Genomic DNA, 49292 nt, shown 5'->3' on the forward strand with positions numbered 1-49292 from the left:
TTGGAGCCCGACCAAACATATTGAGTCGTCATTCGGAATCATCCTCCTTCATTAAACAAGCAGTTCTGGCCTCATCCTAAGCGGAAGTCTTCTTGTTGCTTCCTCGGGATGCATATCGCACACGACGAGCTGCTCTGCGCCAAGCTCAGAAGCACATATCTGTTCCCCTGAAGGTGCGATGATAACGGTGCCGCTGCCTTGATCAGGCAGCGCATAATTCACGCTCGCCATGAAGATCTGATTCTCGTTGCTGCGGCACATCATCGTATGCTGGAAGAAGGCAGGCTGCGACACCGCGCCTGTAAAATGCGGATGGAAGACGATGCTTGCCTCTCGAAGCGCCGCCCAACGTACAGTCTCTGGATATCTCCAGCCCTCGTGGCAGATGACAATGCCAACCTTCACGCCGCCAAGCTCGAAGATTTGTCTGCCTGCTCCAGCCGTATAACCGAACTGATCTTCATCGGGATCGATCTGGTTCTTCGTCTGATAGCCCCGCAGCTCCCCTTCAGCCGAGATGACGAAGGCGACCAGGTGCAAGCCTAGCTCGTCCTGCCATTCTGTCGGCAAAATGACTGCGATTCCATGCCGTTTCGCCAGCTCGCGCACCTGTTCTATGCTTGCTGTCATGCGCTCATGATCGTAAGGCTCAACCTCGTAACCGACACCTCGGAGCCCGGGCAGTATCGATTCGGGAAAACAAATAACGTCACATTGCTGCTGCGCCCCTTTGGCGAGCATTTCCGTTACAGCGGCTAATCCGTCTTGAAGGCTTGAAGGAAATCTCGTTTGCGCCAGTCCGATTCTCATTGTTATCCTCCTGCTGCGTTCATGCTGCTTGCTCTTGTACTTCCATTCTTCTACTAAGTTAGCATAAAATGAGGAGATGATCGACAGCTTTTTCCATGCAGCAAAAAGAACCGCTGCAGCAGCGGTTCTTCTTAACTAATTCGCAGCAAGTAGTCGCTCGCCAGCTTCATTGTAATACTTGCTCATGGCGACGAGCATATTGCCCATACGCTCTTCCTCCGGATACAAGACACGCGATACGCCTTCTTCCCGCATCGCTTCGGCGGTCACTTTGCCAATCGCCACTGCGAGCACCCGATCTGCAAAAGCATCACGAACCGCTTCTGCTACGCCCAGCCTCTCCGCACATCCCATCACAAAACGAACCTGAACCGTGCTCGTTAACGTGACCGCATCTATCTGTCCGTGAATGATCTCCTGCAGTAGCTGCTCAATAACCTCATCTGCAGGCGGAACATGCCGGTATGGCAGTAGCTCTTCGCATACAGCGCCCCGCTGCGCCAGCTCTGCAGTGAGCTTCGGCGCGGGATCTCCATACAGCTGAAGCGCAATTCGGCTGCCCCGTAGATCATAACCATCGTCGAGCGCCCGCAGCAGTCCGGCTGTTGTGCCGTCATCATCGCGAACTTCAGGCGTCAGACCAAGCTTGCGGAGCGCATTGACTGTCTTGTATCCGCGCGCTGCGAGCTTCATTCGGCCAAGCGCTGCCAGGAATGGCTCAGCTAAGCCGAGATTTTCCGCGGTAAGCATAAGCGCTTCTGTCCCGGCTCCCGTCGTGAGCACGAGCCAATCAGCTGGCTGATCAATGAGCGCCCGAAGCTGCAATTCAATCTGGGTATCGTCGAGAAAAACAGTGCCTTGAGCTGGACGAATAACAGCTGTACCGCCGAATTTGCCGATCATGCGGCTCAACTCCTCCGCTTTGCGAGGACCGGTCACCGCAATGATTTTGCCATCTAGTCTTGCCATACCCGCACTCCCTCTCTACGCTACGATACTTTGGACTCCTTGAGCTCGATCTGCAGAACTACGTTATCCCTCTCATCGATGAAGACCGGAAACGTCTGCACGCAACCGTCGTCCGGCGCTTGCACCAGTCCGTCATTCAAACTGATTTTCCAGTCGTGCAACGGACAATAGACGTGGCTCCCGCATACTATGCCCTCCGACAATTTGCCGCCTTTGTGCGGACAACGGTTCTCAATCGCGGCAACGGTGCCGTCGGATTGCTTGAACAGGGCAAGCTCGAGCTCGCCTAAACGGACGACACGCCCTCTGCGTTCAGGAAATTCGGACACATGTCCGATGATGATTTCATTCATCCTTGGCCGCCCCCCTTCTTATAAGCTGCACCCGATTCGCTGCTCGCGGCCGCTTCCGAAGATACCGGCGCTGTCAGTGCATCGAACGCATTACGGAGATCTTCGTTCTCCAAGATTTGCTTCCACGGATCCTGCGTCTGACCAAGCGTGACATCGATTCGCGCATTCAGTGCATCGCGGTCCTCTTGAGTCGCCAGCGCCTTCTTAATCGTCTCGAGTCCAACGCGGAGCGACCATTCACTCGTCCGTTCGCCGAAGTTCGCCGTCTCGCGGTAGTACTGCAAGTAAGCACCGGTCCACTTGAGTACCTCTTCTTCTGTCTTGACTTTCGTGAGCAGATCGGCTGCCCGAACGCGCATCCCGCCATTGCCCGCGACATAGAGCTCCCATCCGCCGTCGATTGCAACAACGCCGAGGTCCTTGATCGTCGCTTCCGCGCAGTTGCGGGGGCAGCCGGATACAGCAAGCTTCACCTTATGCGGCGTATTCAGTCGCTCGAATTTCTTCTCCAAATCGATCCCCATCTTGATCGCATCCTGCGTCCCGAACCGGCAAAAGGTATTGCCGACGCATGTTTTGACCGTCCGCAGCGCTTTGCCGTATGCATAGCCCGATGGCATGTTGAGGTCCTTCCACATGTTCGGAAGATCTTCCTTCTTCACGCCGAGAAGGTCGATCCGCTGACCGCCGGTGATTTTGACCAGCGGTACGTGATATTTCTCTGCGACAGTTGCGATCTTCTTCAAGTCCTCCGGCGTCGTCACACCGCCATAGATCCGGGGAACGACCGAGAATGTCCCGTCTTTCTGAATGTTGGCATGATTGCGCTCATTGACAAAACGGGATTCCAGCTCATCCTCGTGCTCCTTCGGATAAATCATGCCGATGTAATAATTGAGCGCCGGGCGGCACTTGGAGCAGCCCTCCGGATTGTTCCATTCGAGGACATGCATCACTTCCTTCGTCGTCGTGAGCCTCATCCGGCGAATGGCTTCGACAACATCATCGCGTGTAAGCGAGGTACAGCCGCAGATTCCTTCCTTCACGGGAGCGACCTGCTCCGAGCCGATGGTTGCCGTCAGAATCGCTTCCACGACCGGCTTGCATGTGCCGCAGCTGCCCGATGCTTTGGTGCATGCTTTAATCTCGCCGACACTGACGCAGCCTCGCTCCATAATCGCAGACACAATGGTGTCCTTCGCGACGCCGTTACAGCCGCAGACGATCTCGTCGCCGCTCATCGCTGCCGCAAGGTCAATCGGGCTAGCGCTTCGGCCGCCAGGGGAACCTGCGCCGCCGAATAAAATCTCTTTCTCGCGGCCCGTATAATCCTCGCCGCTTCGAATGGCTGCGTACACTTTGGAGCTTTCGCTCGTATCTCCGAACAGAACCGCGCCGACCACTTTGCCATGATCGAACACGATTTTCTTATATACGCCTTCAAGGTCATCCTGCACACGAAGCGCTTTCGTCCCCGGTCCATCCTCATAGCGCCCTGCTGAAAATACATGCACGCCCGAAACCTTCAACTTCGTAGAAACAACAGACCCTTTGTAACCGTCAACCGTAACGCCGGCAAGCTTCTTCGCGAGAACAGCGCCTTGCTCATATAGAGGAGCGACAAGCCCAATTGTCGTCGCTCTGTGCTCCACGCATTCGCCGACTGCATAGATATTCGCTTCACTCGTCTGCATATAATCGTCCACGACGATACCGCGGTTCACCTCGATGCCGCTCTTCTTGGCAAGCTGAACATTCGGCCGGATTCCAACAGCCATTACGATCAGATCCGCGAGCTCCTCCGTGCCGTCTTGGAAACGAAGCCCCCTCACTCTGGCATCACCGAGAATGGAGTCAGATTGCTTTTGCAATAAGAAGCGCATCCCTTGACGTTCCAACTCCTCTTGCAGCATGAATGATGCAGTTGCATCGAGCTGACGTTCCATAATGTGCGCATGCTTATGAACGACACTGACTTCCATATTCAGATGTATCAAGCCGCTTGCCGCTTCAAGACCAAGCAGCCCGCCTCCAATTACTATGGCTTTGCGGTAATGCTTTGCCGTTTCGATCATCGTCTCGCAATCTTTAATATCTCGGAAAGCAATAACCCCTTCCTTATCCGCTCCTGGCAGCGAAAGCATATACGGCAATGAACCTGTCGCAAGCACCAGCTCATCATAAGGAATGGCAGCGTCTTTGTCGGTGACGACTTCCTTTGCCGCCGAATCAATCTTGGTGACGGTCTCTCCCGTGTGAAGCGTGATATGATTGTCGCGGTACCAATCCCAGTCATTCAGGATAATATCCTGCATGCTCGCATCGCCAGCGAGTACGGACGAGAGCATAATCCGGTTATAATTCGGATACGGCTCAGCGCCGATAATCGTAATCTCATACCGATTCGGGTTCAGCTTCAGCAGCTGCTCCACGAACGAAACGCCGGCCATTCCATTGCCGATCATGACTAGTCGTTGTTTCATCGCTTTCCACTCCTCGTATAAAAACATAGAAGCCTACCCCGCTGTCATCATGACAAGCAGGATAGGCTTCATTGCCATAGGAAGCGGCACGCCGTTGTGCCATCCAATTCATATTCTTGGCTTAAGTATAGCTTCGGACCTTTTATGTGTCAATAAACATAACATGAATTTTCTGAAAATGGACATGTTCGTACAATTCACAAGAGATCATTCATTTGGCCATCGACTAAACCTGCGATTGATGTTATATTAGATTACATATTTTCTCTGTAACATCTGTTTGTCTGGCAATAATGCCATCTTTGCGAGGTGATTGTTATTCCGAAAACCATTCTTCTTATCGAACCAGGATCACGCGCCATCCCATCTCCTCCTCATCTTCAGCAAAGCTGCCATAAGCTGTACCGCGCAGCGACAACCAGCGAAATCCAGCATCATATTCACATCGCGGATGCAACCGTCCTTCACGTTCCGCATGCCAATCTCGTCGATTGGCAGTCAGCGATCATTAGTATGAGGAGGTTGCCTATCTACTGGCTATGCTCCGAGGAAGCCGCACTAAAGCAGACCGACTGGGGCTATTCACCAGATGGCGTCTTATTTCCTTCCATGACAGTGAGCGAAATGAAGCTCGCCTTGCAATGGGGCCTCCGCATCTTCCAGCAGCGCAAGCATTGGGCGGAAGAACGCGAACAGCTGATGATGAGGCTCGAAGAACGGAAGTGGATTGACCAAGCGAAAGCCGTGCTATGTGAGGTAAAGGGCATATCCGAAGCTGAAGCGTATGATTTTCTGCGCAAGCAGGCAATGAATGAACGGAAACGGATCGGCGATATTGCCGCTTCGATCGTCAAGGTGTATCAATTGATCCATGGGTAGCAAAATATTATGTTAGCTATATTGACATCAAGTTTTCATCACGCATATAATGCAACTAAGCTCACAATGATGTGAGTCTTGCGAATGAAATAGTTGGCACGCACACCGAAGTGCTGCCAGTGGCGATGAGGCCGTATTGCAGGTAAGACGACTGCAGTGCGGCCTTTTGTTTGTTTGGATAGCGGTAATTTAGAGAGGAGATTGATTGATTATGTCGATGAATCGAGAGAGTTTTTTGAAGAGCGGGCATACCCCCACGCTGACTAGTGCTTTCCTGTACTTTGACACGAGCTTCATGATTTGGGTGCTGCTCGGACCGCTTGCCGTCATTATTATGAACGATTACCAGATGGACGCTGCGCAAAAAGCAAATCTGGTCGCGCTCCCCGTACTCGGAGGCTCGATTCTGCGTCTTGTGCTCGGCTATATGACGGACGTCATCGGGCCCAAACGTACCGGACAAATCGGGATGATTTTAACGGTTATCCCCCTTATCTGGGGATGGAAGTTCGCCGACTCGCTAAGTGAACTGTACATCGTTGCATTGCTCCTTGGTATTGCCGGCGCTTCGTTCGCAGCTGCCCTTCCACTGGCGAGCCGCTGGTATCCGCCCCAATATCAAGGCCTTGCGATGGGCATTGCAGGTGCCGGGAACAGCGGCACCGTCTTCACCACGCTGTTCGCAAATCGGATTGCAGAACATTTCGGATCTTGGCATGTCGTCTTCGGTCTCGCCTTGATCCCGATCACCGTCGTGTTCGTCGTGTTCACCCTCTTCGCCAAGGACAGCCCGAATCAGCCGTCGCCGCGCAAGCTATCCGACTACGGCACTGTTCTGAAGCAGCGTGACACGTGGATGTTCTGTCTCTTATACGGCGTTACCTTCGGCGGATTCGTAGGCATGTCTAACTATCTCACGATATTCTTCAATACGCAGTACGGATTAAGCCCCGTGCACGCGGCTGATTTCACAACGATCTGCGTTATCGCCGGAAGCTTCTTCCGCCCGGTTGGCGGCTGGCTGGCCGATAAGTTCGGCGGCATCCGCATGCTGTTCGCCCTCTATGGCATGGCCGCACTGATGATGGCGTTCATCGCGTCCCTCCCTCCGCTCTACCTCATTCTGCCGCTGCTGTTTATCGGGATGATGGCGCTTGGCATGGGCAACGGCTCCGTATTCCAGCTTGTCCCTCAGCGCTTCAAGAGCGAGCTCGGCATCGTAACTGGCATCGTCGGCGCTGCCGGCGGCTTAGGCGGATACTTCCTGCCGAATATACTTGGCAGCTTGAAGCTTTCAACCGGCTCCTACACGCCGGGATTTCTTATCCTGAGCGGGGTCGCACTCGTCTGCATCGGACTCATCATGGCTGCGCAGGGTTCATGGAAACGGACTTGGTTCACCATTGGGCGCAAAGCCGCTGCCACAGATGCTGGGGGATCCACAATTGCGTCGTAGATAGTCGGTTCGGAATTGGGAGCTTGGGGCTCGGACCTTGAAGCTTGAAGCAAAAGGGGGAATCACGATGGCGCTGTTGCCGCTCGCTGCCGCTGCCTCCTCGAAGGCAGATCGGCTATATTCGCACTGCTGCTACTGCAGCATGCAGTGCGGGATGGATCTTATCCGCGCCGAGAACGAGATCGGCTGGGAAGTGAAGGCGAGCCAACTCTTCCCTGTTGCGACAGGCCGGCTTTGTCAGAAAGGGCTGAATGCGCTCGGCCATGTCGTCCACTCGGAGCGACTGCTGTCTCCGATGCGCCGCATTGCTCCGGCACCGGTTGGGAATGCTAGTGCTTCGTGGCAATCTGCAAGCTGGAACGATGCGCTGGAAGATATTGCGGTACGCATTAAGGCAATTCAGCAGAAGTATGGGAATGATGCCGTATCCGTGTTCGGCGGCGGCTCACTAACGAATGAAGTTTGTTATTTGCTCGGCAAATTCGCTCGGGTAGCGCTGAGGAGCAAATATATCGATTACAATGGGAGGTACTGCATGTCTTCGGCTGCCGCTGCGCAGACGCGTGCTTTTGGCGTGGATCGTGGCTTGAATGTGGCGCTCGACGAGATTCCGAAGGCGAAGTACATCATTCTGACCGGTACCAATATGGCGGAATGCCAGCCGACGATGGTCCCTTATTTGCTCGAAGCGAAGAAGCAAGGCGCCGTTATCGTCACCATCGACCCTAGGCGAACGATGACCTCCAAGATCGCGGATATCCATATCAACTTGCAGCCTGGTTTCGACTCTGTCTTCGCGAGCGGTCTGATGCATGTCATTCTGGAGGAAGGTTTATATGATAAACGTTTTGTGGAAGAACATACGAACGGATTGGCGGATGTCCGCAAAGCAGTACGCCCCTTCTCTCCAGATAACGTGTCGCATTATACCGGCATACCGATGGAAGTTATTCGCACAGTGGCTCGCGGGTTTGCTCAGGCGGAGACCGGCATGATTTTCACGGCGCGCGGCCTTGAGCAGCAAGTGAACGGGGTTGAACATACGCTCAGCTATATTAATCTGAGCCTCGTCACGGGCAAGATTGGCAAACCCGGCTGCGGCTTCGGTCCGGTGACCGGTCAAGCGAACGGTCAAGGAGGTCGCGAGCATGGGCAGAAAGCCGATCAGCTGCCCGGCTACCGGTTGATCGAAGATCCGGCAGCGCGGAGTCATGTCTCATCTGTCTGGGGCATCGAACCGGAAGAACTGCCCGGCAAGGGCGTCTCGGCATATGAGCTCTATGGCAAAATCCATGACGGAGAGATCAAAGCCATGATTGTGCTAGGCTCCAATCCGCTGGTCTCCAGCCCGAATAGCGCTCGTGTTGCAGAGGCTCTGAAGAAGCTCGAGCTGCTCGTCATCATTGATATGTTCGCGACGGAAACAGCCGAATACGCACACTGGATGCTTCCGTCCTCCTCTTTCCTCGAAGCGGAAGGGACGCTGACCAACCTGGAAGGTCGTGTATTCCATCGTCCAAAAGCGTTCGAGACACCTGGCGAGGCGCTTGAGGATTATAAAATCATCGGGATGCTAGCGGAGAAGCTTGGCCGAGGACAGTACTTTGCATTTGATTCTCCGGAGGCGATCTTCGAGGAGCTGCGCCTCGCTTCGGCTGGCGGCATCGCCGATTACAGCGGCATGTCTTACGCGCGGCTGAAGGATGAGAAGGGTCTATTCTGGCCATGTCCGTCGCCAGATCATCCCGGTACGCCGCGCATGTTCGAGCATGGCGCTTTCAAGCACGCAGATGGACGCGCCAAGCTGCATGCCATAACGCCGATGAAGCCCGCGGAAACGACGGATCGCGAGTATCCGTTCATATTGACAACGGGGCGGCTTGGCAATCACTACTTAAGCGGCGCGCAAACGAGACGAACGGCAGCGCTGCTGAAGAAAGCGCCTGTTCCGGTAGTCGAGATCCATCCGCATGCAGCTGAACAGATTTTGCTCCGTCCGGGAGACCGCCTTCGGCTGTCTACGCGAAGAGGTTCGCTCGTCTTCGACGTGAAGGTGACGGCTGACATTCACCCCACGAGTGTGTTCGTCCCCTTCCATTGGGGGGGCGAGCATTCCATCAATGTGCTGACGAACGACGCGCTAAGTCCCATTAGCCGGATGCCGGAGTTTAAAGTATGTGCGGTTAGACTGGAGCGAGTCGGCCAAGACGCCGCCGAGGCGTAGAAAAGAGGCGTAGAAAAGAGGCTGAGAGATCAAATATGATCTCTCAGCCTCCTTTTCGTGCATTTGCTTGGTTGAGAGAGCATATGCGTTCTCTCAGCAAAGAAACAAGCACGTGAGCTATCTGCGCGGAGCCGAGAGATCCAAATAGGCTCTCTCGACGGTCCATCCGAGTGAAAATGATGCTGAGAGACCAAAATCGGGGCTCTCAGTGAGGAATGCACACATTATGCGAGCAGGACCAAAGCCGAGAGACCCATATACTCTCTCTCGACAGTCCATCCGCGCCAAAATGAAGCTGAGACACCCGAATCGTCTCTCTCAGCACTCCACCGAGGGAATTCCATCAATCATCCCCGTGCTTGCCCTTCTTCTTACCCGGCCCATGTTCGCCATGTCCTTTGTGCTCATCTTTAGGCTTCCCCGGTTTCTGTTGACCAGGAGGTTGATCATGCCCTATCCCCGGTCCTTTGCCTGGTCCTTTGCCCGGTCCTTTGCCTGGTCCTTTGCCCGGTTTCAAGCCCGGCGCATCCTCGTTCTTATCAGGTTTTCCATTGGGCTTCTTCCCCATCAATCCAAGTGCCGGAGGAAACTCTAACACCGGCTCATCCTTCAACGCTTCACTCATCAGCGAATGAAAGACCGCTGCTGCTGCCTTCGAGGTTGTCGTTAAGTAATGTGACGCATCCGTATGATCATAGCCGAGCCAAACCGCGCCGACAACCTGCGGCGTGTACCCGACGAACCAGTTGTCTTTGATCCCTTCGCCGCCAGTTCCCGGCAGTTCAGTCGTTCCCGTTTTGCCTGCAATCGCGCGACCGTCAATTGCCGCGGCTTCGCCGGTACCTTCCTGCACAACGCCCTGCAGCATCGCCGTCATCGTCCGCGCCACCGCTGGCTCAATGACGGTCATCGCCGCAGGCGGAGCCGCTTCAGCCAGCAGCTCGCCATCCGCCGATTCGATGCGGACGATCGCGTGCGCAGCATAACGCTTGCCGTCATTCGCGAAGACGCTGAATGCATCCGCCATATCAAGCGGCGAGACGCCTTCCTGCAAGCCGCCTAACGCGAGTCCCAGCGTCCGGTCCGCGTCCGACAGCTTGATGCCGAACCTCTCGGCTGCTTCCATCCCGGCATCGATCCCCATCTCATTCAGCAATTCCACTGCTGGAATGTTGTAGGAATGGACGATCGCATCATAGATCGACACTTCGCCATGATACCCGCCTCCAGCATTTTTCGGTGCATAGCCGCCAAAATCAACCGGCTCATCCATTAGTGTATCGCCCGGTTGATAACCACGTTCGAACGCCGGCGTATACACCGATATCGGCTTCATCGTCGAGCCAGGCTGACGCTTCAGCTGAACCGCGCGATTGAAGCCGCGGAACGGCTGATTCCCTCTGCCCCCAATGAGCGCCTTGATACCGCCGTCTCGCGGATCAAGCAGCACCGCGCCGCTCTGAATCAGCTGGTCCTTGCTGCTAGTCGGGAACACGGACGCCTGCGCATACACATGCTCCGCTGCCTGCTGCATCTTCGTATTCAGCGTCGTGTAGATGCGCAGCCCGCCGTGGAGCACTTCATTTTCGCTTAGCCCATATTGTTCTGAAGCTTCGCGGATGATCTGATCCACAAAGTACGCATACTTGATCCCGCTTCCATTGCTCGCCGTTGTGCTGCTCAGACGTATCGGAAGCTTGCTCGCCGTCTCATACGTAGTTGCACTGATTTTGCCCTGATCTCGCATGAGTCCCAGAACGACATTGCGACGCTCTTTAGCCTCTTTCATATGCTTAACGGGCGACAGAGCCGATGGCGCTCGAATAATCCCCGCAAGCATCGCAGATTCCGACAACGTGAGCTTCTCTACGCTTTTCCCGAAATATACGCTTGCCGCTCGTTTAATCCCCCACGCACCTTCGCCAAAATAGATCTGGTTCAAATACATCTCTATAATTTGCTGCTTCGTATACGTCTGCTCGATCTTCTTGGCGAGCAATGCTTCGTTCCACTTGCGCGACCATGTCCGCTCCTGGGACAAGAACACGTTCTTCGCAAGCTGCTGTGTAATGGTGCTCGCACCTTCTACTGTTTTGCCGCTTGTCACGTTCGTGAACAACGCCCGGCCAATACCCCACAAATCCGTGCCATGATGCTCGAAAAACCGTTTATCCTCAACCGCAACAACGGCATCAATGAGGGGTTTGGGCAAGGTCTCATAGCTCACCGGCTCAATTGTCGTGTTCAATGCAATTCTGCTCGCTTCCTTCTCCTGATCGTCCATGATGACCGTTTCAACTGGGAGCGGCTTTGCCAGCAGCGATATATCTTGTCTATCTACCAATGTACGGAGCGTTACCCAACCTACGATGAAGATGAACGCCGCTGCAATTATGAGCGAGACCGTTATTTTCGTCCATCCGATCTGCCTTTTCTTCGTACTTTCTTTCTTATTTTCTTTCGAACGATTGCTGTTCATGTCTTAACCACCTGCTCTTCGAATCCTACTTTCACACTCAGATAGTAGTTCGCAGAGCATGCTTATTTTCGGTACGTTAGGCCATAAAACACAAAAAAAATCCGTTGGAAATTAACCCACGGATCTCCTTTATTGGTTCTTTTTTCAATTGACCGATTCTTATTTCTTCTCCATGACAGCGAAATAGTTCGATTCGTCATCACAGAAGTTGAAGACTCTGCCGAACGGCATCGTCACGAGCTCGCCGACCGTCACATTTTTATTTTTCAAGTCGCTGTAGAACTCATCCAAATGATCAGAGAAGAACATGAGAGAAGGCGTGCCCATATTCAATTCCGGCGACATCTTCGCGACGAATTCCTTGTTATGGAGGACGATGCTTGTTTCGGATTGCCCAGTTGGTGCCACCTCGATGAATCGGAAGCCCCCACCGTTATCCTCTTCGTTAATGACGGCAAAACCAAGCTTTTCCGTCCAGAACTCTTTGGCTGCATCTTGATTATTGACGTATACCATCACACTGCCGAGTCTATTCACAAATGACATAGAAGCTTCTCTCCTTATTTTTGTTTCGATTACCCTGCGCTATTATTTTCCACACGCCTGCCGCACTATCCTGCCCGCACAAATTAAATTTAGACGCCTGTGCCACTTTCTGTACGTTCGCCTACGCGTTCTGAACGCGATTCGCATAGGCTGTTATCATTGAACGATACAAGGGGCAATTCGGATGGCAAAGAGAATGAATGAAATTCCAGAAATTCCGGAGCTGAAGGAATTATCGGCCGATGACCTCGCTTTGCTCTCCGCGGTGATCGTTGTAATCGGCGATTTATTTGGATTGTTTGCTGTATTGAAAGCTCGTACGGAAAAAGATTAGTTCACCAAAGGGGCGATTACAGATGGATCCGAACAAAGAGGTCACTTCCGCCGATCTCGCGAAGATATCCTCGTCACTTGCCATACTTGGCTATAGCATTAGTCTGCTCGCATTAGAACGGGCCGATCAAGAGAAGCAGAAGAAAGAGTCCATGTCGGCGGCGATCAACTATCTTTTTAAACGCTTCAGGCGCTAGAGATGAACGTAGCTGAACAAAAATAATGGCTGCCCCCCACGGCAGCCTCTTAGCATTTTCAAATTATTCGGCTGCGTCAGCATCATATTGAAGCAGCTCATTCACCGTAACAAATCGATACCCTTGCTTACTAAGCGCATCCAGTATCCCTTCGACAACCTTCAGTTCATCGCCCGTCTTATCGTACATCGGATGAAGCAAAATAATCGAACCTGGCTTTACGCCCTCCACCGCGTTATTCACTTTATCCGCTACCGTCGTATAATTCGTGTCAGGCTCCACGGCTGGTATCCAAATTCTATTTCGTATTTTGCGCAAAATGATACTTCCTTTCAACACCGATTGGCGTTAAAATAAACGCTCCCGAAATGGCGTAACGAGCGATTGATAAGCAGTCCGCCGCCCCTCGTCCAGCTTGCTGATATACCCTTCCCGCCCTGCTGCTGCTGCCCCGACTTTCTCCACCAGCTTCTCAGCCATCAGCAGATCATCAGAGGCAATGATCCAATCAGCTAAGTCTAATCCATACATGTAGTCGAAGCTTTTGAACCGATAACCGATGCAGACAAAAGGCACATTCGCCACAGCAGATAACAGATTGGCGTGCAGCTTGAAGTTAATTGTCGCTTCGAAGCCAGCCAGCAGTTTCACATATTCCACGGCAGTATATACTTCGGGATCGACCGTTACGCGATCATCTTGGCCAAGCTTCCGATACAGCCGTGCCAGCGCCTCACCGTCCGGACCCCAGACCGCGTACAGGTGCAACTTATAGCCGAGTGCAAGCAAGGTGCGACCCGCTTCTGCCAGCGCATTCTCCAACCGTTCCTCGTTGCCGCCATAGATCCGATTATAAGATGTTCCCCAGTTGATGCCAATCGTTTTCTCTCTAGCCTGCATGTCATTCAAGGCGGATTGTGCTGCAGATGCCGGCTCCAGCGCGTTCATCAGCATCGCGGAATCTCCACTGATTACTAAATGCTTCGGCAATGCGCCAAGTGATTCGATATAATCCTTCGTCCATGGTCCACGTACACCGCAGTAGACGCTGTGTTCCATGATCGCTTTGAGCTTCTGACGATACCGCTCCGTCTCAACTGCTGCCTCCGGCTTCAGCCCATCTGGTGACGATGGATCCCATTTATGAAGCCGGTCGTGCCCGCTGCCCCAGATGATGATGGTCTTGCCGAGCTCCATTGCCTCATGCACTAGATCGACATAACCTGGAACGATGAGCGATCCGCCGCCGAGAACGATCGTATCGTACTCGCTTACTTTCTTCCACTCCACATTTGGGAGCGATGGAATGACACTGTACTCATCCTCCTTCAGATGCGCATTCGCCATCGTTTTGAACATCTCCCACATCCACTCGTCCCCAAGATTGTTGAAGCCAATCCACCCTAGATACAACACTTTTCGCATAACGCTTACGTTCACTCCATTCCTATCAAATATTTGGAAGCAGAGAGCTGTATAGCTGCTTCATCTGCAATGCTTTGTCGCGGATATGAAAATTCGCTCGCGCCCATGCTTGACCTTGCCGTCCCATATCCTCCAGCTTGTCAGCGGAAGCGAATGCTTCGCTGATCGCCTCACCGATTCGCTGCTCGGATGGCCGCTCCTTAGAGTCATGGTCGCCAAAATAATACTGCCAAGCTTCATCATAGAAAGGCTCATCGACAAAGCCAAAATATCCGTGATTGCCTATCGCCAGCACAGGCTTGCCGCACGCCATAGCCTCGAGCGCAACTCGTCCCGTTCCGACGACAAGGTCACCGAGATTGTAGTAATCGCGCATTTGCATCTGACTGCCGACCAGCTGAACGAGTGATGTGTCGCATTCGAGATTCACCGTCTCCGCAAGCTCAGCAATTGCCCCAGCCTGATTGCCTGATCCCGCAATGACAACGTGAAGCGGAATCGAACCGCTTAGGTGAATCGAGCGTGCCGCTCGCACGAGCATTGCACATACAGCCGCCTTATCCCATGCCAGCCTTGATGCGTAGACAACGATCTTCTCTCCGTCCGGAATCAGGAGGCGAGATCGCAGCTCGGCTGAAGATTCGGAGCGATATTGTTCAAAATCAACGCCGTTCGCAATAACATGCGACGAGATGCCTTGACGATCCAGATAAGCTTGTACCGGGAGACTCACGCTAACGAAAGAGCAGCCGGCAGCCTTCATCTGCTGAAGCTGATCCGGTGGATAATAAGCACCATGCACCGTGAAAACGACGGGGATGCCCAGCTTCCTTGCCGCTTCGGCTGCGTACAAGCCGGACGGTGTCTGGTGGATATGCACCAAGTCAATCTTGCGCGCTCGCATGATTTGCGTTAACGCACGTTCTGCTTTAATCTGCTGCTCCGGTTCCATTAGCTGTCCCGCCATCAGATCTACCCGATGAATCGGGCACCCGGCCCGGGCAAAAGCATCGTACATCACGCCAGTCCCTCCTGCGTAAACAGGCATGATGCCGAGCGAGGGAAAAGTTTTAATAAGGCTCAGTACATAGGTTTCCGTTCCGCCTACGGACAAGCTGTCCATGACCATGAGCAGCCGGATTCGGCGGTTATGTCTCATGTCCATGCTCCTTCTGCGACTTGCCAAAGTAGTTGCGCGAACGCTGTTTCTGGTGCTTGCGGTAGTAGTACAGCACCTCCCGTAAATTTTCAACGTTCCTCGCACCGGGTTTGATTACTTTTGCTATAAACTCGTAATCCTCCGCGCCTTCGATTCGCCGAGTATGACCGCCGATGCGATCAAACACTTGACCGCGGAACATCACCGTCCCGTGGCAGATACAGTGCCCGCCATCTGCATAGACCTTCCCGATCTGACTGCCGTATTTGAGCCAATATACAGGTGTCCGGCGCTCCGGCTTGCCATCCTCGAACACTTCGTAGTTCGTGCCGAGCAGATCGATATGCGGATTTTCGCTCATGTAACGAACCTGCTTCGCAAGACGCTCTGAATGGGACAGATCATCCGCATCCTGGATCGCGATATACTCGCCTTTTGCAAGATACATCCCCGCTGTTATCGCACCTGCATAGCCTGAATTGCGTGGAAGCCGCAGCGTATAAATGCCCTTAGCCTCACGCAGCAGCGGCTCGTTCTCGTTAAGCCAATTCAGTACAAATTCATATGACCCATCCGTGGATGCATCATCAATAACAATGAGCTCCCAGTTCGAATAACTCTGATTCAACAGGCTAGTCAAGCAATCCGTCAAATAAGGAACCTTGTTGTAGACGGTAATGACTATGCTCACAAGTCCTGGTACACGTTGAAAAGACACTTGCCTCTCCTCCCTAATGCTGCAAATATGCCGCTTGTTACAGCAGCCGAATATACGAAATGAAGCGCAGCTGAATGATGGCATAGCTGCCGCTCTCATAGCCGAAAAGCTCCGAAGTGCGGAGCGTCACCGCAGTGCCGTCTACCGACACAAGCGTACCTTGGATCGTCTCCAAGGCACTCGCGATTTGAATCTCCTTGTTCACAAGCGATTGCAGCTCTTCAATCATCGATCCACCTGCTTTCCTGTTAGTTGGAAGGAAACCAGCTGTTCCAGAGGCACCATCACGCTCGTCCCTCCAGCTTCACGTACGACCAGAAAGTCGCCGCCCACCTTCGAAATTGTCCCTTCCACTGTACCGGCTGGCGTTAACAGCTCTGCCGGCTTTCCTGTATATGGCTCAAACACGCGGCCGAGCTTATTGACACCGAGTGCGCCGGCGTCTAGCTGCGCCGCTAATCCAATTGTACTGAGCTCCTCTCGGATCGTCTGACGCAGCTCAGCTATGAGCGTTGACGAGTCAATCGGTTCCTCTGCCGGCGGCTGTACAGGATTTCGCCGCATCAGCAAATTAGCGAGCCCTTCAAAATATTCCTTCAACTCTTTGTCGTTTACGATTATTTTCATCGCTCCTCCATCCTCCACATCCATCTGAATCTATTAATCTATCTCCATCCTTACAAGGTATACATTTCATAGGGAACGCGAATGGGACAATGAACTAGCGAGGCATGAAATGTTTTCATGACACTGCAAGACAAATAGACACCGGTCCCGAATGGGTGGTGTCTGAGGATGGACAGACGAATGTCCTTATTTATTCTTTTACAACATCTTCTCCAGCTCAATCTCATCACGAATCGGAATATGGTAATACCCCAGCAATGGAATAGACGGCTTCGATTTCCTTGATTCCGTTACAGCGTCAATATAGATCGAACTAATCCGATACCCGAGGCGCTGATAAAATCGAAGCGCATCCATATTATCGTTCGTCGTGATGATGATGAACCGGTTCTCCCCCGCCTGCTTGACAAGTTGCTCAACAGCCGCAAGCAGCGCACTTCCAATCCCTTGGCCGCTAGTCATAACATTAAGACTCGTGAGCTCGCTCTCATCCCTGCGAACCTGATAGGTTGCCGCTCCTACTCGCACACCATCTGCCCAAGCGACGACCGCTTCTACATCCTGCAAGTAGAATTGTCTACCTCTACTGATCATCAGCTCGCCGCCCCACTCCGTGATCCACAAGTTACGGAGCCATTCCTTATCTTCCTCGTTCGATGGCGCAAGGAGTTGAATTGAACTGCGGTCCATGGATGGACTTCACCTCTATCCCTTAGGGTACTATTTCCGGACGCACTGGCACTCTCACATCGAACTGCGAAAGTGACCTCATCCCAATTTTATGTAAATATTCCAAATGCATACTCACATATTCTATCAGCTCGCCATATCGATCGGACTGCTCCTCATCCAGCATCTCGCGCAGCTTCAGGACAACCTGAAGCGACTCGGAGATTGGCAATTGCTTGATATCAGAAAGCGAATAGCCTTGCAGCAGCCTCACCTGTTCCGCCAAGTTCCCCTCACACGCAGGACACTGCTCATGAAGCGAGAACAGCTTAATCGCCCGCAATATTCCCTTACTAACCGTTCCTTTATCCCGCATATACTTCAGGTCGGTCACACATCCATTATAGAAGGCCGTCTTTACCACTTTCTTGTGAACGTAGGTGACAGGTTCATGAGCATACCCATGCAGCAAAATGTCTACAAATTGTTCTTCCTGCTGGGCAAGCGGCTTCTTGTAGTCGATCCCGATCCTAGCAGCCAGCACTTTAATCTTCGCCACTGGTCCGCAGTCCGTTCCCGCCCACAGCAGCACTGCTCCATTCCACAGCGAAAGTTCCGGCGCGATCATCCGGCGAGGATCAAGGTCACCAGTCACAATGCCTGTACCTCCGCATGCAGGGCATGCCGATGCCGATTTCGATGTCGATGTCAATGAATCCCCCGAATCTCTAGCACTCGCATACAAATTCGAGATCCCTTCCAACAGTTCAGAGATCGCAGCAACAAGAGAAACCTTCTTCAACGCAACCACCTCATAGCCCGGTATTTTACTCATCTATTTCGACATCACGAACGCCAAATCCTTGCTTTCGATTACCCTCCGAACCATTTCAACACCGGCACCATCAGTGCCCCGATAAGAATAGCAGGCAGTAAATTAGCCACCTTTATCCGCATTACATTCAAGATGTTGATTCCAATTCCCATAATCAAGATGCCGCCGATCGAGGTCACTTCGACGATCATCGCATCGAGCATCGTCTGACCGATCCACGTCGTAATCATCGACGCAAGCACCGAAAGCAGCCCTTCGTAAATCAAGATCGGCAGCGAGGAGAACAGCACGCCGATTCCGAGCGTCGACGCGAAGAGAAGTGCCAGAAATCCATCCAGAATCGATTTCGTGTACAAAATATTATGATTATCGTGCAGTCCGCTCTCAATCGATCCAAGTACCGCCATCGCACCGATGCAGAAGACGAGCGTCGTCGTCACGAAGCCTTCCGCGATATTGCTCTGTTTATCTTTGGCTACAAGCCGCTGCAATCGATCGCCCAGCTGCCGAAGCCTGTGCTCAATTGCAAGCAATTCTCCAACAATGCCCCCGATCGCCAAGCTGAACGCGACCAGGACAAAATTATCGGACTTGAGCGCCATCCCGATCCCAAGCACCAGCACCAGCATACCGAGCGCAGCCATGACGGTCTTCTTCATCTCTTCTTTGACCCGTGGGATGACGATGCCTAGCGCACCACCCCCGATTATTGCAGCTGCGTTAACAACCGCCCCTGTTAAAACCACCTTGCTTTCCCCCTATAAACGCATTAATGGCGATTTTAACATGCATACTCCACGTTGTACATAAAAAAAGGCCGCCCTCGTCGGCAGCCTTCAATCTATCCTATTTCTTCTCTTCTTGCGCCTTCTTGTCTACTTGCACTTTCTTCTCTTTCATCTCGAACATCGACGATGTATGATCCACGAAATCCTCGACTTCCTTCAGCGCTGCCTGCTTCTTCTGATCCACCTGCTCTGCAGTCGCGTCGCCGTTTGCTTGCACCTCAGCGAGCTTCGCATTCACGTCGGACATTAGCGCATCGATCAGCTGCTGGCGGGTTACGCCATGATCCTTCGCGATATCGGCGAAGGATTTGCCCCCTTGAACCTGCTCGGCGAACGTCGCTTTGTCGATGCCGATCAATTCTAGTGCAGCCTGCATGTTATAACCGCCGCCGCCCCGCTCCTTCTCATCCTCTTTGTTCAGCGGCGCCGTGAAGATCCGTTCTGCTTCCATCGAAGCCTTCTTCTTCACGTTCTCCTGCTCTTCCGCAGTAAGCGTCTTATCGCCCAGTTTCGACTGAATCGCTTTCACGATTTCCGCCGTTTGCGCATCGATAAGCGGCTGAAGCTCTATGCCCTTCTCTTTCGCGATATCCGCGAGAGACTTGCCATCCTCAACCGCTTGCTGGAAACCTGCTTTATCGAGACCGAGCTTCGTAGTGGCAATCACATAGGAATCGACGTTGATCCCCTTGTCCTTACCTTCTGCTGCAGCCATGCTCTCCTTCTTCGCAAACATCGTCTGCGTGTGATCGACGAAGTCACCTACTTCTTTCAGCACGGCTTGCTTCTTCTGCGTAGCCTGCTGCGCAGTGATTGTGCCTTTCGCTTTCAACGCATCGATCTTCGCGTTGATGTCGGATACGAGGGCATCAATCAGCTGCTGGCGAGTAACACCGTGATCCTTCGCAATGTCAGCGAATGACTTGCCCGCTTGAACCTGCTTGGCGAACTCCGCTTTGTCGATCCCGAGCAGCGTGAAAGCAGCCAGCAGATTGTAATCGCCAGCATCCTGCCTCGCCTTCTGCCCTTGCTCGCCTGCTTGAATTGTTTTCTGCGCAGCAATCTTCTTCTCTTGCGCCGACTTGCCGTTCAGATTGTCCGCCGCTGCATAAGCAGTTACCGGCACTGCAATCGCGATCAGCAGCGCTGCACCTGCGAGCTTCCAATTTCTCTTCATCGTGTATCCCATCCTTGTTCAAGTTTGCCCCCAACCATTATGGGAGGCTGCATCATTAAGATAAGTCAACATTCTGAAAAGAATCTGAAACCTTCGGCAGCGTCACACGAAAAGTTGTCCCAACCCCAGGCTCGCTCCAAACGTCGATTTTCGCGCGATGTGCATCCACGATCTGCTTCGCAATCGCAAGCCCAAGTCCAGTGCCTTCCGATCGGCGCGTGCGAGCTTTATCCATCCGATAAAATCGTTCGAATATCCGAGGCAGATGCTCCTCCTCGATGCCGATACCGGTATCCGTCACAAGGAATGAGGTTTTCTGCGGCGTAGCTGCGAGCGACACTGTGACCTTCCCGCCTTCACGATTGTACTGGATCGCATTCTCGATCAATATCAGGACGAGCTGACGGATGCGAACCTCATCAGCCTGGACCATCGCTTCATCCTCGTTCTCCTGAGTGCTCCCCCACTCCAGCTGAACTAGCTTCGACGCCGCGATTGGCTCCAGCTGCTCCATCACTTGGCGTATCGTGTACCGCAGGGAGAATCGGGAGACAACAAGTTCAATCCGCCCGCTGTCGCTTCGCGCAAGCAAGAGCAAATTGTCGACCAACCGGCTCATATGATGAATTTCCCTGCCCGATTTCGTCAACACGCCACGGTGGAAATCCGGCAGCTTGTCGCTCTGTTCCTCCAACACTTCAAACGCAGATTTCAGGATGCTGAGCGGTGTCCGCAGCTCGTGCGACGCGTCAGACGTGAATTGCTCCTGCCTGTTGAACGCTCGAGCAATCGGCCCCATCGCTCGCCCCGCGAGCACGAATCCGGCTGCTCCGCCAGCAGCAAGCAGGAGCAGAGCGAAGCCTGCGAATGCCCAGCGCAGTTGCTTCATAAGTACGATATCGCTCGTCACTTCCTGTGCGACGATAACTCGGTAATTCTCTATATCACCGGATGGAATAACAATTCCGCCAATGCGAAACGTCCTGCCGTCTGAATGAACATTATGGTACACATTATCCTCCGGTACTTTGAGCAGGCTCGGCAGTAAAGCAGTGATCGGGAAATTTGCCCCACCTGGGACAAGCTTGCTTGTAGGTTCTGACTGAAATATGACTTCCCCGTTCGGATCAAACAGCCAAGCCATCTGGTTCAGCTGCAACCCAGCTGGTGCAAAATTCGTATTGAACTTTTCCTTGCCTACCGCAGCATCGAATACGATCTGTCCCTTCGGAGACTCTACCAAGCTTTGCAGCTCCGAGACATATTGCTTGCCTAACGTTCGCAGCTGATTGTCCTGCGAAGTCGTCAGCATATGCTGCACCATCCATAAGCAGAAGATCGCAGAGATCATCAGAATAATACCAACCGTCAGCGAGAACTCTCGCGTTAACCGGGTTCGGGTTCGTTTGAACATGGCGCTATTCCCCACCTATCATGAACCGGTAGCCCGCACCATAGACGCTTTGGATACATTTTGACTCATAAGGCCCGTCCACCTTCTTGCGGAGCAGCTTGATCGTCGCATCCACTGCGTTGAGCGTTACATCCGAACCGAGCCCCCATACCTGATCGAGCAGCTGCTCCCGGGAGAGCACTTGTCCCGCATGGCGCATCAAGCAGACAAGCAGTTGAAACTCGCGCCGCGCCAGCGCAATTGCCGTGCCTGCTCTTGTGACCGTAAACTTGCTTAGATGCGCCGTTATATCGCCAAGACAGAGCGTGTCCGATGACTGGTAATCTCGATCCTGCCGCCGTGACAATGCGAAGAGCCTTGCTTCCAACTCCTCGAAGGCAAAAGGTTTAATCATATAATCATCAGCCCCAGCGCGAAGCCCTTCAACCCGATCTTGGACCGCATCTCTAGCGGTCAGCAGCAGAATCGGAGTGTGATCCTCCCTGCTGCGAATCTCTCGGACAAGCTCGAGGCCAGTCATCTCGGGCAGCATCCAATCAAGCACGTATACATCATAGCTGCCTGCTTTAATCGCTTCCTTCGCCTGCAGACCATCCTTCATCCAATCGACAACGTGATATTGCCGCTTCAGCTGATGCTCGGTTAGCTCCCCAAGCGTCTCATCGTCCTCGGCCAGCAAAATGCGCATAACCCTTTACCCCCTGTAAGTGCAGCCATAGATCTTAAATATACCAAGTAATTCTGAAATAAACATGAAAAGAAAAGAGCCGCACATTAGGCGGCTCAACGTTATCTCAATCGTCCATAATTCCGGCCATACCGCACCACTTTGCGATAGAAGCTCTTATCCTTCAGTGACTTGAGCGCGCTGTAGCTCGGACGCGTATTCACTTCGAGAATCCATAGCTTCCCTTCACGATCAAGCGCGACATCCAGTCCAAGCTCGTTAAGCTTCTTCGTGCGCCGGTCGAAGCAGCGTCCCGTCTCCATACCGAGCTTCGTCAACTGCTTCTTATAACTCGCAACCTGTGCCTTATTATAGCCTGAGCGCCGCAAAGTCGGTTCAATAAGCGCGAGCCTGCCGCCTTGATGATAGTTCGTCACGATTTTGCCCGGCTTGCCGAGCTTAACGAACATGACCGTCGGCACCCATTTGCGGCGCTTCGACCGCTGGACCGTCATTCGGAAATCGAACGGGCGGCCTTTGGATGTTTGCAATTTGATGCCTTTTTGGAGGAGATAGCTCCTGCCGTTCGCAATTCGCTTCAGCTTGCGATACAGCGCGCCCCTTGAAGAAACGTTAGCCGAGCGCAAATCTTTGCGCACATGGAAGCCTCCTTTGGAGCTCCGCATAATACGTGCGATTCCGCCGCCGCCTGTACCGCCTGTCGGCTTGAAATACAGCATTTTATATTTACCGGTCATTCGTTTCAGCGTTTTAAGTGAAAACTGCTTCGTCTCCGGAACGAATTCTCTTAAGCTGCGGTCTGACAGCAACCACTTGGTCTTCGTCCATTTGCTCTTGATCGAGAAGCCGCGGCCGCCTTTTCTAGGCATTCCATCATCTCCTTCGCATCTACCATGGATAGATTACTCTCCCAACTGCGAAACGGCACGGCGGATAACGGGATTGCTGGAAAAAGGGCTGGGTGCAGCACGTCACTTCACTTCACTAATTAATCACTCGGCGCGCTGTCACCAACCGATCCTTCCACTGCCCATCAAAATTTTCAAAGTGGACGCCCAGCTTGTCGGAGTATGTGTGCAGGATTCGTCCGTTACCCACATAAATGCCAACATGCCCAATATCGAGACCTCGCGCGCTGAAGAACAGCAAATCTCCTTTGCGCAAGTCTTCGAGCTTCACTTCCGTGCCCACCTTCGCCTGATCGTAGGATAGCCGAGGAAGCTCAATGGACAGCACCTCGCCGAAGACATGTTTGACAAAAGAAGAACAATCAAACGTGGCCGTCTGATTCGGATCCGCACCAAACTCATAATGCGTGCCAAGATAGGTTGCGCCGAATGCGATAACCGCATCTGCTTGCTTGTCGGCTAAGCTGACACTCGTATAATCCGTGTACTTCGGCTTGGCGGAAATAAATCCGATCCCGCCCTCCGCAGTTTGCACCTCCAGCCAGTTCGCATCGACTTCGCGAAGGACATGAATGCGTTCGCCTTTGGGCAGCATCCGGTCTACGGTTTTCGAATCATCGCCATTCGGAACTGTTCGGATGTTGACGCCATATGTAATCGTCGTTTCAAATGTATGGGCCGAAGAGATCGAGATCGCGCGCAAAGCCTCATGCCATTTGACCGCATTCCCTAGCAGCTCGCTTACGAATCGCAGTGGAACCATCGTCAGCCCGTTTATGAGATGTCCGGGAGCAGGAAGGTCCAACTTTTGTTGATTTTTGTACGCCGCTTGGTCCCCGAGCTTGTACGTAATAACAGCGCTATCCTTCTTCGCGGTGATTGAATGAGCGGTTTCATCCCAAACGACTTTCGCACCTTCCGCCTCGAAGATCGGGCGCATAGGTACGAAACTAATTCCGTCCTCAATAAAGACAGGAACATGAAGTGTCTTACCGTCAAGATATAGTAAAGGCGACTGGTCGGCAGTAGAAGCATCAGCAGCGTGTGCTGTGAAACTTCCCTGAGCCAGCATGGCTGTGGCGATTAGCAGCGGAGCGACAATTGTTTTGGTGCGTTGCATGTGTAGGTTACTCCTTCCAAATGAGGTACTCGTTTAAACGCAGCACGGGCGAATAAGTTCTGCTCCGCTTCGAACTTTCATCAGGTGACGCATTCGAGGTGAGCTCGTGCCATATAGATTAGTAAACTCGAACTAAAGGAGCGCAAACGCTGTGAAAAAACATTTTTCCGCTTGGCTGCTGGTCGCACTGCTGCTCATGTTAACCGCTTGTTCGAATAATTCCGCATCCACCTCGAATGCGAACAAGGCACCGAGTAACTCTACCAGCCAAACGGACAACGCGGGGACGAAAGACGAAGCCGATCCCTCTGCTTCCAGTTCGAATAACGATTCCACCCAAACGCCTGCAACGGATAACCAGCCTTCTGCGCCATCCAATGACGCCGGTAACACCTCATCGAATGACCCGTCAACAGCGCCTGCCGACGATCCATCGACGACGCCATCGGATGATCCAGCCACTACGCCGACGGACGACCCATCAACTACGCCAACCGATGATCCATCAACCTCGCCATCTACGCCGGCTTTCGAACCGCCGTTCAAGTTCCCGTATCCCGATGCCGTTCGCGGGATCTATGTAACGGGCTGGTCGGCTGGCGGCGAGCGCATGCAATCGCTGCTGAAACTGGTGGATGATACCGATCTGAATGCGATGGTCATCGATATCAAGGACGACGACGGTTATATTACATTCAAGCCCGAGGGCGATCTCGCCGAATTCGGTCAGCCGTACATTCGTGATCCGCAAGCCCTTATTAAGACCCTGCACGACCACAACATCTATCCGATCGCCCGCATCGTCGCGTTCAAGGATACGGTACTCGCGAAGAAGCATCCGGAGCTGTCTTATGTGATGGACGGCAAAGTGTGGCGCAACGGCAACGGCGACGGGTTCATCAATCCGTTCCTCGAAGCGAATTGGCAGCATAATGTGGATGCCGCCATTCTAGCCGCGAAGCTCGGCTTCCAAGAAATCCAGTTCGACTACGTCCGCTTCCCGGAAGGGTTCGAGAGCAGAGACAAGATCCTTCAGTACTCGATGGGCGAGTACAAAGACAAGAAGCCGAACAAATTCGCCGAAGAAGAGAAAGCCTATTCGGAAGCAACGGCCAGCTACGATTCGGGGCTTGCTCCTCTGCAAACGGCTTACGATTCTTCCACCTCTACGTACAATGGAAGCCAAACAGATGAGAACAAGAAAGCGATGGACGATGCACAGAAGGCGCTTAGCGATTACAAGAAGACGAAGCCGAAGTCGCCGGACTTCAGTGAAAAAGAACGCTTCACGCAGCTGCGCGTCGATGCGGTAACGGACTTCGTGCATTATGCGAGGGAACGGCTGAAGCCATACGGCGTGAAAGTGTCGGTCGATATTTTCGGATACTCCGCAACCCTGCCGGAAGCGCCGGGCATCGGGCAGAATTTCAGCCGCATCTCGGATAATGTAGACGTCATCTCGTCCATGATCTACCCGAGCCATTGGAGCGACGGATACTTCGGTATCAAGCATCCAGATACCGAGCCATACCGCCTCGTCACGGAGTATGCGAAACGTGAGAAGGAGAAGCTTGACGCGCTTGCTACACCGCCGATCTCCCGGCCGTGGATTCAAGATTTTACCGCATCCTGGCTCGCCAAAGGCAGCTACATCCATTACGGCAAAGAGCAGGTCGATGCCCAAATTCAAGCGCTCAAAGACTCCGGCATTCATGAGTTTCTCATCTGGAATGCGGGCAACAAGTACTCTGCGGGCGTAAACTATACGCCTTAATTAAGGCAAAGCGAAAGCCCCGTTCGATTCCCGAACGGGGCTAACTTGCTTGGCTGCGCTAAGTGCTAATCGCTATCTCCCGGCTTCTGGCGTTTGTTATAAACGACAATAAACCCGATGAACAGTATAACCGGTATCATAATGGCGACCGGAATAAGTAATATAGGTGTCATGTTCTTCTAATGTGCTCCTTCTCTAGCTAGATCGGTGGTGCAGCCGGATGATGAACGCATCCGGCGTTGTCGGATTTTCGCTGCCGCCCAGCGGCTCTACGGTTAGAACGATTATATCAATATTTGCGAGTGATTGCTTCTTGATATAGAGATGCGACCGCCCAGCCTCTGCATGATGCAGCAAGCCAAGGTTTTCCCGCCCCCGCTCATTCACCGCCCATGCTTGCACGTCATGGCTTTCGCTTGGCAGCATCCCTTCAAGCATGACGAGCACCTCGCTCGAATCATCGTTGAACCAGACATAGCCTTCTCCAAGCTCCTCGCTGGAAGGATGCACCTGATAGCTCGCAGTATGCGGATCGCTCATGAACTGCATCGCCTGTGGTTCATTCTTCTCTACGTAATGACTCCGTTGATTGGCAGGCTCATGGACAAGCCGGCTAAGCCCCATTAGACAAATAATCAGGACGAAACCGGTTGCTGCCGCCGTCATCCAGCGTTTCTTGCTTGATGCGAAAGAACGGACTCTTCGCTGCAAGCCTTGCTTACGAACGTGCATGATGAGGCTGCGCTTCACAGATGGCGACGGCATGAGGTCCACATCCGCAACAACGGCATTGCCATCTGCGATATCTTCGTCAGCACGGAGCAAATGCTCCCACTCCGCAGCTGCGCCACGGCAATACGCGCAAGTTTCCTTATGCTGAAGCATGGCGATTCGCGTCTCATAAGGCTTGCCGCTAACGTACAAATCGACCCAATCCTCTTCCCGATAGAACGGGCAGCAATCGCGCGACATCTGGTCAGGCATTGTCATTTGTGAACCTCCTCCTTCCCGTTTCCGCTCCGATTACGGGAACTCTCCGAATCGTGAGCCCACCCCCGTTTCTCCATCTGTTTTCGCAAATGGTTCAGCCCGTACCTGATGAGCGACTTCACCGTTCCAAGCGGCATATTCCATTCCTCTGACAGCTCGCGATGGGTTTGCGACCCATAGTAGCTGCCGATGACAGCTGTGCGCTGATTCGCGGGAAGCGCCTGCAGCGCATCGACTAACGCATCCTTGCGCAGTCTGGAGAACACCAGCTCCTCGGTCGGTGCCTCCGTCTCCGCGCCAAGCTCCACCTGCTCGGTCTGGACAAGCCTTCGTGTCTTGCGCAGCCGATCCAGGCATCGGCTTCTCGTCATGATCGCGAGCCATGACGTTATCGAGCCGCGGCGAGGATCGTAGCTGCTCCCCCGCCGAAGCACTTCCAGAAACACATCATGGCATACATCCTCTGCTTCCATGCGATCATGCAGCACGCGGAGCGCCACTTTCATGACAAGCGGAGCGTACCGTTCGTAGAACAGCTCGAACGCTTCGACTGAGCCTTCGCACATGCTTCGCAGCGTATAACAATCATCTTCGGGATGGTGCATGCTCGACCTCCTCACCATGCCTATCGGTTCAACTCTATCTACCTACGTTGTATCAGATATTGCTCCAAACGGAAACAGAATTTTTTTTGAACATTGGTAAATCCAACGACTCACTATGTTCGTACCTTGGGTGAATATTGAATTTCACTACTCATCAAGGAGGGATTCGCGTGCGTCAAGCATGCAGCAAGCCGCTGTTCAAAATGTTGTTCGCTCTCATTCTCGTTCTAGGAGTCTCAATCGCAGGCATCACTGACGCGAAGCCAGTCGCCGCCGCGAGCGCAGTCGAGCTGTATACGCCTTATCTGCAGCTGTCCGCGCCGCCAGGCGATTCGATTACGTATGCCATTGACGTCATCAATCATGGCAGTTCAACGGAAACCGTCGATCTAAGCTTCGATTCCCTTGGCAACAAGTGGGACTACGAGCTGACAGCAGGCGGTCGGGCAGTCAGCCGTCTCGCGGTCAAAGCAGGCGACACGCAAAGCGTGAATTTGCAGCTTAATGTGCCGCTTGAAGTGAACAAAGGCGTCTATCGTTTTGCGGTAAAAGCGGATGGAGCCTCCCTGCCGATTGCAGTAGACGTATCGGAGCAAGGCACGTTCCGTACGGAACTGACGACCGATCAGCCGAATATGCAGGGCCATCCGGATTCGACGTTTACGTACAGCGCGACGCTTCGCAACCGCACCGCCTCGAAACAAACCTACGGACTTAGCGCGCAAGCTGAACCGGGCTGGGATGTCACGTTCACAGATGGCGCGAACAGCGTAACCTCCGTCGACGTCGATGCCGGCGGCGAGAAAACGATCAGCATCGCGGTGAAACCGCCGGAAACGGTGAAGAAAGGGACTTACCAAATTCCGATCTCGGCGATGAACAATTCCACTTCAGCCGACTTGACGGTTGAAGCTGCCGTCACCGGCACGTATGGATTGACGCTGAGTACGCCGAACGATCTGCTCAGCACCGATGTGACTGCCGGATCGCAGCGCACGGTAGATCTGACCGTAACGAATACGGGCTCTGCGGATTTGAAAGGCATCAACTTGACCGCGGATACTCCTTCCGGCTGGGAAGTTTCCTTCGAGCCGGCGACGCTGGATACGATCGCAGCCGGACAAACGACGCAAGTGAAAGCCATTATCAAATCGGATAAGAAAGCGCTCGCTGGCGATTATGTCGTCAACCTGACGGCTTCCGGCGTCGAGAAAACAGCCAGCGCGCAGTTCCGCGTAGCCGTGAAGACAAGCGTGCTCTGGGGCTGGGTCGGCATTCTGATCATCATCATCGTTGCAGCAGGCATCTACTTCCTGTTCCGTAAATACGGGAGGCGGTAATCGTGGAGACAGCAACAGCACCAATCATCGAACTTAAGCAGCTGAAGAAAAAATATGGCGATCACGTCGCGGTCGGCGGGCTTAACCTGACCATCCGGCAAGGTGAAATCTTCGGCTTGCTCGGACCGAACGGCGCAGGCAAGACGACGACGATTCTCATGCTGCTCGGGCTGACGGAGCCGACGAGCGGCAGCGCGCGGGTATGCGGGCTGGACCCGACGAGGCAGCCGCTGCAGATCAAACGGCGCGTCGGCTATATGCCGGACGACGTCGGCTTCTACGAGGATCGGACGGCGCTCGATAACTTGATCTTCACCGCGCAGCTCAATCAAATCCCTCGCCAAGAAGCATACCGGCTGGCGGAGCAGCTGCTGGAGCGCGTCGGTCTTGGCGAGGTCGCCGGCAAGAAGGTAGGCGCCTTCTCCCGCGGCATGCGGCAGCGGCTCGGCATTGCCGATGTGCTGATTAAGCGCCCGAACGTCATCATTCTCGATGAGCCGACACTTGGCATCGACCCGGAAGGCGTTCGGGAGCTGCTTCAGCTCATACACGACTTGAGCCGCAGGGAAGGACTGACCGTACTGCTCTCCTCGCATCATCTGCATCAAGTGCAGCAGATTTGCGACCGGGTTGGTCTATTCGTGCGCGGAGAGCTCATCGCATTCGGCGACGTCCCTTCGCTCGCGAAGCAGCTCGATCAGGAGGGGCTCATTACGGTCGAGCTGGAAGCTTCGGGCTTCAGCGATGCAGCACTAAGCGAGCTGTCGACACTAGAGGACGTCGTCGAGGTCCGCGGCTCGGTGCAGCAAGGCGACACGGAGACGACAACCGTGACACTGCTCGGCAAGCGTGATCTGACGACGGAAGCGGCGGGCATTGTGATTCAAAGCGGCGCCCAACTGCAATCCATTCGCCGGAAGCAATACGGGCTCGATGAAATTTACCATCGCTACTTCGAAGGAGGGGGACTCGCGTGAACGCAAACGTGAACGGAAATGCTGCCGCAAAAATAGCGAGACTGTGGAACTGGCTGCCAATCAAGCACGGTGCAAGCTCAGCAACAGAAACAACGGCCAACCGCAGCGTTCCCTCCCCCTTCTGGATTATCGTTAGGAAGGAATTCGGCGATCATCTACGAAGCTGGCGATTCGGCATCCTGATCGGCCTCATAACGCTCGCATGCATTGGCTCCATCTACACCGCGGTCACCGCGCTGCAAGCCGGGGTAAAGACGCAGGAGACGGACACCTCGTTCCTCTTCCTGCAAATGTTCACGGCCTCTGACGGAACACTTCCGAATTTCACCACGTTCGTCATGTTTCTCGGGCCGCTGATCGGCATCTCGCTCGGGTTCGACGCCATCAACTCCGAACGGAACAAAGGAACGCTGAGCCGCCTACTCTCCCAGCCGATCTACCGGGACGACTTCATCCGCGCCAAATTCACCGCATCACTGCTGCTCATTGCGGTCGTGCTCTTCGCGCTTGGATTTCTCGTTATGGGGCTCGGATTGTTCACCATCGGCTATCCGCCGACGCCTGAAGAGGTGCTCCGGGTCATCCTGTTCCTGCTCGTCGCCGTTGTCTACGTCGGCTTCTGGCTGAATCTGTCCTTGCTGTTCTCCATTCGCTTCCGGCAAGCGGCAACGTCCGCGCTCTCCGGCATCGCGCTGTGGATTTTCTTCTCGCTCTTCTACAGCATGATTATGGGGCTGATCGACAAGGCGACAGCGCCGGGCGATTCTTCAGCCCTCAGCCTCTTGCTGCGGCATGCCAATATGATGCTGTTCTTGAACCGCCTGTCGCCGTCCTTCCTGTTCACGGAGCTGACGACGACATTGCTCACGCCAGGCGTCCGCTCGCTCGGACCGCTGACGACCGCCCAAGTCGTCGGCGCGATCGCAAGCCCGCTTCCGCTCGGCCAGAGCATTCTGCTCGCATGGCCGCAGCTGGTCGGGTTGCTCGCTGCCACCATGATCTGTTTCGGCATTTCGTATGCATTGTTCATGCGCCAAGAAATCCGTTCCCGCTCGTAAACGAACAGAAGGCTGCCAAGCGTTTCAACGCCGGCAGCCTTCTCTTCTATGTCTCTTCATTTGATCAATAAAGCTTATTCTTCTGGGAACTCAACGTTATGGTAAACCTGCTGCACGTCTTCCAGATCTTCAAGCGCATCGATCAGTCTCTCGAACTGAACGAGGTCGTCACCTTCGAGCGTCACGAAGTTTTGCGCAAGCATCGTTTGCTCTGCAACTGTGAATTCAGTGATACCCGCTTGCTTGAAAGCAGCTTGTACCGCATAGAATTGATCCGGCTCCGCATACACGATTGCCGATTCATCCTCGTCCTCGATGTCGCGAACGTCAACATCCGCTTCCATCATCAGCTCAAGCACATCATCGGATGATTTGCCATCTACGCCGATAACCGCAGTTGGGCTGAACATATAAGCAACCGAGCCGCTGACGCCCATGTTGCCGCCGCGCTTGTTGAACACCGAACGAACATCCGCAGCTGTGCGGTTTACGTTATTCGTCAGCGTATCCACGATAACCATCGAGCCGCTTGGGCCGAAGCCTTCATAACGAAGCTCGGAGTAGTTCTCATCTCCGCTGCCTTTAGCCTTCTCGATCGCGCGATCGATAATGGATTTCGGTACATTGTATGTTTTGGCGCGTTCGAGTACGAACTTCAGCGCTTGGTTCGATTCCGGATCAGGCTCACCCTTCTTGGCTGCCACATAAATCTCGATGCCGAACTTGGCGTTAACCCGGCTTGTGCTTGCGTCCTTCGATGCTTTCTTCTCTTTGATATTGTTCCACTTACGTCCCATGCTGTACCCACTTTCTAAAACGAAGATATAATGATCCTTGAACCATTATATTGAATAAAGCGACACGAAGACAAGTTTTTCGTATTATTTCCCTCTTACTCGCTACACTGCCTCTTGGTCAACTATCTTCTCTCTGATCATTGCCGCCATCATTTCCACTTGCTCCGCCTGCAGCGCTCCGGACGCCATCGACCTTGCAGCCATTGGCGGATACCACGCTCGGATTTCCGCTTCCGTCACTCCAGACAACTTGCAATACTCGTCAATGAAGATACGGTAAGCCGCTTGTCTGATGGTTTGGAAGAACTCGTCAACATCAGCAGGCGTCTCGGGCGGCAGTACCGCATATTCAATTGACACGCACACTTCCGCGACATCCGCTTCCGGGTTGCCGATCGAAGCATGCATCCAATCAATCATGACGTAACGGTCACCGTTCAGGATGAGATTGCTGAGATTGGTATCCCCGTGACACAATTGCCGCTTGGGCGGCAGCAGGTCCATATAAGCGTGCAATGCACCAACCTCTTCGGGTGAAAACGGCTCCGGATGGCCGATGATCCATTTCAAATTATCGCGCTGACTCGTCTGGATCCCTTCCGTGCTTGCCTGATGAATCTCATGCAGCACCTTCGCTAATATCCGAAGCTCATGATCCTCCGCTTCCATATCAAATGGCTCAAACGCGTACAAGCTCTCATATATCCGATTCACGAGCGTTTCTCCCGAAATGCGCTCATATACAATGCCGTGCCGCCCTCCCCAATTGACGATCTCATAGGGTCTCGGCACGGACAGACCATTGCTACAAGCGACGGAGCTATTGCGGAACTCGCGCTGCACATGCTCCAGCCTTGCGTGCGAGTGATACAGCTTGACAACCTTATCCGCACTTTCATCCCATTCATACACTTCACAGCTCGAGCCGATTCCCACGCATTTTCCAAGCATCATGTAATCTCCTATTCCTTGACTGGTTGAGCTGTCGTATTTACGGTTATATTCACACTTCGGCTGGCGCTGTCCCAAACAACGGGTAATCCGAACACTGCCGTAACTGCTCGAATCGGCACATATGCGATCCCGCTGCGAACGATTGGCGCAAGCTCTGCCTCCGCTTCCTTGCCGTTAATAAGCAAGCTTCGCGTCTTCGCGTCCCATGTCACCGACTGGCCGGACAGCTTCGCAACCATACGAACTGGAATATAGACCAGGCCTTTCTCAGTCAATGGCTTAGGAGCAGAAGCAGAATCAACGACAGGCACACCGTTCACAGACAAGAACACGCTGCTGGCAGGCTTCAGTTCAATGTCCGCACGAAGATGGGAGCCCGATCCGATGTAGGTATCTCCGGATATCTCAATAAAGCCTTTGCCCGGCGGGATTGGCCTCAGCGTTCCGTCAACAGCCGTCCCGTAGGCTGGCATGATGAAATCAACCGAGTACTTGCCATACTTCGCCTTGCTCTTATAAATAATGAGCGACGGATCGGGGTCAGAACTGCTATAGCTCATCCGAATCGGCACCCATCGTACCACAAGCGGAGATTCCTTCTCCGAAACGCCATTGTTCCCCGCAAATTCAAGCTTTTCGCCAAAATGTACCGGGTTCGGTTTGATCGCAAGCGGCGGCGGAAGAACCTTCAATTCGTTAACCAACTCATATGTTTCCTCATCACGGAGGACGAGCGCTTTGCCATTGCCCTGCTCAATCGTAAGCCCGGTCCCCTCCGCTATCTCCACCTCACTCACCCCGTCGGAGAAGCTGATGCTCATGCCATGGAAGAACCCCTCGGTCAAACCAGATGGAACATCCACCGTTTCGCCTTTCTGCACGAACTTGCTCAGTAATGTACACACTTTGCTTATTGAAGCACGGTCATCCGGATTAGCGCCAATCAGCGTCAAGTAGCCCATGTCCCCTTCTTGAACACCAACAGATTTCACCGTTTCCGGACTGCAGGAAGCGGCAAGCTCCTTGAGCGGCTTGCTCTTAGGAAGCTGTTCTCGCTCCTTCTCATACGACGGTCGGAAGTAGGTAAGACCCAATACCTCCGTATTGGATTCCAGAGGATTGGTATAAAAGAGGTCCAATTGCCCGTAACCCCTATCCCCAGCTATGCTCAATGTGTCGCCAGGATATGGCTCTTTGTTCGTATGCACATACTTCAGCTCATCACCGGTCAGCAGCTTATCTGCCAGGACGACAACCGAGTTATCCTTCTTGTCATAGAGCATTAAAAGACCGGTTCCCATCGGCCTTGCAGCGACAAAATCAAACCCGACGCCTTGCAGCCCATACACATCGTCTTTACCGAACAGCTTCGGCAAATCGTAGCTTTCGATTGGCTTCGCATTCTCATCGTACACCGTCACATCACGACCGTCCGATAAGAAGTACCGCGGCTGCCAAGCGCCTGAGATGAGAACCTGCGTTGCGTTCGCATTTGTCTCCAAGTGCCCTTGGTAGACTGCTTTCTGCTGAGCGACGATCTTGCGATTATGCACGAGAAGACCATACGACGTATATTGATCGCCAACTTTGTCGATGACGGTCAGGACGAGATTATCACTCGAGAACCCGCCTATGCGATAAGAGACCGTTCCTTGCAGCGTGCCTTCCAGCTTGCCAAGCAAGGAAACAGGCGTCTGCTCATCCTTCGTCATGTAGATCTCGCCTGTCTTGCGGTTAAGCCAAGATGGGTACCATAACCCTTGCTTGAAATACTCTTCACTTCGCGAAATACGTACTGTGTTTGCTTCAGCATCCCACTTCACGTCTGCCCCGGTTGCCTCGGATAAGAAACGAAGCGGCACATAGATGCGTCCCTCTACAACTTGCATCGGAGCGGGAAGCGCAAGTTCTTTGCCATTCACAATTGCCGCCTCTGAGCCTACCTGCAGCTTAATAGACAAATTCGGATAGTTCAGCAAGGCCGAATTCGCGGACGCCACCCAAGCTACGGTCGTGCCAAGCAGCTCGCCCATATCTCGCAGCGGCAAGTAAATCGTCCCGCTATCCATATATGGCGAGGACTTTGGCGTGAAGCTTTTGCCGTTCATCGTTACTTTAATAACGGTAGTTTCAGCTGCTTTTGCGGCAAGTACAGTCATCGGAAGCAGAAGGGCAATGGATGTAACAAGCAAGAACGCAATTAGTGCAGAGCGTAATCTTCGGCTTATAGGGTACAACGACTCTTCCTCCAATTCATATGTACATTTAACTAATCCCATAGACGGATGCGGTGGAGAAATGTTGCGACTTATTTCTTGTTTTTGGATGAAAAAAAAAGAAGCCCTCAGGCTCCGGCGTGCTGCATGAGGACTAAACGTCAATCACAGCAAGCCCATTCATAATTAAGTTCGTTAGCGCTGGATCTTGGCTTAACGCAGCCAGTTCCTCTCGAAGAGGTTCCTCTAAGCTACTCAGACCGGGATGTGACGCCAACGATAATTCCAGCAGCTCCATGCGCAGCAGCCAATCCGATGGATGCTTGTTGACTAGTTCTTGATGGATCGAGAATATAGCCTGAACGTTTGACTCATCCAATACATGCTGAGCTCGAATCGCAGCGACCTGCTGGTACAGCAGCTCTAGTGCGCTCAGCGGTGCGAGTTGAACGGGCTCTGGTTCAGTTGCCGCCATCTCAGGGTCAGCATTTGCCGAATTTGCCGATTCTGATTGATAAAATGCGAGCGGGTCAGCCGCGCCGGGGTAAGCAGAGACGATTCGGGAACCCACCGCCATGTCGAAGGTACCCCACTCTTTCTTGAACAGCACGTTTCCCGCCAGCGTTACGATGCAATCGTCGAATGAGATCAAGAGTAAGTCATTATTTTGCCTCAACATCTGTTTCACACGACCAGTCACAACGACCCCGCTTGCAAAAGCAAGCGCTGTATCGCTGCCCACGACGACGCCAAGGCTCGCCAACGCTTCATCGTCGCAGCCTTCGAGCGCGATACCACCTGCCAGCAATCCGATGGGCGTGCCGAAGCCCGATGCATGATAGTCGGTTCCATGTCCCGGCAGCTGCTGCTTCGAGGCAGATAGCGCAGTCTCCCCGGACGTCTTCACATAGACTGCCTCGCCGCTCTGATCGGTCATAATCTCGCTAACGATCCCGGTTACGCATAGCCCGGAATTGAGCTCGAATGTCGCGACTTGCTTGGAACGCTTCGCTTTCTGCAAGCTCTCGGTTCCCCCAACACGATATGCCATCGTGCTCGCTAACGATTCCGCGCCTGCCTTCAGTTCATCGAAGCTCTGGCAGACGAACAGCTTCGATTGCATCTCCGTCACAATCTTCGGACTCGCCGCGCAAGCCTCGACAGTGTAAGGCAGCTTCGCGACCGCATCTGTGAAGCAATGCTTGCTCTCTCCTACGGAAGACAGCAATCCTGCACCATATATTCGCGGATGGTCAATGTCTCCGATAAGCCCGTATTCGACCGTCGCCCAGAATAATCGCGACACTTGTTCGGCTTCGGACAGCAGGGCGACAGCCTTCTGCTTCTCTTCCACCAGACGCTGCGCAGCCGCCTTCTCTTCTGCCGTCGAGTTCGGATCCTCCATCACAATCGTTAGCTGCCGAAGCGCTTCGAACGCTTCGCCTCGCTCCTTCATCGAGAATGCCTTCGTCCCAATCTCGCCAATCTGCTGCACGTAAGCACGATACTCCGGATCGAACAGAATCGGCGCATGCCCCGCCGCTTCATGAATGATGTCCGGCGCAGGCGTATATTCAATGTTCGTTAATTTGCGAATTTCAGCGGCGATTGGCAGGATCCCGCTTGCCAGCAGCTCATAGAACACCGCGCCAGGAATGAGCCCGCTCACAATAACGGCGCCCCAGCCAATCTTCGCGAGACAGGCATTCATCTCGGATACGCGCGGGATCTGCTCCGTCACGATGCCTGAGCTTCGCAGTCCTTCCACGAAGGCCGGATGCGCTCGATCCTTCAGCGCGTGGTGATTCTGCCGCATGACATAGCGCCAGACAGCATGATTGATCGGCGTATACTGGTCGTAGTGCTGCTCCGCAACGTACTTCTTGATGTGCGGTGGAATCTGTTTCATGCGATCGACTCCCTCAATAGTTCTCATGATGGGAATGGTTATCTCGGTATCCAGCTGGTCGGATAATTCGGATCTTCCAGCTGCAATGCTTCTCTTGCCACACGAAGCGGCCTGAACGTATCGATCATGACCGCCAGCTCCAGCGTCTCCTTCTTCCCGAGCCCTGCTTCAATCTTTCCGGGGTGAGGACCATGCGGCATTCCGCTCGGATGCAGCGTAATCGAGCCTTCCATAACGCCTTTACGGCTCATGAAATTGCCCTTCACGTAGTACAGCACCTCGTCGCTGTCCACATTGCTGTGAAAATACGGCGTCGGAATCGCATCCGGATGATAATCGAACAAACGCGGTACGAAGGAGCAGACGACGAAGTTATGCCCCTCGAAGGTTTGGTGAATTGGAGGAGGCATATGAATACGCCCCGTAATCGGCTCAAAATCGCCGATGTTGAAGATATACGGGTACAAGTAGCCATCCCATCCTACGACGTTCAGCGGATGCTGTCTGTAGATGTGCTTGTGCACAAAGCCGCCCCGCCGCGTACGAACCTCAAACTCCCCTTCTTCCACATGCGTCTCCAGCTTCTCAGGCAGACGAATATCCCGCTCACAATAAGGGCTGTGTTCCAGCAGCTGCCCATGCTCATTCCGATAACGCTTCGGCGTCGTAATCCAGCTCGTTGTCTCTACCACGAGCAGCTTCGATTCCACTGCATCAGGAACGACGCAATAGATCGTCCCGATCGGAATGACGATATAATCGCCCGGACCATAGCTAAGCGTCCCGAACATAGACTCGACAGTGCCTGTTCCGTAATGAACGAACAACAGCTCGTCACCGTTCGCATTGCGGTAGTAATAATTCATCGGCTGCGTCAGGTTTACGACCGAGATGGCAACGTCTTCATTCCCGAGGATGCAGCGTCTGCCCTGAACGGCATCACCGCTGTCCTGTGCCCCCGCAGTCAGAAAATGCCGATGCCGCAGCGGACCTTGATCTTCAACCTCTATCTGAGCAGAAGCATGCAGTTCTGAGCTAAGCATCTCCGTAGGAGCAGTGTGATGATATAGAATGGACTGGATGCCGGAGAAGCCTTTTGTCCCCATTACCTGTTCCCGATATAGCGTCCCATCCGCGCGCCTAAACTGCGTGTGCCGTTTTCGCGGAATGTCTCCCATTCGATGATAGAAAGGCATATCATCCTTAGCCCCCTCTCTTCAAAATGCCGGCAGCACCCGCCCGGTCACCTCGCCGAAGCCTACCCGATAACCATCTCCTTGGCAGTATCCTGTCAACGTAAGCCGGTCGCCATCCGCGAGCCACACACGCTCCTCCCCATTCGGCATTTGAATCGGCTCGGTACCGCGCCATGTCAGCTCGAGCAGGCAGCCGCGAGATGGTTTGTCTTCGCCGCTTATTGTGCCGGATGCAAGCAAATCGCCGGACTGCAGATTGCAGCCGCCTACGGTGTGATGTGCGATTTGTTGTGCAATTGTCCAGTAGAGATGGGTGTAATTTGTAGATGTGATTCGATGAGGCTGTTCGGATGTGGAAGTTTGCAGCAAAGCTTCCAGCTGGATATCGAACGTCGTGGAGCGCGTGTCGTTCTGCGAAAGATAAGGCAGCGGCTCAGGTGTCTGTTTCGGAGCTGGAATGCGGAACGGTTCAAGCGCTTCAATCGGCACGAGCCACGGGGATATGGAGGTGGCGAAGCTTTTGCCGAGGAACGGGCCAAGCGGCTGGTATTCCCACGCCTGAATATCTCGCGCGCTCCAATCATTCACGAGGAAGACTCCGAAGATGTGGTCTTCGGCGGCATCGATCGGGATTGGCTCCCCGAGCGGGTTGCCCGCTCCGATCAGCCAGCCGACTTCCAGCTCAAAATCGAGCTGACGGCTCGGGCTGAAGATCGGATCCGCAGCATCCGGCAGTTTGATCTGACCTTTCGGACGACGCACATCGGTGCCGCTTACGACGATCGAGCTCGCTCGGCCGTGATAGCCGACAGGCAGATGAAGCCAGTTCGGCATTAGGGCATTCTCTTTGCCGCGGAATAAGGTGCCAACGTTAGTCGCATGGGCTTTCGAAGCATAGAAGTCCGTATAGTCGCCGATCTGCACAGGCAGCAGCAGCTCGACTTCGCTTTGCAAGTGGAAGGAAGCAGCTCGAAGTAATACATTATCGCGAAGAGTCGGTTCCTCGGCATCCAGAAGCTGGCTTATGGCAGCACGCAGCTCCCGCCAAGCCGCACGACCAAGCGCCATGAAGGCATTCAGCGTTGGCTGCGCAAAAATCTCTTTTTCCGTTAACGTAGGAACATGGCTGAAGCAGCCCGCTTCATCGAGCACAGCAAGGTCCAGCACATATCGGCCGATCGCGACTCCGATTCGCGGCCGCCCTCCTCGACGAGGACGGAACACGCCGTAGGGCAGATTTTGAATGGGGAAATGAGACTCCGGCTCTACGGGGACAAACGACTTTTTTAGCGCCATTTTATCCACTCCTCTACTTCAAGTGTCCCAGCTCCCGCAGCTCATCTCGGGGCTCATCGAAGCTGCAGCTGCCGTATGAGATTAGCGACGCAGCTCTATATCGCTTCACGGAATCGGGAGACATATCAAGCTGCCCCCACCTGATACCGCTACTATTGCTTCTGATTATAAAATTCGCCGGATCCTCGTCGGCCAATACCGCTGTAAGCGCGGCCTGATCCAACTGATGCTCGTAAGCGAGCAGTCCAGCGAAGAACACATTGAGGAAGCCGTGCATCTTCGTGTTCACTTCGTCCCGGAACATCCTCACCGGATGGTGCAGTCCTGCTGTAAACTTCATCGGAACCTGCCCTTCTCGGCAGGCTGCGAGCACCGCAGCAACCTGGCTTGGCGACGGGAATGCAGCTGCAGCTACGCCCCCTGTTCGGAGCTTGATGCCGAGCTTAATGTCTGATGCGGCATTGAAATCCGCAAACTGCTGGATCGCCTCGCTCATTGCTGACTCCCAATCCGCATCCAGTGGATACGTCAGTTCGCAAAAGGCACGCAAACCGGAAGCAGACGTCTCCTGTGCGATCGTGCGCAGAAGTTCTTGTTCAATGTTGGCCGGCGGCAGCGGCAGCGGCAGCTCCAGCGTATCAACCGTTGCCGCAAGCTGGTATTGATTGCGGAATTCTTCGATCCATTCCACGCAACCGTTTAAGAGCGACTGGCACTCCAGGGTGGTGCGGCTCCGGCTGCCGATTACCGAAAGCGTTAGCGGATGATCCGCCGAGAACATCCGCTTGAACGGAGCAAGCTCGACCAGCCGGGACACCGGGATAACGAACTTGCCCAACATCCAATTGTCCTGCCCATGCATGTAACTGTGATACTGCTGGATTGCCGCGTGCATCGGAAGCTCAGCGGGAGGGAATAAGCCTGCGTAATCGATGAGCTTCTCCATCAATGATCGAATGCTCGTTGTCATGATTGTGCAGCCTCCTTTGTCCGTGGAACGCCTCACTACGCTATCTTCTTATCCACCTGCTGCGAGTCTTCGAATAGCCTCCACTGCTTCTGGATTATCAAGCGATGTCAGATCGCCGAGCGGAAGACCGAGATAGGCCGCCCTGACTGCTCTGCGCATGACCTTCGCGTTTCTCGTCTTCGGCAGTGCGTCAACCTCGAAGATGGCTTTCGGCGTAAAACCTTTTCCAAGCTGATCGGCGACCAAGGCGCGCAGTTCTTCGTACATATCCGTTGATCTGATGTTGCTTGCGCGAAGCCGGTTAACGACGACAAAACAGACCGCCGCCTCTCCTTTCACATCATCGGGGACGCCAATTGCCGCTGCTTCCACTACAAGCGGATGAGCGGACAGAACGGATTCCAGCTCGGCAGGCCCGAGCCGCTTGCCCGCGATGTTGAGCGTATCGTCGGATCGGCCGGTAATGTACCAATTGCCGGTATCCTCGTCGATACAAACCCAATCGCCGTGTACCCACGTATCCGGCCATCTCGACCAGTACGTCTGCTCATATCGTGACGGATCTTGCCAAAAGCCGCTTGCCATGCCAAGCCACGGACTCTTCATTACGAGCTCGCCGACCTCTCCCAGCACCGGCTTGCCTTCGCTCGAATAAACATCCGCAGCCATGCCGGGAATCGGCGAGTTGAACCCTGCCGGAGCAATCGGCTTCAGCAGCACATTGCCAAGGATGCCGCCGGATATTTCGGTGCCGCCGGAATAATTGACGATCGGCACGCGTGATTGGCCGACCTGTTCGTAAAGCCATAACCATGGCTCGTCATTCCAAGGCTCGCCCGTTGAGCCGAACACTCGCAGCGAAGTTAGCGAACAATTGCGATAACAAGCATCGCCATACTTCATGATGCTGCGAATTAACGTCGGCGATATGCCAAGATGGGTAATCTGAAGTTTATCAACGAGCGAGAATATGCGATCAGGTCCCGGATAATTCGGCGAACCTTCATAAAGTGCCATAGCCGCGCCATTCAACAGAGTGCCATACACGAGAAACGGTCCCATCATCCAGCCCATGTCCGTCACCCAGAGCATGATGTCGCCAGGCTTCACATCCATGGCATAACCGGCATCGAATGCGGCTTTGATCGGGAACCCGGTATGCGTATGGACAATCCCCTTCGGCACGCCGGTTGTGCCGGACGTATAGAGCAGCATGAGCGGTTCGTCGCTTTCCATTGGCACTGTCATAGCTGTCGGTTCTGTCAACACAGATTCTGCTGGTACAACCCCGCTCGCCGCATCAGGCCGCCCAAGCTCGCTCCATTCCACATCTCGCCCCTGCCGCGATGGCGCAGAATCACTGCTCAGTCTGCGCACAACGACAACATGTTCAACCGAAGATGCCGTATCCGCCGCTTTATCGGCTTCCTCCTTAAGCAGAATCGCCTTTCCGCGGCGATAGAAGCCATCGGCGGTGACCACAACCTTGCAGCCTGCAACTTCCAACCGTTTCGCCGCTGCGTCAGCACGGTAACCGGAATAGATCGGGATGCTGATCGCTCCTAGCTTGGCGATGGCGAGCAGCGCGATGACCGTCTCGGGGATCATCGGCATATAGATCGCGACCCGGTCGCCTCTTCGTACGCCAAGCCGACCCAAGCCACCGGCAGCCGCGTTCACCTCAGCGGCTAGCTCGCTGTACGTGAAGCTTCTCGACGCACCGTCCTCGCCTTCCCATATAAGCGCTTTCCGCGCAGCTGTGGCTGGATCGTCGAGCCATCGATCAAGCGCATTCGTCGCCGCATTCGTCCGTCCGCCGGCAAACCAGCGCGCCCATCGGATACCTCGCGCGAGATCGACAGTCTGATTATAATCGCGTTCCCATACGATCCCCATATCCTGCTGGACGGCATTCCAGAACCAGCCGACGTCGTCTATCGACTTCGAGTAGAACGCATCGTAGCCGTCGAAGCCAAGCTTCTGCATGAACTGAAATAACCGTGTCTGCTCGATCGTTTCTTTTGTCGGGTGCCAAACCGGATTTTGCCGCATGTTCAGCATCTCCTTCACGCTTCAGCTGCAGTTACAGATTGCCTCTGCGGGCTTGTTCACGTTCGATTGACTCGAACAACGCTTTGAAGTTGCCTTCTCCGAATCCGACTGCGCCTTTGCGCTGAATAATCTCAATAAACAGGGTCGGCCGATCAACGATCGGCTTCGTGAAGATTTGCAGCAAGTAGCCTTCGTCATCGCGGTCGACGAGAATATCCAGCTCGCGCAGCTTCGTCAGCTCCTCATCAATCTCGCCTACCCGATCGGGCAGCATCTCATAATAGCTATCTGGAGTACTCAGAAACTCAATGCCGTTACCGCGGAGCGTTGAAACCGTGGAAATAATATCATTCGTGAGAACCGCAATATGCTGTACGCCTGCGCCGTGATAGAAATCGAGGAACTCCTGGATTTGCGACTTGCGTTTGCCGGTTGCCGGCTCATTAATCGGGAATTTGATCCGTCCGCCGCCGAACATCACCTTCGACATGAGCGCTGAATACTCGGTCGAGATATCCTTGTCGTCGAAGTGAATCATCTGCTTGAAGCCCATGACCTTCTCGTAATACTCCACCCATTCTTCCATACGCTCTACGTTGCCAACAACGTGGTCGATACCGATCAGTCCGGTAGGGCTATTCGGAATGTTCCAATCGCACGCTTCATACTTCGGCATGAAGATGCCTTTGTAATCGCTGCGGTCAATCAACGTGTGCACCGTATCGCCATAAGTTCCTACGACAGCTATCCGAACGGTTCCATTCGCATCGCTGACTTCCTTCGGCTCCATCACCGGAATGCCGCCCCGCGCCACCAGTTCGTGATAGGCTTTCTCTACGTCATCAATGCGCATCGCAATATCTTTGACCCCGTCGCCATGCTTCTTCGTAAACTCCGCGATCGGGTGATCCGGCGATAGCGCCCCGCTCACAATGAATCGTGCTTGCTGCTGCTCAAGCACATACGACACTTTGCTGGACTCTCCGGTTTCAAGACCCGCGTACGCAATCGGGCGGAAGCCGAAGCCTTTGCTCAGGTAATGTGCGGCCTGTTTCGCGTTCCCAACATAGAGCTCGATGTACTCGACGCCCCGTACGGGGAAGAAATCCGAACCACTTTGGCCAACTCGGCGTTGTTTCTTCATGCTGTCCTCATCCCTTTTTCACATTTACCGTTATCTTATTCAGCACCTGCGGACGATGCCCATAATAGGGCCTAGTTATATTTATTCGGTGGATGGGCGAACTTTCCAATTTATTGTCGAGAGGCTTGTTTCTATTCCAAGCTACAACGAAAAAACAGCAAGCCCCGAGTACACCCGGAATGCTTGCCGTTCTTTATAAATTCCTTATAACTTCCATATTGAAAAGCTTATTTAGCCACGATATAGCCTTCTGCTTTCAGAAGCTCGGCGATCAGCACCGCGCCGCCTGCAGCTCCGCGGAGCGTGTTGTGCGAGAGACCTACGAATTTGAAATCGTAGATCGAATCTTCACGAAGTCGGCCGACCGATACGCCCATGCCGTTCTCGATGTCACGGTCAAGCTTCGTCTGCGGTCTGTTCTCTTCTTCGAAGTACGTGATGAATTGCTTCGGCGCACTTGGCAGGCCCAATTGCTGCGGACGGCCTTGGTATTCGCGCCAGCGTGCGAGAATCTCTTCCTTCGCCGGCTTGTTCTCGAACGAAGCGAATACAGTCGCCATATGGCCGTCTGTAACTGGAACGCGGATACATTGCGTTGTAATAAGCGGCGCGCTTGCTTTTACAATCTCGCCGTTCTCTACAGTACCCCAGATCCGAAGCGGCTCCTGCTCGCTCTTCTCTTCTTCGCCTCCGATGTACGGGATTACGTTATCGAGCATATCCGGCCAATCGGTGAAGTTCTTGCCCGCACCGGAGATCGCTTGGTACGTCGATGCGACGACTTGCGTCGGCTTGAAATCGAGCAGCGCGTGAAGCGCCGGCACGTAGCTCTGGATCGAGCAGTTCGGCTTAACCGCGATGAAGCCCGTCTCTGTGCCGAGACGTTTGCGCTGTGCTGCGATGACTTCAAGATGGCTTGGGTTGATCTCTGGAATTACCATCGGTACGTCTGCCGTCCAGCGGTGCGCCGAGTTATTCGATACGACAGGCGTGCCTGTCTTCGCATAAGCTTCTTCGAGAGCTTGAATTTCATTCTTCTTCATATCGACTGCGCAGAATACGAAATCAACGCCAGCAGCAACTTCTTCCACCTTCGATGCATCCTGAACGACAATATTTTTCACGGAATCCGGAATTGGCGTGGACAGCTTCCATCTGCCCGAAACCGCTTCTTCATATGTTTTACCAGCCGAGCCGCTGCTTGCAGCGATCACTGTTACTTTAAACCATGGATGCTGATCGAGCAGTTCAACAAAACGCTGGCCGACCATCCCTGTTCCACCGACAATACCAACCTTGAGCTTATCCGTCATACCAATTCAATCCCTTTCAGCTTGAGTGTGTCTTCCCTTATTCAATCTCATTCATTTGGTGTACCTTATGCATGCGTGAGCCGAGTTGCAACTGCGTCTTCTGATAACAAAAAAATCCCACCCCCAAGACTCCGGAAAGTCTTAGGGACGAGATTTGCATGCTCGTGGTACCACCCTAGATTCGCTAAAATGTCGCCATTTCAGCCTCCTCGAGTACGGCTTTGCTTCCAGCAAGGCTTATACTCTAGCTCTATAACAGGAGCTCCTGTCACCCCATCCCCCGCCGATTGCGTTAGTTCCGGTGCGCTGCTCTGAGCCTTTTTTCAATAAAGCTTGCTTTGCCCCTTTCCAGCTGCCAGGGCTCTCTGTAAAAGCAATTCTTTACTTACTCTTCTCTTCATCGCATTTGAATGTTGCGTTTATATTATCAGATTACGAAGAAGAGGTAAATCATTTTTTTGAAAATTCGAAGCATATCGACGATGCCCGAGCTTATGGAAATGTTTGTTATGGATACGAGCAGCGCAAACATACTTTAGTAGACAGCTGCTTTAAAGCACAAATTACCAGCTTGTACCGGATAGGAGAGTTGATTCAACTGAGATGGCTGATAGCTACCGTGCTTGCAATTGTAATGTTAGTCAGCATCGCCGGCTGCGAACAGCAGTCAAACAGCAGCAAGGCAGCCACGCCTGAAGAGCCCCAAATTGAACTCTCCAAGCATATGACGGCGCATCAGAAGGACCGGTTTCAAATGTTCGTCGCTCGTGTCGTGCGCGACCGAAACAACTTGACGCCGGAAACGATCAGACAGTTCTGGGAGCTGGTCGACGAAGTCAAGGCGACGGATGAAGAGGTTGCCACGATGAAGGATTTGCTTGCTGGACCGATCGTCATCTACATGAAATTTTTCTTCGATGATGCACTGATCGCGCTGTCGCAAGGCGTTCCTTACAAGTCTCCGGAGCGTGCCGAATACGAGCAGCATCTCAAATCCATCCATGCCATCACGGACGATAGAATCCGGCAAAATGATGATCTCATGTCGCGGATTGCCCGCAAAGATCCCCTCCTGAAAGGCGATAGGCCAATCGACGAGCTAATCATCCGGGATGCGCTCATTAATGTATACGAAGCAATTGATTCGATCAATATTCTGTTCACGCGGCCAGCATGAAGAAGGCTGCCGAGTCGCGATAGCGGCGGGCAGCCTTCGTTTATTTATGGATCGTTTTATTGGCTTCAATCTCCGCCGCCGCAGCCAAATTCCTCAGCATGATCGCATCGTGCTTGCCGCTGGCTTCTGCGATGACTCGCGTTAGCTCCGAATAGCGCTCTTTCATTACGGAGATGCGCTCTTCCAGCTTCTGAATGTCTTGCTGCATTGTAGCAGCTAATGTTTTACTAGAGTACGCCTGCTCCAGATACCGCTTTGCTGCCTCTGCATTCTGCAGCGAAGCTTCTTGCTCGGCCTGCTGGCGGAATTGCTGCTCCTGCTTCTTAATCGACTGCTGTCGTTCCTTTGCCGTGAGCAGCTCAGACTCCAATCGACTGACAATAACGGCAAATTCGCGAAGCCGCTCATTCGCCGCTTCGAGATAAACCTCGAAGGAAACAGGCTCCTCTGTTTTAGACGTTCGCGATCGGTAGATCTGTATAATTCGATTTACAATTCCCATAATTGCTCTCCTGCCAGTCTAATGGTCCTCATCTTCGCAATACTTTCGCTCATCTGCGGATTGGAAGGTACGCTGCGTAATAAAGCGGCCCGGCTCGCCGTCATCGCCATATTCGAACACGAATACATGATCTCTTGGAATAACGTTGCCTAGCACGCTTACACTGTTGGCCAGCACGCGGTAAACCGCCGGGAACGGACAGCAATACCAATACGAATCTTCCTTGATTTGGCCGCGCTTCAGCAGCTCCTCCACCGTCGTTTCATACTCTCGTTCTACCGGCGTTTCCACGAAGTTCTCCCAATGTTCGATCAGATCGCGCTCCGCTTGGAAAAACTCTCCGGCTTTGCGAATTTCGCGAATCGCCGTCTTCGATGTCACTTTCCAGATGTCGTTCGAGTCCAGCTTGCACGGAATCTTGGCAGCAGCAGCGACAAACGGAGAGTTCTTCAGCAGCTCTGGATCCTTCAAGCCCTGCGCGACTAGGATGTAGCTCGATAACGCCATCCAGTACTGCTCTTCAGCGTCCTCGTGGCTCTCCTCCGAGACGCGGCGACCATTCGAGATCGTGCCGACGATAGAGTCGCCGGCTTGCTTGCGTGTTCTCGCTTCCTCGTAGAGCAGAATCGCATCCTTGTAGGTGTCCTTCTCATTTCGCGCGATGGACACCTCCAGCGCGAGGAGCTCCTCCATTCCCGCGGCAGCTCTGCGAAGTCCTGCGATGTGCTGTTCAGGGCATGGCTTCGGTCCCTCGATCTGCGTGCCAAGCCGAATTGGCAGCTGAATGCGAGCGGAATTCGCGAATGCCGCTTCCTGTCTCGCTGCGACCATAATGTCTGGCAGCATGCCGTACCAGACGTCCGCCTGATCATGCGTTACAATCGGTACCGGCTTAGGAACAGCGCCATCGAGTGCATCTCCAAGCAGCTCATCCGACATGATCTGAATGCTTCGCGCTGCTTGCACAATCGCATTGGCGCGAGCCGACTTGCTTTCCGCCAGCTCGACATGAAGCGAATACACTTGCTCGCCTAGCCTTTTGTAGCTTTCCAGATGTTCGATTGGACATATCTTCTGCCCGGTTAGCTGTTCTCGGAACCAATCCATAACTCCCATTGTGTACAACCTCCATAACGACTCAAGTTAACCTTTAGTACGCATAATTTCACACAGATGTTTCAAAACATTGACAAACTTATCTTATTCGATCAACGTCCGGATGCATAGAAAAAATATTTATTAAAAAAGAACTGGCAAGCCAACCTCGGTTAGCTTGCCAGTTCTTCTTGTTGATCGCGTATAGCCGATGCTGCTCTGCTGTAGCTCTCCTGATTCGTGCTCAGCATGGAGCGTCCTGCCGTGAGTGCCAAGCCCAGCAGGACAAGCCCCATACCAACGCTGAAGCCGTAGTGTTCCACCCATGCCGGCATCGTCTTCAAGTTCCGATAAATCTCACCGCCGAGAATCGGGCTTAAGAATCCAGTGAAGCCGGTCAACGCTGCGAACACAGCCACGTAGATTGTCCGTTCCGAGCTAGGCGCTTCTTCGATCGTGAAGTTGAACGTCAACTGCGTAAATCCGCCCGTGCCGATGCCAAGCAGCATATGCACCAGAATGAGTACCGGAATCGCCGGTATCCACGCAATTCCGCCCCAGAGCAGGCAGGAAGCTGCGATAATCGGCAGTGTCCAACGCAGGACACGCTTCGTGCCGTACTTGGCGTTCAAGTTGCCCCACACATAATAACTCGTCATCATGACGATCAACTGAACCGTCGTAATGACCGATACCCACTGGATGCTGATGCTGAGCACTTCCTGCATGACATAGGAGAACAATGGAATCGCCATGTTTTGGAAGAAAATCCATGCCGCCAGAAATAAGGTCGCACGTACGAAGCTGCGATCCTTGAGCGGTTTGACGAGCAGCTTAAGCTTCTGAGATTCCTGCGACCTCTCATACGGGAGATTCGGATAGCTAAACAGATGATAGCCGTTCCATACCATGCATACCGCCGCGATGATATACAGAATGATGAAGCCGTTCTGCTTCGAGAAAAGCTCCAGAATTTGACCGCCAGCGAGGACAGCTGCGGCGGCAAGTCCGCCAACAATCGTATTTCTTATGCCCATGTACCTGCCCCTCACCTGGGCGGGAACCATGTCTCCGATGAGCGATGCCCAGATAACGCCCGCAATGTTCGAGCATAGATACGAGAGCAAATAAAGCGCGATGAATGTATACACCCAGTAGCTCTGGGGTAAGACGAATGGGATAAGCCCGGTCAGTACCCATAGTACGCGGTAAAGTACACCGTAGCCGAACACGTAAGCTCGCCGGTTATCGACGTTGTGCGTTATGATCGCAGTGAAGATTTGCGCCAGGTTGGCGAAAGCTGGAATGGCAAGCGCGAAGCCAATCTGCGCAGACGATGCGCCGAGATAGAGCATGAATCCGGTCAGGAACGGACCGCCCAGCATGCTCCCGAGCAAACCGCCTGAAATCCCCTCGCTCGTGATCAATTTCAAATATTTTCGACTATCAGACTGTTTCTTGCTTTTGGTGAATCGTTTCGTCCAAAGCATCATTTACCCCTAATTTATAATGTATTTATCTAATTTAATCGATTCACCTAGATTTGTATACCAAAACAAAAAGGGCCGCCCCGCGAGCAATGTCATTAAGTTAAGGTGTTGAACCAAATATCTATGCAAAGGAGCAGGTTATCGAAAGATAGCCTGCTCCTTTTTTGCGTGAAAAAGAGT

45 protein-coding genes, 1 pseudogene and 1 other annotated feature (1 of these 47 only partly in view) are annotated in these 49292 nt (G+C 53.4%); of the genes and pseudogenes, 10 read left to right on the forward strand and 36 right to left on the reverse strand.

All coding sequences use genetic code 11. From position 1 onward, the window contains the following. The 5 genes from A8990_RS08415 to nirB all read right to left on the reverse strand — a co-directional run. On the reverse strand, positions 1–32 hold the start of the coding sequence (locus A8990_RS08415) for a GNAT family N-acetyltransferase (RefSeq protein ID WP_116188567.1). Its footprint begins 523 nt before the window's first position; only the first 32 of its 555 coding nucleotides appear in the window; its start codon is at positions 30–32; its stop codon lies beyond the left edge, outside the window. Positions 33–51: 19 nt separating this feature from the next. Continuing rightward, a complete protein-coding gene (locus A8990_RS08420) occupies positions 52–810 on the reverse strand; it encodes a carbon-nitrogen hydrolase family protein (RefSeq protein ID WP_116188568.1) in 759 nt (252 codons plus the stop codon). 135 nt (positions 811–945) lie between these two features. After that, complete coding sequence (locus A8990_RS08425; RefSeq protein WP_116188569.1) at positions 946–1779, reverse strand: uroporphyrinogen-III synthase; 834 nt, start codon at positions 1777–1779, stop codon at positions 946–948. A gap of 20 nt (positions 1780–1799) precedes the next feature. Continuing rightward, a complete protein-coding gene (gene nirD / locus A8990_RS08430; RefSeq protein ID WP_116188570.1) occupies positions 1800–2132 on the reverse strand; it encodes a nitrite reductase small subunit NirD in 333 nt (110 codons plus the stop codon). Further along, positions 2129–4615, reverse strand: coding sequence for a nitrite reductase large subunit NirB (nirB, locus tag A8990_RS08435; RefSeq protein WP_116188571.1), 2487 nt, complete (start codon positions 4613–4615; stop codon positions 2129–2131). Before nirB ends, nirD begins: the two co-directional genes overlap by 4 nt. 309 nt (positions 4616–4924) lie before the next feature. Here nirB and A8990_RS08440 point away from each other — a divergent pair, with 309 nt between their 5' ends. The 3 genes from A8990_RS08440 to A8990_RS08450 all read left to right on the forward strand — a co-directional run bounded on the left by A8990_RS08440 (position 4925) and on the right by A8990_RS08450 (position 9174). Beyond that, complete coding sequence (locus A8990_RS08440; RefSeq protein ID WP_245995903.1) at positions 4925–5494, forward strand: ANTAR domain-containing response regulator; 570 nt, start codon at positions 4925–4927, stop codon at positions 5492–5494. A 217-nt stretch (positions 5495–5711) separates the two neighbouring features. Further along, the gene (locus tag A8990_RS08445) at positions 5712–6950 is read left to right on the forward strand and encodes a nitrate/nitrite transporter (protein ID WP_116188620.1); all 1239 of its coding nucleotides are present in this window, start codon (positions 5712–5714) and stop codon (positions 6948–6950) included. 67 nt (positions 6951–7017) lie between these two features. Then, entirely contained in the window at positions 7018–9174 is a 2157-nt protein-coding gene (locus tag A8990_RS08450) for a molybdopterin oxidoreductase family protein (protein ID WP_116188572.1), read from the forward strand. Positions 9175–9517: 343 nt separating this feature from the next. Here the strand turns inward: A8990_RS08450 and A8990_RS08455 are convergent, their stop codons facing one another. Continuing rightward, positions 9518–11653 carry a transglycosylase domain-containing protein gene (locus A8990_RS08455; protein ID WP_116188573.1) on the reverse strand — a complete coding sequence of 712 codons (2136 nt, stop codon included), beginning with the start codon at positions 11651–11653 and terminating at the stop codon, positions 9518–9520. Positions 11654–11812: 159 nt separating this feature from the next. Continuing rightward, on the reverse strand, positions 11813–12199 hold the full coding sequence (locus A8990_RS08460; protein ID WP_116188574.1) for a VOC family protein: 387 nt from the start codon (positions 12197–12199) through the stop codon (positions 11813–11815). Between the two features lie 184 nt (positions 12200–12383). Between A8990_RS08460 and A8990_RS31470 the strand changes: the two genes are divergently transcribed. Both A8990_RS31470 and A8990_RS31475 read left to right on the forward strand, forming a co-directional pair. Beyond that, positions 12384–12533 carry a hypothetical protein gene (locus A8990_RS31470; RefSeq protein ID WP_181909468.1) on the forward strand — a complete coding sequence of 50 codons (150 nt, stop codon included), beginning with the start codon at positions 12384–12386 and terminating at the stop codon, positions 12531–12533. Between the two features lie 22 nt (positions 12534–12555). Continuing rightward, positions 12556–12729: a hypothetical protein gene (locus A8990_RS31475; protein WP_181909469.1), complete on the forward strand. Its 174-nt coding sequence runs from the start codon at positions 12556–12558 to the stop codon at positions 12727–12729. Positions 12730–12792: 63 nt separating this feature from the next. Here the strand turns inward: A8990_RS31475 and A8990_RS08465 are convergent. The 14 genes and pseudogenes from A8990_RS08465 to A8990_RS08530 all read right to left on the reverse strand — a co-directional run. Then, positions 12793–13011, reverse strand: a pseudogene (locus tag A8990_RS08465) (polysaccharide deacetylase family protein); the annotation flags it as partial. Between the two features lie 66 nt (positions 13012–13077). Further along, a complete protein-coding gene (locus A8990_RS08470) occupies positions 13078–14154 on the reverse strand; it encodes a polysaccharide pyruvyl transferase family protein (protein WP_116188575.1) in 1077 nt (358 codons plus the stop codon). A gap of 25 nt (positions 14155–14179) precedes the next feature. Next, positions 14180–15313, reverse strand: a complete 1134-nt coding sequence (locus A8990_RS08475) for a glycosyltransferase (protein WP_116188576.1) — start codon at positions 15311–15313, stop codon at positions 14180–14182. Continuing rightward, a complete protein-coding gene (locus A8990_RS08480) occupies positions 15303–16031 on the reverse strand; it encodes a glycosyltransferase family 2 protein (protein ID WP_116188577.1) in 729 nt (242 codons plus the stop codon). The genes A8990_RS08475 and A8990_RS08480 overlap by 11 nt, the downstream gene beginning before the upstream one ends. A 37-nt stretch (positions 16032–16068) precedes the next feature. After that, positions 16069–16260 carry a hypothetical protein gene (locus A8990_RS08485; protein ID WP_116188578.1) on the reverse strand — a complete coding sequence of 64 codons (192 nt, stop codon included), beginning with the start codon at positions 16258–16260 and terminating at the stop codon, positions 16069–16071. Continuing rightward, a complete protein-coding gene (locus tag A8990_RS08490; protein WP_116188579.1) occupies positions 16257–16658 on the reverse strand; it encodes a hypothetical protein in 402 nt (133 codons plus the stop codon). Before A8990_RS08490 ends, A8990_RS08485 begins: the two co-directional genes overlap by 4 nt. Positions 16659–16856: 198 nt before the next feature. Next, the gene (locus tag A8990_RS08495) at positions 16857–17348 is read right to left on the reverse strand and encodes a GNAT family N-acetyltransferase (RefSeq protein ID WP_116188580.1); all 492 of its coding nucleotides are present in this window, start codon (positions 17346–17348) and stop codon (positions 16857–16859) included. Between the two features lie 22 nt (positions 17349–17370). Further along, a complete protein-coding gene (locus A8990_RS08500) occupies positions 17371–18162 on the reverse strand; it encodes a hypothetical protein (protein ID WP_147306788.1) in 792 nt (263 codons plus the stop codon). 38 nt (positions 18163–18200) lie between these two features. Further along, complete coding sequence (locus A8990_RS08505) at positions 18201–18908, reverse strand: DUF554 domain-containing protein (protein ID WP_116188582.1); 708 nt, start codon at positions 18906–18908, stop codon at positions 18201–18203. A 100-nt stretch (positions 18909–19008) separates the two neighbouring features. Continuing rightward, the gene (locus A8990_RS08510) at positions 19009–20127 is read right to left on the reverse strand and encodes a hypothetical protein (protein ID WP_116188583.1); all 1119 of its coding nucleotides are present in this window, start codon (positions 20125–20127) and stop codon (positions 19009–19011) included. A gap of 55 nt (positions 20128–20182) precedes the next feature. Further along, positions 20183–21541: a sensor histidine kinase gene (locus tag A8990_RS08515; RefSeq protein WP_116188584.1), complete on the reverse strand. Its 1359-nt coding sequence runs from the start codon at positions 21539–21541 to the stop codon at positions 20183–20185. Positions 21542–21545: 4 nt separating this feature from the next. Further along, positions 21546–22229 (reverse strand): response regulator transcription factor, encoded by a 684-nt coding sequence (locus A8990_RS08520; protein WP_116188585.1) that lies wholly within the window; start codon positions 22227–22229, stop codon positions 21546–21548. 101 nt (positions 22230–22330) lie between these two features. After that, complete coding sequence (locus tag A8990_RS08525; protein ID WP_116188586.1) at positions 22331–23098, reverse strand: YheC/YheD family protein; 768 nt, start codon at positions 23096–23098, stop codon at positions 22331–22333. 115 nt (positions 23099–23213) lie between these two features. Beyond that, on the reverse strand, positions 23214–24257 hold the full coding sequence (locus tag A8990_RS08530) for a stalk domain-containing protein (protein ID WP_116188587.1): 1044 nt from the start codon (positions 24255–24257) through the stop codon (positions 23214–23216). 151 nt (positions 24258–24408) lie between these two features. Between A8990_RS08530 and A8990_RS08535 the strand changes: the two genes are divergently transcribed. Next, positions 24409–26031 (forward strand): putative glycoside hydrolase, encoded by a 1623-nt coding sequence (locus A8990_RS08535; protein ID WP_116188588.1) that lies wholly within the window; start codon positions 24409–24411, stop codon positions 26029–26031. Between the two features lie 195 nt (positions 26032–26226). Here the strand turns inward: A8990_RS08535 and A8990_RS08540 are convergent, their stop codons facing one another. Together A8990_RS08540 and A8990_RS08545 are read right to left on the reverse strand one after the other, a co-directional pair. Further along, on the reverse strand, positions 26227–27021 hold the full coding sequence (locus A8990_RS08540) for an anti-sigma factor domain-containing protein (RefSeq protein WP_116188589.1): 795 nt from the start codon (positions 27019–27021) through the stop codon (positions 26227–26229). After that, on the reverse strand, positions 27018–27626 hold the full coding sequence (locus A8990_RS08545; protein WP_116188590.1) for an RNA polymerase sigma factor: 609 nt from the start codon (positions 27624–27626) through the stop codon (positions 27018–27020). Before A8990_RS08545 ends, A8990_RS08540 begins: the two co-directional genes overlap by 4 nt. Positions 27627–27796: 170 nt before the next feature. Here A8990_RS08545 and A8990_RS08550 point away from each other — a divergent pair, with 170 nt between their 5' ends. From A8990_RS08550 to A8990_RS08560, 3 genes are read left to right on the forward strand one after another with little or no spacing between them, the layout of a single operon-like run. Further along, the gene (locus tag A8990_RS08550) at positions 27797–28966 is read left to right on the forward strand and encodes a COG1470 family protein (protein ID WP_245995904.1); all 1170 of its coding nucleotides are present in this window, start codon (positions 27797–27799) and stop codon (positions 28964–28966) included. Positions 28967–28968: 2 nt separating this feature from the next. Further along, entirely contained in the window at positions 28969–29943 is a 975-nt protein-coding gene (locus A8990_RS08555; protein WP_116188591.1) for an ABC transporter ATP-binding protein, read from the forward strand. A gap of 53 nt (positions 29944–29996) precedes the next feature. After that, complete coding sequence (locus A8990_RS08560; protein WP_425463890.1) at positions 29997–31001, forward strand: ABC transporter permease; 1005 nt, start codon at positions 29997–29999, stop codon at positions 30999–31001. 74 nt (positions 31002–31075) lie between these two features. On the opposite strand, the gene A8990_RS08565 is transcribed toward A8990_RS08560, so the two are convergent. The 10 genes from A8990_RS08565 to asd form a co-directional block, all read right to left on the reverse strand. Then, positions 31076–31798 carry a YebC/PmpR family DNA-binding transcriptional regulator gene (locus tag A8990_RS08565; RefSeq protein ID WP_116188592.1) on the reverse strand — a complete coding sequence of 241 codons (723 nt, stop codon included), beginning with the start codon at positions 31796–31798 and terminating at the stop codon, positions 31076–31078. Positions 31799–31900: 102 nt separating this feature from the next. Continuing rightward, positions 31901–32752: a phosphotransferase family protein gene (locus A8990_RS08570; protein WP_116188593.1), complete on the reverse strand. Its 852-nt coding sequence runs from the start codon at positions 32750–32752 to the stop codon at positions 31901–31903. An 8-nt stretch (positions 32753–32760) separates the two neighbouring features. Continuing rightward, the gene (locus A8990_RS08575) at positions 32761–34989 is read right to left on the reverse strand and encodes a stalk domain-containing protein (protein WP_181909471.1); all 2229 of its coding nucleotides are present in this window, start codon (positions 34987–34989) and stop codon (positions 32761–32763) included. 133 nt (positions 34990–35122) lie between these two features. Next, complete coding sequence (locus tag A8990_RS08580) at positions 35123–36904, reverse strand: aromatic amino acid hydroxylase (RefSeq protein ID WP_245995905.1); 1782 nt, start codon at positions 36902–36904, stop codon at positions 35123–35125. 11 nt (positions 36905–36915) lie between these two features. Next, complete coding sequence (locus tag A8990_RS08585) at positions 36916–38073, reverse strand: homogentisate 1,2-dioxygenase (protein WP_116188596.1); 1158 nt, start codon at positions 38071–38073, stop codon at positions 36916–36918. Positions 38074–38094: 21 nt separating this feature from the next. Beyond that, complete coding sequence (gene fahA / locus A8990_RS08590; protein WP_116188597.1) at positions 38095–39369, reverse strand: fumarylacetoacetase; 1275 nt, start codon at positions 39367–39369, stop codon at positions 38095–38097. 13 nt (positions 39370–39382) lie between these two features. Then, the gene (locus A8990_RS08595; protein ID WP_116188598.1) at positions 39383–40339 is read right to left on the reverse strand and encodes a hypothetical protein; all 957 of its coding nucleotides are present in this window, start codon (positions 40337–40339) and stop codon (positions 39383–39385) included. Positions 40340–40387: 48 nt separating this feature from the next. Next, positions 40388–42391, reverse strand: a complete 2004-nt coding sequence (locus tag A8990_RS08600) for an AMP-binding protein (RefSeq protein ID WP_116188599.1) — start codon at positions 42389–42391, stop codon at positions 40388–40390. A 31-nt stretch (positions 42392–42422) separates the two neighbouring features. Further along, positions 42423–43535, reverse strand: coding sequence for a 4-hydroxyphenylpyruvate dioxygenase (hppD, locus tag A8990_RS08605; protein WP_116188600.1), 1113 nt, complete (start codon positions 43533–43535; stop codon positions 42423–42425). Positions 43536–43762: 227 nt separating this feature from the next. Then, positions 43763–44848: an aspartate-semialdehyde dehydrogenase gene (gene asd / locus A8990_RS08610; protein ID WP_116188601.1), complete on the reverse strand. Its 1086-nt coding sequence runs from the start codon at positions 44846–44848 to the stop codon at positions 43763–43765. Positions 44849–44988: 140 nt separating this feature from the next. Further along, positions 44989–45258: a binding site (T-box leader), on the reverse strand. A gap of 179 nt (positions 45259–45437) precedes the next feature. Between asd and A8990_RS08615 the strand changes: the two genes are divergently transcribed. Then, entirely contained in the window at positions 45438–46025 is a 588-nt protein-coding gene (locus A8990_RS08615) for a hypothetical protein (protein ID WP_147306789.1), read from the forward strand. Between the two features lie 40 nt (positions 46026–46065). Here A8990_RS08615 and A8990_RS08620 read toward each other — a convergent pair whose 3' ends face one another. The 3 genes from A8990_RS08620 to A8990_RS08630 all read right to left on the reverse strand — a co-directional run bounded on the left by A8990_RS08620 (position 46066) and on the right by A8990_RS08630 (position 49115). Further along, complete coding sequence (locus tag A8990_RS08620; RefSeq protein ID WP_116188603.1) at positions 46066–46527, reverse strand: hypothetical protein; 462 nt, start codon at positions 46525–46527, stop codon at positions 46066–46068. 18 nt (positions 46528–46545) lie between these two features. Beyond that, positions 46546–47643, reverse strand: a complete 1098-nt coding sequence (locus A8990_RS08625; protein WP_116188604.1) for a hypothetical protein — start codon at positions 47641–47643, stop codon at positions 46546–46548. A gap of 152 nt (positions 47644–47795) precedes the next feature. Next, a complete protein-coding gene (locus tag A8990_RS08630) occupies positions 47796–49115 on the reverse strand; it encodes an MFS transporter (protein ID WP_245995906.1) in 1320 nt (439 codons plus the stop codon). Positions 49116–49292 lie beyond the last annotated feature (177 nt).

The sequence above is a fragment of the Paenibacillus taihuensis genome, from assembly GCF_003386535.1.
Classification (GTDB): Bacteria; Bacillota; Bacilli; order Paenibacillales; family Paenibacillaceae; genus Paenibacillus_Z; species Paenibacillus_Z taihuensis.

Excerpts from the sequence above, each read along its gene's own strand:
- A8990_RS08420 (WP_116188568.1), bottom strand. The coding sequence starts at position 810 with ATGAGAATCGGACTGGCGCAAACGAGATTTCCTTCAAGCCTTCAAGAC.
- A8990_RS08425 (WP_116188569.1), bottom strand. The coding sequence starts at position 1,779 with ATGGCAAGACTAGATGGCAAAATCATTGCGGTGACCGGTCCTCGCAAA.
- nirD (WP_116188570.1), bottom strand. The coding sequence starts at position 2,132 with ATGAATGAAATCATCATCGGACATGTGTCCGAATTTCCTGAACGCAGA.
- nirB (WP_116188571.1), bottom strand. The coding sequence starts at position 4,615 with ATGAAACAACGACTAGTCATGATCGGCAATGGAATGGCCGGCGTTTCG.
- A8990_RS08445 (WP_116188620.1), top strand. The coding sequence starts at position 5,712 with ATGAATCGAGAGAGTTTTTTGAAGAGCGGGCATACCCCCACGCTGACT.
- A8990_RS08450 (WP_116188572.1), top strand. The coding sequence starts at position 7,018 with ATGGCGCTGTTGCCGCTCGCTGCCGCTGCCTCCTCGAAGGCAGATCGG.
- A8990_RS08455 (WP_116188573.1), bottom strand. The coding sequence starts at position 11,653 with ATGAACAGCAATCGTTCGAAAGAAAATAAGAAAGAAAGTACGAAGAAA.
- A8990_RS08460 (WP_116188574.1), bottom strand. The coding sequence starts at position 12,199 with ATGTCATTTGTGAATAGACTCGGCAGTGTGATGGTATACGTCAATAAT.
- A8990_RS31470 (WP_181909468.1), top strand. The coding sequence starts at position 12,384 with ATGGCAAAGAGAATGAATGAAATTCCAGAAATTCCGGAGCTGAAGGAA.
- A8990_RS31475 (WP_181909469.1), top strand. The coding sequence starts at position 12,556 with ATGGATCCGAACAAAGAGGTCACTTCCGCCGATCTCGCGAAGATATCC.
- A8990_RS08470 (WP_116188575.1), bottom strand. The coding sequence starts at position 14,154 with ATGCGAAAAGTGTTGTATCTAGGGTGGATTGGCTTCAACAATCTTGGG.
- A8990_RS08475 (WP_116188576.1), bottom strand. The coding sequence starts at position 15,313 with ATGAGACATAACCGCCGAATCCGGCTGCTCATGGTCATGGACAGCTTG.
- A8990_RS08485 (WP_116188578.1), bottom strand. The coding sequence starts at position 16,260 with ATGATTGAAGAGCTGCAATCGCTTGTGAACAAGGAGATTCAAATCGCG.
- A8990_RS08490 (WP_116188579.1), bottom strand. The coding sequence starts at position 16,658 with ATGAAAATAATCGTAAACGACAAAGAGTTGAAGGAATATTTTGAAGGG.
- A8990_RS08495 (WP_116188580.1), bottom strand. The coding sequence starts at position 17,348 with ATGGACCGCAGTTCAATTCAACTCCTTGCGCCATCGAACGAGGAAGAT.
- A8990_RS08500 (WP_147306788.1), bottom strand. The coding sequence starts at position 18,162 with ATGAGTAAAATACCGGGCTATGAGGTGGTTGCGTTGAAGAAGGTTTCT.
- A8990_RS08510 (WP_116188583.1), bottom strand. The coding sequence starts at position 20,127 with ATGAAGAGAAATTGGAAGCTCGCAGGTGCAGCGCTGCTGATCGCGATT.
- A8990_RS08515 (WP_116188584.1), bottom strand. The coding sequence starts at position 21,541 with ATGTTCAAACGAACCCGAACCCGGTTAACGCGAGAGTTCTCGCTGACG.
- A8990_RS08520 (WP_116188585.1), bottom strand. The coding sequence starts at position 22,229 with ATGCGCATTTTGCTGGCCGAGGACGATGAGACGCTTGGGGAGCTAACC.
- A8990_RS08525 (WP_116188586.1), bottom strand. The coding sequence starts at position 23,098 with ATGCCTAGAAAAGGCGGCCGCGGCTTCTCGATCAAGAGCAAATGGACG.
- A8990_RS08530 (WP_116188587.1), bottom strand. The coding sequence starts at position 24,257 with ATGCAACGCACCAAAACAATTGTCGCTCCGCTGCTAATCGCCACAGCC.
- A8990_RS08540 (WP_116188589.1), bottom strand. The coding sequence starts at position 27,021 with ATGACAATGCCTGACCAGATGTCGCGCGATTGCTGCCCGTTCTATCGG.
- A8990_RS08545 (WP_116188590.1), bottom strand. The coding sequence starts at position 27,626 with ATGCACCATCCCGAAGATGATTGTTATACGCTGCGAAGCATGTGCGAA.
- A8990_RS08565 (WP_116188592.1), bottom strand. The coding sequence starts at position 31,798 with ATGGGACGTAAGTGGAACAATATCAAAGAGAAGAAAGCATCGAAGGAC.
- A8990_RS08570 (WP_116188593.1), bottom strand. The coding sequence starts at position 32,752 with ATGATGCTTGGAAAATGCGTGGGAATCGGCTCGAGCTGTGAAGTGTAT.
- A8990_RS08580 (WP_245995905.1), bottom strand. The coding sequence starts at position 36,904 with ATGAGAACTATTGAGGGAGTCGATCGCATGAAACAGATTCCACCGCAC.
- A8990_RS08585 (WP_116188596.1), bottom strand. The coding sequence starts at position 38,073 with ATGCCTTTCTATCATCGAATGGGAGACATTCCGCGAAAACGGCACACG.
- fahA (WP_116188597.1), bottom strand. The coding sequence starts at position 39,369 with ATGGCGCTAAAAAAGTCGTTTGTCCCCGTAGAGCCGGAGTCTCATTTC.
- A8990_RS08595 (WP_116188598.1), bottom strand. The coding sequence starts at position 40,339 with ATGACAACGAGCATTCGATCATTGATGGAGAAGCTCATCGATTACGCA.
- A8990_RS08600 (WP_116188599.1), bottom strand. The coding sequence starts at position 42,391 with ATGCGGCAAAATCCGGTTTGGCACCCGACAAAAGAAACGATCGAGCAG.
- hppD (WP_116188600.1), bottom strand. The coding sequence starts at position 43,535 with ATGAAGAAACAACGCCGAGTTGGCCAAAGTGGTTCGGATTTCTTCCCC.
- asd (WP_116188601.1), bottom strand. The coding sequence starts at position 44,848 with ATGACGGATAAGCTCAAGGTTGGTATTGTCGGTGGAACAGGGATGGTC.
- A8990_RS08620 (WP_116188603.1), bottom strand. The coding sequence starts at position 46,527 with ATGGGAATTGTAAATCGAATTATACAGATCTACCGATCGCGAACGTCT.
- A8990_RS08625 (WP_116188604.1), bottom strand. The coding sequence starts at position 47,643 with ATGGGAGTTATGGATTGGTTCCGAGAACAGCTAACCGGGCAGAAGATA.
- A8990_RS08630 (WP_245995906.1), bottom strand. The coding sequence starts at position 49,115 with ATGATGCTTTGGACGAAACGATTCACCAAAAGCAAGAAACAGTCTGAT.